The sequence below is a fragment of the Nitrosomonas sp. Is24 genome, from assembly GCF_033063335.1.
Classification (GTDB): domain Bacteria; phylum Pseudomonadota; class Gammaproteobacteria; order Burkholderiales; family Nitrosomonadaceae; genus Nitrosomonas.
Genome location: NZ_JAWJZG010000001.1, coordinates 2075146 through 2132816 on the forward strand (window position 1 = coordinate 2075146; position 57671 = coordinate 2132816).

The 57671-nt window shown below is 48.4% G+C and carries 60 protein-coding genes (2 of these 60 only partly in view); 9 read left to right on the plus strand and 51 right to left on the minus strand.

The genetic code is table 11. From position 1 onward, the window contains the following. The 9 genes from R2103_RS09575 to R2103_RS09615 all read right to left on the minus strand — a co-directional run. Positions 1–1171, minus strand: partial view of an adenylosuccinate synthase gene (locus tag R2103_RS09575; protein ID WP_317531202.1) — the 5' portion only. Its footprint begins 125 nt before the window's first position; 1171 of the gene's 1296 nt are visible here — the first part of the coding sequence; its start codon is at positions 1169–1171; its stop codon lies beyond the left edge, outside the window. Positions 1172–1206: 35 nt separating this feature from the next. Beyond that, positions 1207–2358 carry an ATP phosphoribosyltransferase regulatory subunit gene (locus R2103_RS09580; RefSeq protein ID WP_317531203.1) on the minus strand — a complete coding sequence of 384 codons (1152 nt, stop codon included), beginning with the start codon at positions 2356–2358 and terminating at the stop codon, positions 1207–1209. Between the two features lie 38 nt (positions 2359–2396). Continuing rightward, positions 2397–2666 carry a DUF2065 domain-containing protein gene (locus tag R2103_RS09585; RefSeq protein ID WP_411172617.1) on the minus strand — a complete coding sequence of 90 codons (270 nt, stop codon included), beginning with the start codon at positions 2664–2666 and terminating at the stop codon, positions 2397–2399. A 127-nt stretch (positions 2667–2793) separates the two neighbouring features. After that, positions 2794–3669, minus strand: coding sequence for a protease modulator HflC (hflC, locus tag R2103_RS09590; protein WP_132427620.1), 876 nt, complete (start codon positions 3667–3669; stop codon positions 2794–2796). After that, complete coding sequence (gene hflK, locus R2103_RS09595; protein WP_317531204.1) at positions 3670–4860, minus strand: FtsH protease activity modulator HflK; 1191 nt, start codon at positions 4858–4860, stop codon at positions 3670–3672. 21 nt (positions 4861–4881) lie between these two features. Continuing rightward, positions 4882–6069, minus strand: coding sequence for a GTPase HflX (hflX, locus tag R2103_RS09600; protein ID WP_317531205.1), 1188 nt, complete (start codon positions 6067–6069; stop codon positions 4882–4884). Beyond that, the gene (gene hfq / locus R2103_RS09605; protein WP_108698741.1) at positions 6069–6314 is read right to left on the minus strand and encodes an RNA chaperone Hfq; all 246 of its coding nucleotides are present in this window, start codon (positions 6312–6314) and stop codon (positions 6069–6071) included. The genes hflX and hfq overlap by 1 nt, the downstream gene beginning before the upstream one ends. Positions 6315–6572: 258 nt before the next feature. Continuing rightward, a complete protein-coding gene (locus tag R2103_RS09610) occupies positions 6573–7565 on the minus strand; it encodes a cytochrome-c peroxidase (RefSeq protein WP_317531206.1) in 993 nt (330 codons plus the stop codon). A gap of 164 nt (positions 7566–7729) precedes the next feature. Further along, complete coding sequence (locus R2103_RS09615; RefSeq protein WP_317531207.1) at positions 7730–8302, minus strand: RNA pyrophosphohydrolase; 573 nt, start codon at positions 8300–8302, stop codon at positions 7730–7732. Between the two features lie 209 nt (positions 8303–8511). Here R2103_RS09615 and R2103_RS09620 point away from each other — a divergent pair, with 209 nt between their 5' ends. Together R2103_RS09620 and R2103_RS09625 are read left to right on the plus strand one after the other, a co-directional pair. Then, entirely contained in the window at positions 8512–10221 is a 1710-nt protein-coding gene (locus R2103_RS09620; protein WP_317531208.1) for a proline--tRNA ligase, read from the plus strand. Beyond that, a complete protein-coding gene (locus R2103_RS09625; RefSeq protein WP_317531209.1) occupies positions 10209–10799 on the plus strand; it encodes a lytic transglycosylase domain-containing protein in 591 nt (196 codons plus the stop codon). Before R2103_RS09620 ends, R2103_RS09625 begins: the two co-directional genes overlap by 13 nt. 26 nt (positions 10800–10825) lie before the next feature. On the opposite strand, the gene R2103_RS09630 is transcribed toward R2103_RS09625, so the two are convergent. The 9 genes from R2103_RS09630 to R2103_RS09670 all read right to left on the minus strand — a co-directional run bounded on the left by R2103_RS09630 (position 10826) and on the right by R2103_RS09670 (position 20496). Further along, positions 10826–11305 (minus strand): TlpA family protein disulfide reductase, encoded by a 480-nt coding sequence (locus tag R2103_RS09630; RefSeq protein WP_411172644.1) that lies wholly within the window; start codon positions 11303–11305, stop codon positions 10826–10828. Between the two features lie 46 nt (positions 11306–11351). Next, positions 11352–12884: a 2-isopropylmalate synthase gene (locus tag R2103_RS09635; protein WP_317531211.1), complete on the minus strand. Its 1533-nt coding sequence runs from the start codon at positions 12882–12884 to the stop codon at positions 11352–11354. 229 nt (positions 12885–13113) lie between these two features. Continuing rightward, on the minus strand, positions 13114–13887 hold the full coding sequence (pssA, locus tag R2103_RS09640) for a CDP-diacylglycerol--serine O-phosphatidyltransferase (RefSeq protein WP_132427636.1): 774 nt from the start codon (positions 13885–13887) through the stop codon (positions 13114–13116). A gap of 138 nt (positions 13888–14025) precedes the next feature. Then, positions 14026–14691 (minus strand): phosphatidylserine decarboxylase, encoded by a 666-nt coding sequence (locus R2103_RS09645; protein WP_317531212.1) that lies wholly within the window; start codon positions 14689–14691, stop codon positions 14026–14028. Between the two features lie 69 nt (positions 14692–14760). Beyond that, positions 14761–15777 carry a ketol-acid reductoisomerase gene (gene ilvC, locus R2103_RS09650; protein ID WP_317531213.1) on the minus strand — a complete coding sequence of 339 codons (1017 nt, stop codon included), beginning with the start codon at positions 15775–15777 and terminating at the stop codon, positions 14761–14763. 121 nt (positions 15778–15898) lie between these two features. After that, positions 15899–16390, minus strand: a complete 492-nt coding sequence (gene ilvN / locus R2103_RS09655; protein ID WP_317531214.1) for an acetolactate synthase small subunit — start codon at positions 16388–16390, stop codon at positions 15899–15901. A gap of 8 nt (positions 16391–16398) precedes the next feature. After that, a complete protein-coding gene (locus R2103_RS09660; RefSeq protein WP_317531215.1) occupies positions 16399–18102 on the minus strand; it encodes an acetolactate synthase 3 catalytic subunit in 1704 nt (567 codons plus the stop codon). 64 nt (positions 18103–18166) lie between these two features. Continuing rightward, complete coding sequence (tldD, locus tag R2103_RS09665) at positions 18167–19639, minus strand: metalloprotease TldD (RefSeq protein WP_317531216.1); 1473 nt, start codon at positions 19637–19639, stop codon at positions 18167–18169. Between the two features lie 26 nt (positions 19640–19665). Continuing rightward, positions 19666–20496: a carbon-nitrogen hydrolase family protein gene (locus R2103_RS09670; RefSeq protein ID WP_317531217.1), complete on the minus strand. Its 831-nt coding sequence runs from the start codon at positions 20494–20496 to the stop codon at positions 19666–19668. A gap of 267 nt (positions 20497–20763) precedes the next feature. On the opposite strand from R2103_RS09670, the gene glnE reads away from it, so the two are divergent. Both glnE and R2103_RS09680 read left to right on the plus strand, forming a co-directional pair. Further along, positions 20764–23577 carry a bifunctional [glutamate--ammonia ligase]-adenylyl-L-tyrosine phosphorylase/[glutamate--ammonia-ligase] adenylyltransferase gene (gene glnE / locus R2103_RS09675; protein WP_317531218.1) on the plus strand — a complete coding sequence of 938 codons (2814 nt, stop codon included), beginning with the start codon at positions 20764–20766 and terminating at the stop codon, positions 23575–23577. Positions 23578–23755: 178 nt separating this feature from the next. Then, complete coding sequence (locus R2103_RS09680; protein WP_317531219.1) at positions 23756–24211, plus strand: prepilin-type N-terminal cleavage/methylation domain-containing protein; 456 nt, start codon at positions 23756–23758, stop codon at positions 24209–24211. Between the two features lie 279 nt (positions 24212–24490). Here R2103_RS09680 and R2103_RS09685 read toward each other — a convergent pair whose 3' ends face one another. From R2103_RS09685 to R2103_RS09710, 6 genes are read right to left on the minus strand one after another with little or no spacing between them, the layout of a single operon-like run. Next, positions 24491–26872 carry an ATPase, T2SS/T4P/T4SS family gene (locus R2103_RS09685; protein WP_411172618.1) on the minus strand — a complete coding sequence of 794 codons (2382 nt, stop codon included), beginning with the start codon at positions 26870–26872 and terminating at the stop codon, positions 24491–24493. Positions 26873–26883: 11 nt separating this feature from the next. Further along, on the minus strand, positions 26884–27648 hold the full coding sequence (locus R2103_RS09690; RefSeq protein ID WP_317531220.1) for a 3',5'-cyclic-nucleotide phosphodiesterase: 765 nt from the start codon (positions 27646–27648) through the stop codon (positions 26884–26886). 21 nt (positions 27649–27669) lie between these two features. Then, positions 27670–28095 (minus strand): universal stress protein, encoded by a 426-nt coding sequence (locus R2103_RS09695; protein ID WP_132427654.1) that lies wholly within the window; start codon positions 28093–28095, stop codon positions 27670–27672. A gap of 32 nt (positions 28096–28127) precedes the next feature. Next, positions 28128–28847 carry a TerC family protein gene (locus tag R2103_RS09700; RefSeq protein WP_132427656.1) on the minus strand — a complete coding sequence of 240 codons (720 nt, stop codon included), beginning with the start codon at positions 28845–28847 and terminating at the stop codon, positions 28128–28130. Positions 28848–28899: 52 nt separating this feature from the next. Continuing rightward, a complete protein-coding gene (locus R2103_RS09705) occupies positions 28900–30069 on the minus strand; it encodes a patatin-like phospholipase family protein (RefSeq protein WP_317532083.1) in 1170 nt (389 codons plus the stop codon). Next, positions 30062–30319: a hypothetical protein gene (locus tag R2103_RS09710; RefSeq protein ID WP_121167743.1), complete on the minus strand. Its 258-nt coding sequence runs from the start codon at positions 30317–30319 to the stop codon at positions 30062–30064. Before R2103_RS09710 ends, R2103_RS09705 begins: the two co-directional genes overlap by 8 nt. A 149-nt stretch (positions 30320–30468) precedes the next feature. Here R2103_RS09710 and pip point away from each other — a divergent pair, with 149 nt between their 5' ends. Beyond that, the gene (gene pip, locus R2103_RS09715; RefSeq protein ID WP_317531221.1) at positions 30469–31431 is read left to right on the plus strand and encodes a prolyl aminopeptidase; all 963 of its coding nucleotides are present in this window, start codon (positions 30469–30471) and stop codon (positions 31429–31431) included. 65 nt (positions 31432–31496) lie between these two features. On the opposite strand, the gene R2103_RS09720 is transcribed toward pip, so the two are convergent. Both R2103_RS09720 and R2103_RS09725 read right to left on the minus strand, forming a co-directional pair. Then, on the minus strand, positions 31497–32417 hold the full coding sequence (locus R2103_RS09720) for a CPBP family intramembrane glutamic endopeptidase (RefSeq protein ID WP_317531222.1): 921 nt from the start codon (positions 32415–32417) through the stop codon (positions 31497–31499). Between the two features lie 127 nt (positions 32418–32544). Further along, positions 32545–34404 carry an SEFIR domain-containing protein gene (locus R2103_RS09725; RefSeq protein ID WP_317531223.1) on the minus strand — a complete coding sequence of 620 codons (1860 nt, stop codon included), beginning with the start codon at positions 34402–34404 and terminating at the stop codon, positions 32545–32547. A gap of 230 nt (positions 34405–34634) precedes the next feature. On the opposite strand from R2103_RS09725, the gene R2103_RS09730 reads away from it, so the two are divergent. Beyond that, complete coding sequence (locus R2103_RS09730) at positions 34635–35873, plus strand: EAL and HDOD domain-containing protein (RefSeq protein WP_317531224.1); 1239 nt, start codon at positions 34635–34637, stop codon at positions 35871–35873. 19 nt (positions 35874–35892) lie between these two features. On the opposite strand, the gene R2103_RS09735 is transcribed toward R2103_RS09730, so the two are convergent. The 16 genes from R2103_RS09735 to bioB all read right to left on the minus strand — a co-directional run bounded on the left by R2103_RS09735 (position 35893) and on the right by bioB (position 45851). Further along, positions 35893–36342: a DUF6174 domain-containing protein gene (locus R2103_RS09735; protein WP_317531225.1), complete on the minus strand. Its 450-nt coding sequence runs from the start codon at positions 36340–36342 to the stop codon at positions 35893–35895. A 15-nt stretch (positions 36343–36357) separates the two neighbouring features. Continuing rightward, positions 36358–36870: a hypothetical protein gene (locus tag R2103_RS09740; protein ID WP_317531226.1), complete on the minus strand. Its 513-nt coding sequence runs from the start codon at positions 36868–36870 to the stop codon at positions 36358–36360. Beyond that, positions 36863–37267, minus strand: coding sequence for a TM2 domain-containing protein (locus R2103_RS09745; RefSeq protein ID WP_317531227.1), 405 nt, complete (start codon positions 37265–37267; stop codon positions 36863–36865). The genes R2103_RS09740 and R2103_RS09745 overlap by 8 nt, the downstream gene beginning before the upstream one ends. Beyond that, entirely contained in the window at positions 37264–37476 is a 213-nt protein-coding gene (locus R2103_RS09750) for a DUF4177 domain-containing protein (protein ID WP_090319510.1), read from the minus strand. Before R2103_RS09750 ends, R2103_RS09745 begins: the two co-directional genes overlap by 4 nt. Positions 37477–37583: 107 nt before the next feature. Further along, the gene (locus R2103_RS09755; RefSeq protein WP_317531228.1) at positions 37584–38165 is read right to left on the minus strand and encodes a hypothetical protein; all 582 of its coding nucleotides are present in this window, start codon (positions 38163–38165) and stop codon (positions 37584–37586) included. 278 nt (positions 38166–38443) lie between these two features. Continuing rightward, positions 38444–39157 (minus strand): PEP-CTERM sorting domain-containing protein, encoded by a 714-nt coding sequence (locus R2103_RS09760; RefSeq protein WP_317531229.1) that lies wholly within the window; start codon positions 39155–39157, stop codon positions 38444–38446. A 317-nt stretch (positions 39158–39474) separates the two neighbouring features. Next, positions 39475–39846: a DUF202 domain-containing protein gene (locus R2103_RS09765; protein ID WP_317531230.1), complete on the minus strand. Its 372-nt coding sequence runs from the start codon at positions 39844–39846 to the stop codon at positions 39475–39477. Positions 39847–39928: 82 nt separating this feature from the next. Further along, entirely contained in the window at positions 39929–40567 is a 639-nt protein-coding gene (locus tag R2103_RS09770) for a hypothetical protein (RefSeq protein WP_317531231.1), read from the minus strand. A gap of 44 nt (positions 40568–40611) precedes the next feature. After that, a complete protein-coding gene (locus R2103_RS09775; RefSeq protein ID WP_317531232.1) occupies positions 40612–40986 on the minus strand; it encodes a DUF3175 domain-containing protein in 375 nt (124 codons plus the stop codon). 43 nt (positions 40987–41029) lie between these two features. Beyond that, entirely contained in the window at positions 41030–41200 is a 171-nt protein-coding gene (locus R2103_RS14390) for a type II toxin-antitoxin system RelE/ParE family toxin (protein ID WP_411172645.1), read from the minus strand. A 35-nt stretch (positions 41201–41235) separates the two neighbouring features. Then, positions 41236–41421, minus strand: coding sequence for a hypothetical protein (locus R2103_RS09780; RefSeq protein ID WP_317531233.1), 186 nt, complete (start codon positions 41419–41421; stop codon positions 41236–41238). 22 nt (positions 41422–41443) lie between these two features. Then, positions 41444–42106: a dethiobiotin synthase gene (gene bioD / locus R2103_RS09785; RefSeq protein WP_317531234.1), complete on the minus strand. Its 663-nt coding sequence runs from the start codon at positions 42104–42106 to the stop codon at positions 41444–41446. A gap of 1 nt (position 42107) precedes the next feature. Then, entirely contained in the window at positions 42108–42986 is an 879-nt protein-coding gene (bioC, locus tag R2103_RS09790; RefSeq protein ID WP_317531235.1) for a malonyl-ACP O-methyltransferase BioC, read from the minus strand. Further along, on the minus strand, positions 42964–43734 hold the full coding sequence (bioH, locus tag R2103_RS09795) for a pimeloyl-ACP methyl ester esterase BioH (RefSeq protein WP_317531236.1): 771 nt from the start codon (positions 43732–43734) through the stop codon (positions 42964–42966). Before bioH ends, bioC begins: the two co-directional genes overlap by 23 nt. Further along, complete coding sequence (bioF, locus tag R2103_RS09800) at positions 43731–44894, minus strand: 8-amino-7-oxononanoate synthase (protein WP_317531237.1); 1164 nt, start codon at positions 44892–44894, stop codon at positions 43731–43733. Before bioF ends, bioH begins: the two co-directional genes overlap by 4 nt. Further along, positions 44895–45851, minus strand: a complete 957-nt coding sequence (bioB, locus tag R2103_RS09805; protein WP_317532084.1) for a biotin synthase BioB — start codon at positions 45849–45851, stop codon at positions 44895–44897. A gap of 181 nt (positions 45852–46032) precedes the next feature. Here bioB and R2103_RS09810 point away from each other — a divergent pair, with 181 nt between their 5' ends. Beyond that, complete coding sequence (locus R2103_RS09810) at positions 46033–46731, plus strand: ComF family protein (protein ID WP_317531238.1); 699 nt, start codon at positions 46033–46035, stop codon at positions 46729–46731. Between the two features lie 21 nt (positions 46732–46752). Next, a complete protein-coding gene (trmL, locus tag R2103_RS09815) occupies positions 46753–47217 on the plus strand; it encodes a tRNA (uridine(34)/cytosine(34)/5-carboxymethylaminomethyluridine(34)-2'-O)-methyltransferase TrmL (protein WP_317531239.1) in 465 nt (154 codons plus the stop codon). 7 nt (positions 47218–47224) lie between these two features. Here trmL and R2103_RS09820 read toward each other — a convergent pair whose 3' ends face one another. From R2103_RS09820 to R2103_RS09840, 5 genes are read right to left on the minus strand one after another with little or no spacing between them, the layout of a single operon-like run. After that, positions 47225–49324: a type IV pilus secretin PilQ family protein gene (locus R2103_RS09820; protein WP_317531240.1), complete on the minus strand. Its 2100-nt coding sequence runs from the start codon at positions 49322–49324 to the stop codon at positions 47225–47227. A gap of 28 nt (positions 49325–49352) precedes the next feature. After that, complete coding sequence (locus R2103_RS09825) at positions 49353–49874, minus strand: pilus assembly protein PilP (protein WP_317531241.1); 522 nt, start codon at positions 49872–49874, stop codon at positions 49353–49355. Next, positions 49875–50489, minus strand: coding sequence for a type 4a pilus biogenesis protein PilO (locus R2103_RS09830; protein WP_317531242.1), 615 nt, complete (start codon positions 50487–50489; stop codon positions 49875–49877). A 9-nt stretch (positions 50490–50498) separates the two neighbouring features. Continuing rightward, on the minus strand, positions 50499–51089 hold the full coding sequence (locus R2103_RS09835; RefSeq protein WP_317531243.1) for a PilN domain-containing protein: 591 nt from the start codon (positions 51087–51089) through the stop codon (positions 50499–50501). Continuing rightward, the gene (locus R2103_RS09840; protein ID WP_317531244.1) at positions 51086–52189 is read right to left on the minus strand and encodes a pilus assembly protein PilM; all 1104 of its coding nucleotides are present in this window, start codon (positions 52187–52189) and stop codon (positions 51086–51088) included. The genes R2103_RS09835 and R2103_RS09840 overlap by 4 nt, the downstream gene beginning before the upstream one ends. Positions 52190–52405: 216 nt before the next feature. On the opposite strand from R2103_RS09840, the gene R2103_RS09845 reads away from it, so the two are divergent. Then, entirely contained in the window at positions 52406–54724 is a 2319-nt protein-coding gene (locus R2103_RS09845; protein ID WP_317531245.1) for a penicillin-binding protein 1A, read from the plus strand. Between the two features lie 24 nt (positions 54725–54748). Here the strand turns inward: R2103_RS09845 and hemB are convergent, their stop codons facing one another. The 4 genes from hemB to R2103_RS09865 all read right to left on the minus strand — a co-directional run. Beyond that, positions 54749–55756 (minus strand): porphobilinogen synthase, encoded by a 1008-nt coding sequence (gene hemB, locus R2103_RS09850; RefSeq protein WP_317531246.1) that lies wholly within the window; start codon positions 55754–55756, stop codon positions 54749–54751. A 218-nt stretch (positions 55757–55974) separates the two neighbouring features. Further along, positions 55975–56571, minus strand: coding sequence for a ribosome biogenesis GTP-binding protein YihA/YsxC (gene yihA, locus R2103_RS09855; RefSeq protein WP_317531247.1), 597 nt, complete (start codon positions 56569–56571; stop codon positions 55975–55977). 6 nt (positions 56572–56577) lie between these two features. Continuing rightward, positions 56578–57342: a type III pantothenate kinase gene (locus R2103_RS09860; protein ID WP_317531248.1), complete on the minus strand. Its 765-nt coding sequence runs from the start codon at positions 57340–57342 to the stop codon at positions 56578–56580. 7 nt (positions 57343–57349) lie between these two features. After that, positions 57350–57671, minus strand: partial view of a biotin--[acetyl-CoA-carboxylase] ligase gene (locus tag R2103_RS09865; RefSeq protein ID WP_317532085.1) — the end only. 542 nt of this gene lie beyond the right edge of the window; only the last 322 of its 864 coding nucleotides appear in the window; the start codon falls outside the window, past its right edge; the stop codon is at positions 57350–57352.

The following is a 57671-nucleotide window of genomic DNA, read 5'->3' on the forward strand; positions in this document are numbered from 1 at the left end:
GCGTGAATTCCTTAATTCCAGCTGTATTTTCTGACCAACCCGGTATTTCCTCGTAGATTGGCTCGCAGTTATCCAGGTCGTCAGCACCAACGGGCAGAATATTGCTGCAACTGCCATTACTCAATTTATAACCAACACCAAGATTCAAACTTTCCACACCATCCAATACATCCAGTTTAGTAATACATAGTCCAGTCACGCCATTGATTTGTATCGAACGCTTCAGCGCGACCGCATCAAACCAGCCACAGCGACGTGGCCGTCCTGTAGTTGATCCAAATTCATGACCACGCTTTGCGAGATGCTTGCCAACTTCGTCATCCAGTTCTGTTGGAAATGGCCCTGATCCAACTCGTGTGGTATAAGCTTTGGTAATTCCCAAGACGTAATGCAGCATCTGCGGCCCGACCCCACTCCCGGGAGCTGCGGCGCCAGCGACGCAATTGCTGGATGTGACAAATGGATATGTGCCATGATCGACATCAAGTAGCGCGCCTTGCGCACCTTCAAACAACAGATTATTTCCTGCTTTATTCGCCTCAAATAACAATCGCGGAACATCGGCTACCATGGGTTTGATTCTCTCGGCTTGGGCCAATGCATCATCCATTGTTTTTTGAAAATCTATAATCGGTGCTTGAAAATAATTTTTCAACACGAAATTATGATAATCCAGCATCTCACCCAGCTTGGCAGCAAAACGATCGCGGTGAAACAGATCCTGCAAGCGAATAGCCCGGCGTGCGACTTTATCTTCGTAAGCCGGTCCAATGCCACGTCCCGTAGTACCTATTTTTCCGACACCCCTGGCCGTCTCGCGCGCGTTATCCAGAGCAATATGACAAGGTAAAATTAACGGGCAAGCTTCACTAATTCGCAACCGATTGCTGACATCAATTCCACTTTGCTCCAACATATCAATTTCACTGAGTAGCGCCTCCGGCGAAATCACGACGCCGTTGCCGATATAACAAACCACCGTATCACGCAGAATACCGGAGGGAATCAGATGCAATACGGTTTTCTTGTTGCCGATGACCAATGTGTGACCTGCATTATGTCCGCCTTGAAAACGCACCACGCCTTGCGCATGATCCGTAAGCCAGTCGACGATCTTGCCTTTTCCTTCATCGCCCCACTGCGTGCCAATGACGACAACATTCTTAGTCATAGTGCTAATCTCTAAAAAATTCTGTTTCCAAATGATTAAATTTCTTTAACGATCCATTGCCCATCATGCAATATTAATTGCCTGTCACAGTCAAGCGATTTGCCTTTTTGCTCCGGCAATTCCACCACAACGATCTGCCCTGACTTACGCAATTGCTCGATTTTGCTTTCCAATTCAGTGTTTTTTTTCTGATATGGCGCGCTGATTGCCTTTGGATACGATTGCGGCTCCATCAATCTGGACAATTCTCTTAAATCCATACTGAACCCTGTGGCCGGGCGGGCTCGCCCGAATGCTTTGCCTATTTCATCATAACGTCCACCTAAAGCAATCGCATTGGAGCAACCGCTGGTATAGGCAGCAAAAACCATTCCGGTATGGTAATGATATCCGCGTAGATCGGCTAAATCGAATGCGATCTCATCGACAATCGGTTTTATCTCCTCGTTAGCAATGCTCAATTCATTCAAGGCCGATCTGATTTCCGGATAATCAGGCAATCGATTAGCAGCATCGGCCAATACTTTGTGATCGCCATAAAGCTCAGGCAATAGCAATAATGCTTCGCGCGTTTGCTTTTGCAAATTCACACATAGTTCCTGCAAAGTCGATACATCTTTCGCTTGCAGCACCGCGTAAAGTTCAGTCTCAAGCTCGTACGAAATACCCGCACCTTTAATCAGGCCACGAAAAACTGCAACATGACCAAGATCCAGATGGATTGCATTCACACCGGAGACCGCCAAGCACTGCAACATAAGCCGTTGAACTTCCAAGTCACTCTCCAAACCGGAATGACCATAAAGCTCTGCACCTACTTGTAAAGGTTCGCGCGTTTTAGTTACGCCTGCGGGTACGGTATGCAATACGCTATTGGCGTAACACAAACGTGTAACACCCTCAAAATTCAATAAGTGCGCGTCAATTCTTGCCACTTGCGGTGTCATATCAGCACGCAGTCCCATCATGCGGCCACTCAACTGATCAATCACCTTAAACATGTGCAGATCCATGTCACTGCCACTGCCGGTCAGCAACGATTCCACATACTCCAATAAAGGCGGCACCACTTGTTGATAGCCATGCACCATCAGCAGATCTATGACTTGGCGGCGCATACCTTCAATATGTATTGCTTCCGCAGGCAATATATCTTCAACAAACTCTGGAAGTAACCAATTGCGCATATTTACGATTGAAAGCCGTCAACAAAAAGAAAAAAACATCAACTGAAAATAAGAAGCACCATTAATCCGACTAACATCGAAGTCAAACCTACAAACCGGATCTGATTATCGTTAATCTCTGTCAGTTTTCTAAATGCTTCCCGCCATGTCTGCGGCGATAGAAAGGGTAACATTCCTTCCAGAATCAACATCAATGCAACTGCATTAAGAAAAGTTTCCCACATATTCAAAACAACTCCGGTTTTATCGTGCCAACATGATTTCTCTACAAGAAGCATAAAAATTAAGAGGTTCTGATGAAATCGCATATGCAAGAATCATTACGATTTCCAGAACCTCTTCCTCAGTCATTACATAATCGAGTTACATAAAAACTACCTAGGTATGTAATGCAGAAATTGCATTTACACCTTCATCCATACCACTCCTCGTTACTTATTTGCTGACTGCCGGATTTCTCAGATACTTGAAGAAATCGGAGGTAGGCTCCAACACCAACATGTCACCCTTGTTCTTGAATGATTGTTTATAAGCATCGACGCTACGCCAGAATGCATAAAATTCCGGATCTTTCTGAAATGCAGTAGCATAAGTCGCTGCCGCTTGACTATCACCATCACCCATCGTTTTTTGCGCTTCCCGGTACGCTTCAGCTAAGATGACTTCACGCTGTCTGTCGGCATCCGCGCGAATCTTTTCTGATTCAGCCGCACCGGTAGAACGTAATTCATTAGCAACTCTTTTACGTTCCGCTTCCATACGTCTAAATACCGACTCACTAACCTCCTGCGGAAGATCGACACGCTTCAAGCGGACATCAACCACTTCCACACCAATAGAGCGCGCATCGCTATCCGCTTTCTGGCGCATAATTTCCATAATGACATCACGCTCGCCCGAAACCACGTCGTGAACTGTGCGATTACCAAACTCATCGCGCAAGCTCGCATTGATAGTTTGCGCCAAACGTGTCTGTGCCAGTGCTTCATCGCCACGCACACTGATGTAATATTGTTTTACATCAACAATACGCCATTTCACAAACAAATCCACCAAAACGTTCTTTTTCTCTGAAGTAATAAAACGCTCTGGTTCTTCGGTATTCATTGTCAGAATGCGTTTCTCAAAATAACGAACATTATGAGCGATTGGAATTTTGAAATATAAACCTGGTTCGGTTTTAACATCGATAACTTCCCCTAGCTGGAATAGAATGGCTTGCTGCCGCTCATCCACAACATAAATAGCTGAGCTACCCAGGAAAAAAATCGCAATAACAATACCTGAAAATACTGATGTAAAACTTTTCATCTATCTTGCCTCCCGTTCGCGACTGCGAAAAGATTCTCGAGCCCGCACACTGCTACCCTCAGATGTCGCTTCCTGCATCATAGGCTGCACGGCTACAGGTGAAACCGATGATGGCGCTCCGCTCATATTAATCAATTTATCCAATGGCAAGTACAAAAGATTGTTACCGCTTTTCTGATCAACAATAACCTTGCTGGTGTTAGAAAGCACTTGCTGCATCATGTCCAGATATAAACGTTCACGCGTAACTTTCGGCGCTTTACTATATTCAGCAAGAATCTGTTCAAAACGGCTGGCATCGCCCTCCGCACTGACAATTACACGTTGTTTATAACCCTCTGACTCCTGAATCAACCGAGCCGCATTACCCACCGCTCTTGGAATCACGTCATTGGCATAAGCCTGGCCTTCGTTCTTTTGCCGTTCTCTGTCTTGACCGGCTTTAACCGCATCGTCAAAGGCTGCTTGAACTTGCTCAGGTGGTTGCGCGTTTTGCATCGTCACTCTGCTGATCGAAATACCAATCTCATAACGATCCAAAATCTTCTGCATTAATTGCGTTGCATTAGCTGCAACTTGCTCACGGCCTTCGTAAAGAACATAGTCCATTTTACTTTTACCGATTACTTGACGGATTGCCGTTTCTGCCGCTTGCAAAACAGCTTCGTCAGGATTCCTATTCTTAAATAGGAAATTTTCCGGGTTATTCAATATGAATTGCACCGCAAATTGAATATCGATGATGTTTTCATCATCGGTTAACATCAATGATTCCCGCAATACTTTACTGCGCACATTGTTACGATAACCAATTTCAACCGTACGAACTTGACTGACGTTCACTAATTCTACTTTTTCAACTGGGTAAGGTATATGCCACCGCAAGCCTGCCGGCGCGGTATCCACATACTGGCCGAAACGCAACACAACGCCTCTATGCCCTTCATCCACGATATAAAATCCGCTTGCTAACCAGACTACCGCAAGCAAACCAAGAATCATTGCAATGCTACTGCCACTTTGCGGCTTGGGGCTTGGAGTGTTAGAACCAGAGCCGTCATCGCCTCCGCCGCCTTTTTTTTGCCCGAAAATATTATTGATCTTTTTGTTGACATTACGCAGTACGTCATCCAGATCCGGCGGTCCAGAATCACCTTTGTTTTTTCCCCATTGTGGATCATTTAATCCCATAATAATTCCTGTTTTGTTCGTTCAAAAAAGTTCTTGTACCGTAGCACAATCTCCAGTTATTTTCGGAATATCTGTAGATTCTTCATATAATTTCTTAGAGTTTTCTACTGCTGCTTCTGTCAATGCCTGTCTTACAAGTGCTATTCCGTCACCAGTTTTTGCACTTAAACGAATGCGCGATATTCTATCATATTCATCACGCGTGCAACCTTTACTAGCTTCTGCTAAGTCAGTCAGATCAATCTTGTTTAAAATTAAAATTTGCGGAATCGTATCGGCGCCAATTTCTCTCAAAATCTTATTCACTTCTTCAATTTGCTCATCCCGGTTAGGACTGCTGGCATCGATGACATGCAACAAGATATCAGCTTGCACAGTTTCTTCGAGTGTGGCACGAAAAGCTGCCACCAAGGTATGCGGTAGTTCTCGAATGAATCCTACCGTGTCTGAAATGACTACCGGCCCTCCTCCAGCAAGAAATAATTTTCGTGTCGTCGTGTCTAATGTGGCAAACAATTGATCGGCGGCATACGTTTGTGCGCGGATCAACTTATTAAATAAAGTAGATTTCCCTGCATTGGTATAACCAACAATAGATACCGACAATACATTGGTACGCTGTCTTGATCGCCTCTGCACAGTACGCTGGCGCTGTAAAGTTGCGAGTTTCTCTTTGAGCAATTTAACACGCTTCCGGATCAAGCGGCGATCTGTTTCCAATTGCGTTTCACCCGGACCACGCAAACCGATCCCCCCCTTCTGCCTTTCCAGATGAGTCCAGCCGCGCACAAGACGGGTCACCAGATGTTCTAGCTGTGCAAGCTCTACTTGCAACTTCCCTTCATGACTTTTAGCACGCTGAGCAAATATATCCAAAATCAGACTGGTGCGATCAATGACGTTACAATTTAACCGCAATGCTAAATTGCGCTGCTGTGCCGGAGACAAATCATGATTAAATACAACGAGTGTAGCGTTATTTAACGAGCTCAGCCGTGCAATCTCGTCGACTTTACCGCTACCAATATAAGTTGTCGGGTCAGGCCGCGAACGCTTCCCTTCCAGAATCGCCACAACTTGAAGTCCTGCACTAATAGCCAGTTGCTGCAATTCCTGCAAGCTATCAGCATGAGTGCTACTGCCAAAATCAATACCGACCAGTATCGCTGCAATGGCAGCATTCGCTCTATCCATACCTGATTCAAGCATCAGGCATCACGTGTATCCAATGTTTCTATGGGAATAGTAACGGCTCTTGCAGGCACTACCGTAGAAATCGCATGTTTGTATACCATTTGCGTAACCGAGTTTTTCAACAACACAACATATTGATCGAATGAATCAATCTGCCCTTGTAATTTAATACCATTCACTAGATATATCGATACCGGAATATGCTCTTTCCGTAATATATTCAAAAACGGATCTTGCAGTAACTGTCCCTTGTTACCCATGGGTAACTCCCTATTCTAATTATTGGTTATCGGAATAGTGACTCTACTTTATTTTTTAATGTAAATCTATACCTGATTGCACTAATACAGTAGAGCCATCATATTAATCTAAATCAACTACTGCCCGTAGCATCACTTACCTGATTTGGCGGTTCACAGACATTCAGATTGTGCGTTGACAACCTGAATGTCTGGATATTGATTCCCCGGTTTTGTTTCAATATTAAAATTGCTTATTTTTCAGCAACCTGTTCATTATTAGAACGGCACAGATCTTGGGGTATTATTGTTGGATGGCGGCAAAACCGGTAGTTTAATATCAGGTTGATCACCGGTTAATGTTTTTAAGAAAGCAACGATGCTATCAATTTCTTTCTTATTGAAATCACGGTCCAACTGAATTTTACCCATGGTTTTTACGGCATCTTCCAAAGTCGCTGCCGCGCCATCGTGAAAGTAGGGATAGGTTAATTCAATATTGCGCAAAGTCGGTACTTTAAAAACATTCAAATCGGTATCTTTTCCAGTGACCGCTCTTCTTCCTTCCGCTTTGCTTGCGGTTTTATACGGATGATGCACGCCGAACTTTTGATAAAGCGCGCCGCCAACTGCCGGGCCGTTATGACAACCGGCACAACCGCTGCTCTTGAATAATTCATAACCTTCGACTTCTTGCGCATTCAATGCTTTTTTGTCACCTTCCAGCCATTTATCGAAACGCGATCCCGGTGTAACCAGTGTTTCTTCGAAAGCGGCGATTGCGGTGGTTACCCGGTCAATATCAACCTGATCGGAACCAAATGCTTTTGCAAAATGAGCACGGTACTGAGGAATGGATTGCAGCACTTCGACAGCCACTTTATGGGTTGAAGCCATTTCACCTGGATTGGCAATCGGACCGCCGGCTTGTTCTTTCAGATCTTTTGCGCGTCCATCCCAGAATTGCGCCAAGTTCATACTGGCATTAAGAACGGTCGGGGCATTAATCGGACCTTGCTGCCATTTATGACCGATCGAGGTTGGAATATTATCCGTTCCGCCCATGCTCAAATTATGGCAAGAGTTACATGAAATAAATCCTGACTTTGACAAACGAGGATCAAAAAACAACATTTTACCCAGTTCAACCACATCAGCATTTGCTACTTTTGCGGCTTTAATGGGCTGAATAGGTTCATTGGCTGAAACATTAATCGAAGTGACAAGAGCGCCAATCGATAACAGTGACGCAACCACTGCACGTATCTTCATCGGTATTCTCCATAAGTAAATAAATAAAAAAACGGCTGTGATGGCGCAGCCGAACACGCCTGATGAAACACCCACACATGGGAATTTGTAAAAAGCGGAACGGCTTAACTGCGTTCCTGTTACTTGCAGAGCAACTTAAAAACCCTGCAAAACTCTCAGACGAACTATTCGTTTACTTCCAGTCGATCAGCCAGGATCTCTCTCGATCCTTTGGGTAGAATTTTTTGATCATATCCCGCTCCGATACTTTGGTTTGGGCAAGAATCCGTTTTTAACAAGCGCGACAATTCCGTGAGTGCTTGCTTATATACTTTGCGTTTAAATTCAACAACCGAATCCAATTCAATCCAATACTGGTTCCAGCGCCAAGCATCGAATTCAGGGTGTGCACTCCTGCGCAATGAAACATCACTATCGCGCCCGATCAAACGCAGCAAATACCAAATTTGCTTTTGCCCCTTGTAATTCCCCCGCCACTCCCGCCGGATCCAACGATCAGGAACCTCGTACCGTAACCAATCCCGAGTGCGCCCGACAATCTCTACGTGATTTGGACGCAACCCGATCTCTTCGCTTAATTCCCGATACATGGCCTGTTCGGGACTTTCTCCCGACTTAATGCCGCCTTGAGGAAATTGCCAAGAATTTTGTCTAATACGTTTGCCCCAGAATACCTCATTTTTTGAATTCAGGAGGATAATACCGACATTGGGGCGATATCCATTACGGTCAATCATATGGAATACTCATTTGACCTATCAAATGGGTGGATTTTTTCATACTTTTCTTTAGATTGAAAGTGCCCGAAGAATAAAAATCCTAGCACTCCAGCATTTTCATCAATCTCAATTAAATTACTTATTTGTCATATAGGGACTAATTCCCACTTAACCAAGTATTTCAAGGTAAAATCCTTACAATTTTATTTTCATAATGGAATCCCTTCATGCGCGTTTCGCAATTTTTTATTTCAACGCTTAAAGAAGCTCCTGCCGAAGCGGAGCTCATCAGTCACAAACTCATGCTCCGCGCTGGACTCATCAAGCGCTTGGGGAGCGGATTGTATACTTGGATGCCATTAGGTTTAAGGGTATTACGTAAAATAGAGAATATCGTGCGGGAGGAAATGAACAAAAGCGGCGCCATCGAAGTGCTCATGCCCGCGATACAACCGGCGGAATTATGGCAAGAAACCGGCCGCTGGGATGTTTTTGGGCCGCAAATGCTAAAAATCAAGGATCGGCATGAGCATGACTTTTGTTTTGGTCCCACGCACGAAGAAATCATCACCGACATCGCACGTAAGGAAATTAAAAGCTACCGCCAGCTACCACTCAATTTTTATCAGATTCAAACAAAATTCCGCGATGAAATCCGGCCACGCTTCGGTGTCATGCGTGCACGTGAATTTGTCATGAAGGATGCTTATTCATTCCATACCGATGAAAATAGTTTGATGCAAACGTATCAACTCATGTATGAAACTTACAGCCGCATTTTCACCCGCCTCGGATTGAAATTCCGTGCCGTTGCAGCCGATACCGGCGCCATCGGAGGCAGTGGCTCCCATGAGTTTCATGTCCTAGCGGATTCCGGGGAAGATGCCATCGCGTTCTGCCCTGATTCGGACTATGCCGCCAATATCGAATTAGCTAACGCATTATTTGCTCAGCAAGAACGCGACACACCGGATGGCGATATGCAAAAAGTAGCGACTCCCGGTAAAAAAACCTGCGCCGAAGTCGCCGAATTTTTAAAAGTTCCCCTGCAAAAAACCGTCAAAACGCTGGCCGTCAAAGCCAATGACGAAATATTCCTTTTGCTGCTACGGGGTGATCATCAGCTCAATGAATTAAAAGTAAGAAAAATACCCTTTTTATCCGGGTTTCAGATGGCCACTGAAGAGGATATTCTACGCACTACTGGAACAGTGCCCGGATATATCGGCCCTGTCAGTTTGGAGACTCGCGTGATTGCTGATCAAGCGGTCATGAATATGAGTAATTTTGTGTGTGGCGCTAATGCAGAAGGCTTTCATTTAACGCAGGTAAACTTTGCGCGCGATCTCAAACTACCCGATCATGTCTTTGATATCCGCAATGTTGTTCCGGGCGATGACTCTCCGGACGGCAAAGGTAAACTGGAAATTTGCCGCGGCATTGAAGTAGGTCATATTTTTCAATTGCGTACAAAATATTCCGAAATCATGAAAGCCAACTATCTCGACGAATCAGGCCAAACTCAAAATATGGAAATGGGTTGCTATGGTATCGGCGTCTCACGCATTGTCGCCGCTGCCATCGAACAAAATCACGATGAGCATGGCATTATTTTTCCCGATACCATCGCGCCTTTCCAACTTACGATCGTACCCATCGGTCTGCAGAAAAGCGCCCTCGTCAAGGATACCGTGGAAAAACTCTATCAGCAGTTCACCGATGCACAGATCGAGGTACTCTTGGATGATCGCGATGAGCGCCCCGGTGTCATGTTTGCCGATATGGAATTAATTGGTATTCCGCACCGGATTGTTGTCGGCGAACGAGGACTCAAGCAATCGACCATTGAATATCAAGGACGAACAGATCAAGCTTCACAAGCGGTACACATTGATGAAATTTTTTCATTCATAACGGCCAAGCTATGCAAAAACTAATCAGTACAGTCTTCTTTCTATTCTCATCCAGCTTTATTCATGCCAATAATTTGCAGTATGAACAGCTGTCTGCCAGCACTCAGACCATCACTTTCCATGAAAAAAGTGATCAAGCGGCTTCGTACGTCGAGTATGCCGCTGTCGCTAACAGCGTAACTTGGTTGATCAGTATGAGCCGCCGATTGGAAAAATACATACCGGATCTGATCGAGCGGGAGGAATTTCTAAGAACGGTTTATTACGAAGCAACGCGGGCTGGATTGGATCCGCAACTGGTGTTAAGCATCATCCAAGTCGAAAGCGGCTTTAAAAAATATGCCGTTTCACATGCCGGTGCACGCGGCTATATGCAAGTCATGCCGTTCTGGACTGGCGTCATCGGTCACCAAGATCACAATCTGTTTCATTTGCGCGTGAATTTGCGCTACGGCTGCACCATTCTGCGCCATTATCTGAATAAGGAAAAAGGCGACTATTTCCGTGCATTGGGACGATACAACGGCAGTCTCGGAGAAGCCGCCTACCCGCAATTGGTGTTCAACAAATGGCAAACGGTTTGGCGCTATTCAGCATCCTGACCGGACGGAATAAGCAATTGGTTATATCAGTGTTGTTGATTAACACTTTTTTTGTTTGATTTTGACTCAATAAACTCTTCAATACTCTCGCGCGAAATAATTCCCTGCTGGCGCGCAGCCGGGTTTCCCTCCGGATCAAAGAAATAGGTGCTGGGTAATAGTGAAACGTCATCCAGCTGGGACGCAATTTTCCGGTCACCTAACACAATGGGATAGGTAATGGACATGGACTTCACAAAATCCATCACCACTTTCGGGTCATCAACATCCATCGCGACTCCGATCACTATCACGTCTTTACGTTGTTCATACAGCGCAATCAAATCGGGAATTTCTTTCAGGCAGGGCGGGCACCACGTCGCCCAGAAATTGACCAGCACCCAGCGCCCTTTGTAATCCGCAAGCTTATGAATTTTCCCGGTTGTGTCTTGGAATTGAAACGCTTGCACTGGGAAACTCAACAGCAAGACAATCAAACAAAATAATACTGTGATGTTACGTTTCATCATCTTGCGCAGAGCTTCCATTTTATTTATTCAACATCCCAGTCAGCTATACCTGCGGGTGAGCTCGTTCCAGCTTGCTGTGCAGTTTATTCAGCGCGCTCAGATAAGCCTTTGCCGAAGCTACAACGATATCCGTATCGGAGCCATGCCCGTTTACAATGCGGTCGGATTTCTGCAACCGCACAGTCACCTCGCCTTGCGCATCGGTTCCACTGGTAATATTGTTCACCGAGAACAGTTGCAGCTTCGCTTCGCTAACCAGTAACGTTTCAATTGCGCGAAAAGTGGCATCCACGGGACCACTACCTTGAGACTCGGCACGCATTTCCTTGCCATCATCGGAAATCACAATGCGCGCATATGGCACTTCACCGGTTTCACAATGCACGGTGAGCGATATAAGACGGTAACGCTCCTGCAATACCAACACCTCATCAGAAACCAGCGCTTGCAAGTCTTCATCGAATATTTCATGCTTCTTATCCGCCAGCTCCTTGAAGCGCATGAACGTATTATTGAGCATTTCTTCGGATTCCAATTCTATTCCCAGTTCCATCAGACGGTTACGAAAAGCATTACGGCCTGAGTGTTTTCCCAACAATAATTTATTCGCGCCCCAGCCGACATCTTCCGCTCGCATGATTTCGTAGGTCTCACGATGCTTCAACACCCCATCCTGATGAATGCCGGATTCATGTGCAAAAGCATTGGCACCCACAATTGCTTTATTAGGCTGTACCGGAAAACCGGTAATACCGGACACCAGCTTACTGGCCGATACGATATGCGTGGTATCGATTTTTGTATCGCAAGGGAAATAATCCTGGCGCGTGCGCACTGCCATCACGATCTCCTCCAGTGCAGCATTGCCTGCGCGCTCTCCCAGCCCGTTGATCGTACATTCAACCTGGCGCGCGCCATTCATCACAGCGGTCAATGAATTGGCCACAGCCAACCCTAAATCATTATGGCAATGCACCGAAAAGATCGCTTTATCGGAATTCGGTATGCGTTCACGCAGATTGTGAATCAGCTTGCCGAATTGATCGGGCATCGTATAGCCAACCGTATCGGGAATATTCAATGTCTTTGCACCAGCGTCAATCACCGCTTCCAATATCTGACAGAGAAAATCAATTTCCGACCGGCCGGCGTCTTCCGGAGAAAACTCAACGTTATCGGTATATTGGCGCGCCCATTGCACCGCTTTTACCGCCTGTGTGATCACCTGATCGGGCAACATGCGCAGCTTATTCTTCATATGAATCGGCGATGTTGCAATGAACGTATGAATGCGAGCCGATTGTGCACCTTTCAATGCTTCACCGGCACGTTGAATATCCGCTTCAATCGCCCGCGCCAAGCCGCACACGACACTGTCTTTAACCGAATCGGCAACCGCCTTGACTGCCTCAAAATCTCCGTTAGAAGCTGCGGGAAAACCGGCTTCAATGACATCGACACCCATGCGCTCCAGTTGCCAGGCAATGCGCACTTTCTCTTCTTTCGTCATGGATGCGCCAGGACTTTGCTCACCGTCACGTAACGTCGTATCAAAAATAATCAAATGCTCTTGCATTATGCTCTCCGCTTGAGGAAGAAAACCTTAATGAATAATAAAACTCGTGATGCGAATTTTATAGGGAAGAAAGGGAAATAGGGGGAGAAAATTTTAGCGCGCAAGGCGCAGCAGCAGTTCCACTAGAACTGTGGAAGCTGGAATAAATTGCAATGATTGGGTAAAGTGCTTAGAAAACATGATGGACGGGAATATAAATAGTTTTTCCTTTGGACGCAATAGGTAATCTTCAGGTACCGGGTGTCTCACTATTTTTTTTACTTCTGCCAAATCGCCATAACTTCACAAAATAACCGGAAAATGCATAAACCGCGAACAAAATGAATAAGACCAGTGGCGGATGACTCGGAATCAAAACAAAGAAGAACAGCACCAATAACAGGACTGTAAAAAACGGCACGCGGCGGCGTAAATTAAACTCCTTACCGCTATAGTATGGAATATTGCTAACCATCGTCAAACCGGCAAATAAAGTCACGATGGAAGCCAATCCCTTAATATCGCTTCCTTGCACCTGAAAATTAATCGTTACCCAAACCAATCCCGCTATCAATGCAGCCGCAGCCGGACTAGGCAAACCTTGAAAGAAACGCTTATCGACCACTTCGATGTTGGTATTGAAGCGCGCCAGCCGCAATGCGGCACACGCGCAATAAATGAATGCAATGATCCAACCCCATTGCCCCATTTCCTTCAATGCCCATTCATACACAATCAATGCCGGTGCAACACCAAAAGAAACCATGTCCGACAAGCTATCGTATTCGGCGCCGAACTCACTTTGAGTACCCGTCAATCGCGCTACCCTGCCATCCAATCCATCCAGTACCATGGCAATGAATACCGCGATTGCCGAATATTCAAAATTTCCGTTCATCGCCTGTACGATGGCATAAAATCCGGCGAATAGTGCGGCTGTTGTAAATAAATTGGGCAACAGATAGATGCCACGCCGCCGCAGCCGGGCTTTAAGTACAGTTCGTTCTGGCAGAGAATCGGACATTATGAGCGCTTAACTATAAGAATACGAAAACGGAAAATTCACTCGGCTGAAAACGAATGACAGGAATCCCGTGAAAGCTTGATTCAATACCGGCTATGATTCTGAAGCGCTGATACAAAGAATGAAACACGCGCTCCTTCAAGCTACCGCTTTGGTTTCTTCACGAAATTCCGCCAATACGGTGAGTGTCGCCGACACTTTGTCACCGATATTGACATTAATTTTTGTATTCAGCGGCAGGTACACATCCACGCGCGAACCGAATCTGATAAAGCCGAAACGCTGGCCGCGCGCCAAATGCTCACCGGGCGATACGTGACAAAGTATACGCTTTGCAACCAACCCGGCCACTTGCACACAGGTCACATCTGCGCCACGATCGGTTTTGATCCATAACGCATTGCGCTCATTCTCCAGCGAAGCCTTGGGCAAATCCGCGTTGACAAATTTACCCGGAAAATACCATTTGTCACGCACCTCACCGTCAACTGGACTCCGGTTGGAATGCACGTTAAACACATTCATAAATACACTGATTTTGAGCGCTTCACGATCCAGATAAGGATCTTGCGTTTTTTCTACGGCGACGATTCTACCATCCGCCGGTGCCAATATGGCATTGGGATCCTTTGGCACTTCGCGCGGCGGGTCACGAAAAAATTGCAAAACGAACAATGCGATCGTCCAGAATGGGAGAGCCCAAAGCCAGCCCAGCAATTCTGTAGCACCAACCGCAACAGCAAACGCAATCACAATATGCAGCCAGCCTTCGCGAGCAATAATAGGATGAGGATAATAAGCCATAAATTATTACAACAAGAACCTAAAAAGTAAAAAAACCAAAACCGGAATTATAAAGAATGTGTTGATTCTTTAGTTTTTCCCTTGATCAACCAGTTTATTTTTCTTGATCCAAGGCATCATATCGCGCAGCTTCGCGCCTACTTGCTCAATCGGATGCTCCGACGCTATACGGCGGCTTGATTTAAGCACCGGTGCGCCAGCCTGATTTTCCAGAATGAACTCGCGCGCATACTCACCGGTTTGAATCTCCCGCAGAATTTTACGCATTTCCACGCGCGTCTCATCGGTAATAATGCGCGGTCCGCGTGATACATCACCATATTCCGCGTTGTTGGAAATGGAGTAGCGCATATTGGCGATTCCGCCTTCATAAATCAGATCGACAATCAGCTTAACTTCGTGTAAACACTCGAAATAAGCCATTTCCGGCGCATAACCCGCTTCTACCAAAGTTTCAAAACCCGCTTGAATCAACGCCGTTAAGCCACCACATAACACCACTTGTTCACCAAACAAATCGGTTTCGGTTTCTTCACGGAAACTGGTTTCGATCACACCACCACGGGTACCCCCGTTAGCAGCTGCGTAAGAAAGCGCCAGATCTCGTGCTTTACCGGATTTGTTCTGATGCACAGCGATCAGTGAGGGTACACCGCCGCCTTGTAAATAGGTCGAACGCACCAAATGGCCTGGGCCTTTGGGTGCAATCATGATCACATCAAGATCTTCACGCGGCGTCACTTGCCCATAATGCACGCTAAAACCATGCGCAAAAGCCACTGTCGCATTTTTTTTCAAACCGGGTTCGATTTCTCTTTTATATACCGTTCCAATTTGCTCATCGGGCAATAAAATCATGACGACATCGGCATCTTTAACGGCTTCGGCCACTTCCATCACCGTCAAGCCCGCTTTTTCCGCTTTGCCCCAGGATAACCCGCCTTTACGCAGACCGACGGTCACTTTCACACCGGACTCACTCAAATTGTTAGCATGCGCATGCCCTTGCGAACCATAGCCTAATATGGTTACTTTTTTTCCTTTAATCAGAGAGAGATCTGCATCTTTATCGTAATAAACTTTCATTATTTTCCTTTTAAACAAAAATAGGATAGAAACTGGCGAGCACTAGAGTGAATACTGTTTTCACGGATTGATTACTCTGGATTACCAACCTCAAGACCGGGGATTAATCAGCAAATGCGGATTATACCTTCAAAATCCATTCTCCGCGTCCTATGCCGGAGGCGCCTGTACGGACAGTTTCAAGAACCGCGCTGCGTTCGATGGCTTCAAGAAATGCGTCCAATTTCGAGCTGGTACCCGTTAACTCAATGGTATAAGACTTATCCGTCACATCGATGATAGAACCACGGAAAATTTCGGCCAGCCGTTTGATTTCTTCGCGCTCCGAGCCTACCGCGCGAACTTTCACCAGCATCAATTCGCGTTCAATATGGCTACCGTCATTCAAATCGATGATTTTTACCACTTCAATCAGTTTGTTCAACTGCTTGGTCACTTGTTCCACGACCTCATCCGATCCAATCGTTACCAGCGTCATCCGCGACAAGGTGGGATCCTCGGTAGGTGCAACTGAAAGTGATTCGATATTATAACCACGTGCCGAGAACAGACCAGCTACGCGAGACAAAGCACCCGCCTCATTTTCCATCAATAAAGAAATAATATGTCGCATTTATTTTTCTACACCAGAATCATTTCAGAAAGACCTTTGCCACCCGGCACCATAGGGAATACGTTTTCGGTCTGATCGGTAATAAAGTCCATGAACACCAGCTGATCTTTCAGTTTAAATGCTTCTTTCAGCGCATCTTCGACATCTTCCGGCTTTTCAATCTTCATGCCGACATGGCCGTAGCTCTCCGCCAGCTTAACAAAATCGGGTAGCGCGTTCATGTAGGATTCCGCATAGCGGTTACCGTGGAAAAACTCCTGCCACTGCCTGACCATGCCCATATAGCGATTATTCAAATTAACGATTTTCAGCGGCAGTTTGTACTGTTTACACGTTGACAGTTCCTGGATACACATCTGAATACTGGCTTCACCGGTGATACACGCCACTTTTCCTTTAGGATTAGCGAGCTGCACCCCCATCGCGGCAGGCATGCCGAATCCCATCGTACCCAACCCGCCGGAATTGATCCAGCGGCGCGGTTTATCGAATTTATAAAATTGCGCGGCCCACATCTGATGCTGTCCGACATCCGAGGTAATAAATGCATCACCCTTAGTAACATTGAATAATTTCTCAATCACCATCTGCGGTTTGATGATTTTGCTGCTACGGTCAAATTTCAGACAATCCCGTTCACGCCACAGCTCAATCTGTTTCCACCATTCTTTCAATGCGGTTTGATCCGGCTTTTCTTTCTCGGCTTTGAGTAGCTTGATCAGCTCTTTCAACACGTCCAGAACATCGCCTACGATTGGCACATCCACTTTGACGCGCTTTGAAATGGAAGAAGGGTCAATATCGATATGAATGATCTTCCTGTTTTCGTTGAAAAAGTGCTTCGGATTGCCGATCACACGATCGTCAAAACGGGCGCCCACGGCTATCAGAACATCGCAATACTGCATCGCCATGTTCGCTTCATACGTGCCATGCATGCCCAGCATACCCAGCGATTGCTTATCGGTCGCGGGATATCCGCCCAATCCCATCAACGTATTGGTGCACGGGAAATTCAGCATTTGCGTCAATTCAGTCAACTGCGGTGCAGCATCGCTTAAGATCACCCCGCCACCCGCATACACCACCGGACGCTTGGCGCTGAGAATCAATTCCGCCGCTTTCTTAATTTGCCGCGAATGCCCTTTGGTCACGGGATTGTAGGACCGCATGCTAATCTTGTCCGGATATTCGAACTTGGTTTTTTGTTGCGAAACATCTTTGGGTATATCCACCAGCACCGGGCCAGGGCGGCCAGTAGAAGCGATATAGAAAGCTTTCTTGATGGTCAGCGCCAGTTCGGTGACATCTTTCACCAGAAAGTTATGTTTGACGCATGGGCGCGTGATACCCACGGTGTCAACTTCCTGAAATGCATCGAGACCAATAGCGCTGGTAGGCACTTGTCCGCTGATTATCACCATTGGAATCGAGTCCATATAAGCCGTGGCAATACCGGTTACCGCGTTGGTAACACCCGGACCTGAAGTCACCAGTGCCACACCCACATTATTACTGGAACGCGCATAACCATCGGCGGCATGTATTGCAGCCTGCTCATGGCGCACTAAAATGTGCCGGACTTTATCCTGCTTGAACAATTCATCATAAATAAATAACACCGCACCGCCAGGATAGCCGAAAATACACTGTACACCTTCTTCCTGCAGACAACGTATCGTAATTTCAGCACCGGTTAGTTCCACGCTCATGCTTTCTGCATCCCAATATCAATTTCAACAAGTTATAAAAAAATTCTAATTCATCATCACATCGTCAAATTCCTGTCCCGCCGACAGTCAATCCATCAATGCGCAATGTCGGCTGCCCGACCCCCACCGGCACACTCTGACCTTCTTTCCCGCAAGTCCCGACACCCGGATCCAGTGACATATCGTTACCAATCATGGAAACCCGGGTCAATACATCCGGCCCGTTACCGATCAAAGTTGCCCCTTTAACCGGATAGGTGATTTTACCATCTTCAATCATGTAAGCTTCGGCAGCTGAGAAAACAAATTTGCCGCTGGTGATATCAACCTGACCGCCGCCAAAGTTTGCCGCATACAGACCATGTTTCACCGAAGCGATAATTTCCGCCGGATCCTTGTCACCGTTCAACATATACGTATTCGTCATGCGCGGCATAGGAATATGCGCGAACGATTCACGCCGGCCATTGCCGGTAACCGGCAAATCCATCAAACGGGCATTCAGACTATCCTGCAAATAGCCTCTCAGTATGCCATCTTCTATCAATACAGTACATTGTGTCGGATTACCTTCGTCATCGATATTCAACGACCCACGCCGCCGTGGAATCGTTCCGTCATCGACAACCGTAACACCGGGAGCGGCGACGCGTTCACCGACACGCCCTGAGAAAGCCGAGCTGCCTTTGCGGTTAAAGTCTCCTTCCAATCCATGACCGATTGCTTCATGCAACAAGATTCCTGGCCATCCGCTTCCCAAAACTACCGTCATGGTGCCAGCCGGTGCCGGACGGGCATCCAGATTGACCGTGGCTTGATGAACAGCTTTTTTTGCATAATCGTGCAAAATTTCATCGGTAAAATAAGCATAACTGAAGCGCCCGCCACCACCGGCCCCTCCTTGCTCACGGCGGCCGTTTTCTTCCGCGATCACTTGCAGCGACAAGCGAACCAGCGGCCTTACATCGGCCGCAACCAATCCGTCACTGCGCGTCACCAGGATCACTTCATACTCGCCAGCAAGTGATGCCACCACTTGCGTCACACGCCGGTCAAGCTGCCGGGTAATGCGTTCCAGTCTTTCCAATAGCGCTACCTTATCCGCGTCCTTAAGGCTCGCAATCGGATCTTCGGGTAAATAGAGCCGTGACCGCTGATCCAGTGCATTACGTTTCCCAATTTGAGCCGGTTGCATACTGCCTTGATTAGCAATCGCCCGCGTTGCCTTAGCGGCCGATACAAGTGCAGGCATGCTGATATCGTCGGAATAAGCAAATCCGGTTTTTTCTCCACAGACCGCGCGGACACCGACACCTTGCTCAATATTGAAGCTCCCCGATTTCACAATACCTTCTTCCAGCATCCAGCCTTCGGACCGGCTATACTGAAAATAAAGATCAGCATAATCGATTTTATGCGTCAGTATTTGCCCTAATACCTGTTGCAATCCGCTTGTATCGATATCGTAAGGCGACAACAAGCAGCGATCGGCAATCGCAAGAAAATCCTTTGACTCTGTCATATATTCGGTTGTCATTTATGCTGTTCTATCAATCGTTTTGATCAACAAGGCTGTAAGATCCGGTGATCTAACGCGGGTAAATTGGTGCGTAAACTGGTCTGGTACTCCGGATCGATTGCCGCCACCACGGCTCCAGAACCGCGCGGCAGCCGTTCCATGACAACCCCCCAGGGGTCAACGATCATGCTATCGCCGTTGGTTTCACGCCCATTGACATGATAACCGCCTTGTCCGGGCGCAATCACATAAGCCATATTCTCAACTGCGCGCGCACGTACCAATACTTCCCAGTGTGCTTTTCCAGTAATTGCGGTAAACGCCGCAGGTGCCAGAATAATATCAACATTATTCATCATGCGGAATAATTCCGGAAACCGCAAATCGTAACATATCGATAAACCGATACGGCCAAAAGGCGAATCGACCGTCACTACTTTGTTTCCCGCCTTAATGGTTTTCTCCTCGGCGTAATGTTCATGACCGAGTTGCAGGCCAAACAGATGAATCTTATCGTAGCGCGCGACCTGTTCGCCGTTATCCGCATAAACCAAACAGCTATTATAGACTTTATCCGGTTCGGATGACGCCAATGGCACTGATCCGCCCACCAACCAAATCCCCAGCCGTTTTGCCGTATCACTGAGAAATTTCTGAATTTGTCCGTCGCCGGGTTGTTCCCGGACCGCCAGCTTATCAGTATCTTTCATCCCCATGATGCAAAAATACTCCGGCAATACTACCAGCTCAGCTTTTTGAGATGCTGCATCCTCGATCAAGCGTGCAGCCTCTTCCAGATTGGCAGACACACTCGGACCCGATGCCATTTGAATGGCGGCGACACGAAAGCCTTTATGTTTTTTGTTTTCCATCATTGCTTGATGCTGTTTAGTGGTATTGTTTAACATAGTTGTCCGACTGTTCTGATTGTTAGAATGAATCAGCCAATAATCAACACCGTGAGCAAATCCCTTTTCAAATTACCGTGATCATTAAGCGATTTTCTTTTTATTAACTATCGTATAGAAAATAAAGATCTCTGCTGTACAGGCTTGATTCTAGCATTTACTCTGATAACGTTCTATTTTGATTTATGCTTAATCTAAATTGCTTTGCTATTCTATAGCCTTTACCACCCGATTATGCCCATAACCGTTCACTCATCCGCTGCAACCCTCGCCGCCGCATTACCTTTCAGCCGCTACGCACAACGCATATTGGACAGCGAGCCGATGCGAAAAATCGCGCTGCAGGAAACGCTGCAACTGCCCTTCCGCAGAGAGGAGATGCAGACTTTTCTTAATTCGCAAGCTGGCAAAATCACCCATGAAGAAGCTTTGCATGAGATCCTGCGCGATCTGCGTAAACAAGTCATGCTGCGGCTCGCCGTGCGCGACATCAGCGGCCAAGCCGATTTGTTTGAAGTAATGTCCAGCATGACCGATCTCGCCGAGGTCACGATCAATTTCGCTCTGCAACACCATGAAATCTGGCTGACGCAATCGGACCGCTTCGGATTTCCGAGAGGGGAAAACAGCAACGCCATTCAGCATCTGCTGGTGGTAGCCATGGGCAAACTGGGCGGCGGTGAACTGAATGTATCATCGGACGTTGATTTGATTTTTGTTTATCCCGAAGATGGCGAGACCGATGGCGCCAAATCGATTTCAAACCATGAATTTTTTGCCCGCCTTGGACGCAAGCTGATCGCCAGCCTCAATGATTTGACAATCGATGGTTATGTATTCCGGGTTGACATGCGGTTACGCCCGCACGGTGAAAACAGCCCTTTAGCGATCAGCTTTTCCATGCTGGAAGAATATTTCATCAAGCAAGGACGGGAATGGGAGCGCCATGCCTGGATCAAGGGCCGGGTTATCACCAATCATGCCGGCACAGACGCTGAATCGGTGCTGATGGAAAGAATTGTCAGACCTTTCGTTTTCCGCAAATACCTGGATTTCAGCGCGTACGAATCGATGCGCAATTTACATGCGCAACTGCGCAAGGAAGTCGAGCGCCGCGAAATGCACGACAATATTAAATTGGGGCCTGGCGGTATTCGTGAAATTGAATTCATCACACAGGTTTTTCAATTGATTCGCGGCGGGCGCGATGTCGACTTGTGTATTCGCCCGACACTCGGCGTTTTACAGCGCTTGCAAAAAAAACAACAACTCCCGGCAGAGGTTATCACGCAGCTCACCGATGCGTATCATTTCCTGCGCAAACTGGAACATCGCCTCCAGTATCTGGACGATCAACAAACACAAACGCTGCCGCTGAGTGCGGACGATCAGAATCTGATCGCCACCGCCATGGGATTTCCCAATTATGCAGCTTTCATGGAGCAGCTCGATATTCACCGGAATGACGTAACGCGTCACTTTGAGCTCATTTTTGCCACCCCACGGAAGTCATCCGCGCACGACACGTTGGCCAATTTGTGGCAAGCCGAAACACAAGACGTTTCGCAAACCGAAGCCGCCACCATGCAACTGAGCACACTCGGATTTAGTAATCCGGTCAAAATTTCGGAACGGCTACGGTTGTTTTATCAGGGCAGTTTTTATCAGCAACTACCTAAAACCAACCGTGAGCAAATTAATACCTTAATTCCGCTGTTGATTGAAGCAGTGGCCGGACTACCTCCGGTTGAAGCCACGCTGGAGCGTATGCTGCAACTAATGGAAAAAATCAGCCCGCAAACATCGTACCTGGCGCTCCTGCTCGAACACCCGCACACACTGCATCGCGTAGCCGAACTCGCCAGCATCAGCCAGTGGGCAAGCGATTATCTCGGGCGGCACCCGATTCTACTGGACGAATTACTGCGGCAGAAATCGCCACACCCCGTCCCCGACTGGAATGCACTCCACGATGAGCTTGTTTATCAGCTCAATCATGTCAACAATCCAAAAGATGACGTCATTGAGTGGCAGATGGACGTTTTACGTCACTTTCAACACGCCCAGGTATTCCGCCTGCTGGTCACCGACCTGGAAGGTTCATTGCTGCTCGAAACGCTCAGCGATCATCTGACTGCATTAGCTGATCTGATGCTGGATACGGTACTGAATTTAGCCTGGTCCGGCCTGAAGAGACGCCACCGGGAAGAACCCGCGTTTGCGATCATCGGTTATGGCAAGTTGGGCGGCAAAGAACTCGGTTATGCTTCCGACCTCGATCTGATTTTTCTTTATGAAGACGATCATCCCGATGCTGCGGAAATCTATACCAAGCTGGGACAAGGCATCAATGCCTGGCTCACGCGCCATACATCGGCAGGCCTATTGTACGAAACGGATTTGCGCCTCCGCCCCAATGGGGTTTCCGGATTATTGGTCAGCTCGATTGAAGCTTTCGCGCAATACCAACGCGAGCAAGCTTGGGTATGGGAGCACCAGGCATTAACCCGGGCCCGTTTCGTCGCCGGCGATCAGCAAGTGGGTGCGGCATTCGAGCACACGCGCAAGGAAATTCTGTGCAAACTGCGCAATCTTGATGAACTCAAGCAGGAGATTCTGAAAATGCGCGAGAAAATGCTGGATGTCCATCCCAATCCAACCACGCTGTTCGACATCAAACACGACCGCGGCGGCATTATCGACGTGGAATTCATCGTGCAGTATCTGGTACTGGGTTATTCTTCCCGATACCCTCAATTAACAGGCAATATTGGCAATATCGCGCTGCTGAAACTCGCTGGTGAATTAGGACTGATTTCCCAGGACGCAGCTGACAAAGTACGCTCCGCATACCGGGAATTCCGGCGCATTCAACACCGCTTACGATTGAATGGCGATGTGGATATGACCGGTAATGCGCCCATCGATGGACAAACTCAGAAATTCACCCGGGTGGATGGCGGCCATTTAAAAGATGATCGCATGGCGGTGCTGGCGTTATGGGAGGAAGTATTTGGTAATCAACAAAATGAATTCGGATCCCTGTAAAATCTATACAAAGCGTGAAGCAATCGCGATCCTCGAGATAACTTCAAGTATCAAATACAACTTAATAAATTAACAAAGATGACATAACAAACTTTCAGAATTAAAATTCTGGCATAGTTTCTGCTATAGACACTACACACACTTGGTGTGCCTTACTCAACCCAAAGGAGAATAACAAATGCAACAAGTACAAAAAGGTTTTACCCTGATTGAATTAATGATCGTTGTCGCTATCATTGGTATTCTGGCTGCTGTAGCAGTGCCTGCTTATCAAACGTACACTTTAAAGGCTCGTTTTACTGAAGTTACCAATTCAACTGCTCCATTCAAGACAGCAGTTGAGTTATGCGTGCAAAGTGGCTCTTGTGTCAATGCTGGAGCCATTGTAGTACCTGCGACAGGCGCAACACGCGCAAACACTGAAGTACCCAATGATGCGGGTGCTTCAGCAAATGTCACTTCTGTCACAGTAGGCGCCAATGGTCTTATAACGGCAACTCCAGTTGCAGTTAATAACATAGCCGCAGCTGACACTTATACACTTTTACCTGTCATAACTGGCACAGGTGGCGTATCTTGGACACCCGGTGGTGGATGCAAAACATCCGTTGCAACTGGCGGTCCTATTTGCTAGGAATTGTATCCTTTGATATAAAGTAAAATAAAAAGTCCCCCTCCTTTAATAAAGAAAAGAAGGGGGATTTTTTATTGGAGATCCACTACTCAAGGCGCCTCTGTGACTTCTGCATAACTAACGCTCTTGAGTTTTTATATCTTTTGTTTGCTTGCTAACACTTTAGTTAGTAAAATCAGTCACTCAAGCAAGTTCCGAAATCGAAATTCGAGAAAGCCTGTCATGCAGGGCTCCTCTCTTGTCAAAAGTGCTATTGCTATTTCGTAAAACTAACTTCTTTCACTTGATACATACCACTCGCACCTGATGAATATCCGTAACCCCCTGTAACACCTTTTCAATACCATCCTGCTTCAATGTCCGCATACCATCACCCAAGGCCGTCACCAGCATATCCGCCACTCGTACGCGCTCTTGAATATTCTTTTTCAGTGCATCGGTGGCTGTCATCAATTCATGTAGTCCTACCCGCCCGGAATAACCGGTACCGACGCAATCGTCACAACCGGCCGCCTTGTACAAGGTAATTTGACCTTGATCATCTCCATATTGTTGGATCCATTGTTCGCGTATTTCACGAAGTGCAGCATCGGGATCGGCTTTAAAACGGTCGATATTCCTGAGCTCGGCGCAATACTCGGCTAATAATGTATCGACTTCATGTTCGCTGGCTACATACGATTCTTTACAATTCTTGCATAAACGCTTCGCCAAACGTTGCGCTAACACACCCAGCAAGGCATCGGAGAAGTTGAACGGATCCATGCCCATATCCAGTAACCGAATGACCGATTCCGGCGCGCTGTTGGTATGCAGTGTCGCCAAAACCAAGTGCCCGGTTAATGAAGCTTCGATACCGATACTGGTGGTTTCCTTGTCGCGCATCTCGCCCACCATAATAATATCCGGATCTGCCCGCAGAAAAGAACGCATGATGGCAGGAAAGGTTAATCCCGCTTTGACGTTAATTTGTACCTGACGCAATCCTCTTTGCGTGATCTCAACCGGATCTTCCGCAGTCCAAATCTTGGTATCGTCGCGATTGAGATATTTCAATACCGAATGCAGCGTGGTTGTTTTACCTGAGCCTGTCGGGCCGCATACAAAAAACAACCCGTACGGTTTGCTGATAATTTTCTTCAGCTCCTCCAGATTGTGCTCGGTAAAGCCCATTTTATCCAGCGGAATCGGTTCACCGGCAGCCAGAATCCGCATCACGACATCTTCCAAACCACCGGCTGAAGGAATGGTCGCGACACGCAATTCGATATCCAGTGGCGCAAATTTCCTGAACTTAATCTTGCCATCCTGCGGTTTTCGCTTTTCGGAGATATCCATATCGCACATAATTTTTATGCGTGTGATCATAGAATTGCGATAACCTGCCGGAACCTCGATATATGGCATCAGCGAGCCATCCTTACGGAAGCGCACTTTGGTTTTTTCTTTCCCTGAATAGGGTTCGATATGAATATCCGATGCGCCCATTTTATAGGCGTCGATAATGATTTTATTCACCAGCTTGACCAGCTCATTGTCAGTCGCTGCGGAGGATTCCTCTATTTCACCCGCCGTCTCTTCGACATCTTCAGTCCCAAGATTAGTAAGCATTTCATTGATGTCGCCGGTACCGATCTCATCCTGGCTGCCACCAAAAAATTGTTCGACCGTAGCATTAAATTCTCTTTGTGTAGTAACCGTGTAAATGATCTTTTGCTTGGGAAAAATTGCATTGGCAATACGCTGCGACTTAACCCGTTCGGGATCCAGTGTAAGTATTACCAGGCCATCTTTGGTTTCATCAATCGGCAATAAGGCATTACTTTCAACATAATCTTTTTTTAAATTCTTAAGCAGATCAATCGGTTTAATCCTGTCCGCTCTAAAAGGCTCATACTTAACCTGAAAAAAAGAAGCTAGTGCCTTGCCGATGAGCGGCAAACTCATGCGGAATTCGTCAACCAGCACATCTTCCAGATCACAGCTTTTTTTACGTGCCGAGCGTGTCGCCAACTCCAGCTCGGGAGCGGAGATGATTGCATCGAGAATCAGATAATCATATTTCGATTTGAGCAATTGAGCGGGCTTCTGACGCTGTTTAAAAGCAATCGCAAGAACGCGGCAAATTTCCACAACCCCTTCCATGATCGCGGTAGTGAATGATTCATTCGATCTATTATTAATCACCTGAACCACGCCCATCAGTTCCCGGCTATCAGCGTTCAGAATCGGTACCGCCAACATCTGTTTGGTTCGATAACCGGTGCGTTTATCCACTTCATGGGAGAAAACCAGCAGTGGATTAAATTTTTTTAACTCACTTTTATCGTACACATCTGCAATATTGACCACCTTCTTTTGCAAAGCGGCGAAACCGATAATACTGTTTTCCGTTACCGGTAGTCTCAAATCCTGAAAAGAATCAAATCCAGTTTTAACCTTCGAAACAAAAGAAGATTTATCTTCATTCAGTGAGTAAATGGTAAACCGGTCCGCGTTGAGCAATGCGCAAATATCCTTGCTAGTTTCCAGCATGATTTCTTCAACGCCATTTGCAGCGTATATTTTATTGATAATAACCTGCAGATTTTTGGAAAAAGCCGATTCGTTATTGTTATTTACAATATTCTTTTGGGGTTGGATCATCGCGACTGTACTCATAGCCTCACTTCCTAAAATTCGAATAATTGATTGTTCTCAAGGCGGCGCGGATTATATTTTCCAATGCACTGATCTATTTCTTCCATGATGACATCGGCTTCACCGGGTTTCAGGTGCGTAATAAATATTTCCGCGTTCCGTTCCAATTTCTCTAATTCTTCCGCCAGCAAGCTGGGGCAAAAATGCCGTGATCTGATCGCGATATCCCTTTTCTGATTGCAGAAGGCGCATTCAATGATCAAATACTGCAAATTTACAATCTTATTAACGGCCACCCAGAAGGCATCATTAGTAGTTGTATCACCGGAAAAAACAAGACTGGCTAACCCTGAGTCCACCTGAAAACCGACCGTAGGAACGGCGTGATGGGCGGGTAGTGGCGTAATCGCACGGCCATCGAGAAGAATGGTATCCCCCAACGACAATGTTTCGTACCGCATATAGGGGGAAATATCATTGGGAATTTTTGTAAAATCCGGCCACAGATGCCAGTTGAACAGATGCTCCCGCAACGTATCCAGCGTGGGATGGATGGCATGAATGGTTATCGGTTTGTTGCGGATGGAACCGGCGGTATCCACCAGAAACGGAATAAATGCGACATGATCCAAGTGTGCATGCGTGACAAGAATATGATCAATTTTGATCATCTCGGACAAACTCAAATTACCCACGCCTGTTCCCGCGTCGATCAGCACATCGTCGTCCAGCAACATCGCAGTGGTTTGTTCGCCGCTTCCTATCCCTCCGCTACACCCTAAGATCCTGAGCTTCAAAAGACTCGCCCCGGAAATTCATTACTTAATCAATAATACGGGAATTTTTGCCAACTGCATCACTTTGCTGGTTACCGAGCCCAACAACAAACCTTGGATACCGCCTGCTCCGCGCGGCCCCAGCACAATCTGATCAAATTGCTTTTCACTAGCGAACCGGACGATCATTTCGGCCGGATCACCCACCACAATGTGATATTGATAAGCAACACCCGCTTGATCGAGCAAAGCGCACGTGCTTTGCAATTCTTTCTGGCCTTCTTCCTGGTGATATTGCTTAATATCCGTCTGGTTAATGAACAATGCCACATTGCCGCGCAGCGGATATTGCACATTCAGCAAATGCAGCTCCGGTTTTTCCTTATACCAGTCCAATAACGCAATGAAGCCGGTTATTGCTTTATTGGCATAATCAGAACCATCTACAGGTAATAAAATTTTTAGCATGATCAATCTCTCAAATTTTTATACGTGAATGACTATTTGGGCATTTTTTCATCGGCCAAATCTTCCAACGGCCGGGGTTTTACCGGTTTCCGGGCCGCCAGCAATTTGCCGGCCGCAATCACCAGAAGTGCTACAGAAGCCGGCGCAATCCACTGAAGATACTTCGCCTGCGTACTGACCCATTCCTTGGTGACGACATCGGTAACCGCCATATCGCCCGCAATCCATCCCAGCAATCCAGCGCCAATCGCGATCGTAACCGGATACCGGTCCATGACCTTCATCACCATTTGACTGCCCCATACGATGATCGGCACGCTGACGACCAAACCGAAAATGACCAAACCGATGTCATCCTTGGCCGCGCCCGCGATGGCGATAACGTTGTCCAGGCTCATCACCGCATCCGCCACGATAATCGTTTTAATCGCACCGATTAACGTCGTGCTGGCATCGATCTCATGCGCGCCCTCCGGCTCGGGTTGCAGCAACTTGATACCGATCCAAACCAATAAAGCCGCGCCGACAATTTTCAAATAGGGCATAGTCAGCAGACTCAAGGCAAAAAAGATCAGCACCACGCGCAATAGGATTGCGCCGAACACTCCCCAGAAAATACCCAATTTGCGCTGCTGTTCGGGCAAACGCCGGCAAGCCAGTGCGATGACAACGGCATTGTCGCCACCCAGCACAATATCAATTGCGATAATCTGTAATACAGCGAGCCAAAATTGCGGACTATCAAAAGCCATTTACTTTTCCTGACAAAAATTTAATCCAATAAAAACGTAACGACCGTATGCGCTATACCTTGTCTTGAACCCCAATAAACTTCAATAGTTCATTTTTTTGCTGCATGGTATCGTTATAACCCAACTCGATTAAATCGCGGCAGAAAGGCACTTCAAATAATACGTAGCTGAGTAAAGTCGAACCATTCGGTCCCATGGCGCCGATGGCACGGTACAAATAGCGCATGATCCACGGCAGCGTATGCGCATATTTCTGCGCAATTTCGTTGATTCCCTCGCTCGGTGCAATCATCATCGCCTCAATGGGACGCAGCGATATGTTATTCGCTTTAAACGCCTCGGGCGGAATCAGTTTCAGTGTTTCATTAATGCGCAGCAAACGTTCCAGATCCACATCCAGGCTGTCGACAAAGATGCTGTTCAACGCATGCCCGGCAATCTGTGCAAAAGGCGGATAACCCGATGCGCTGATACGTTTGGGCTCGTCGGTCACCGGCTTGCGCACACCGATGATCAATACCTTGTCGGCACCCAGATGAAGCGCCGGGCTAATCGGCGCCATCTGACGCATAGAGCCATCGCCAAAATACTCACGATTCAATTTCACCGCAGGAAAAATAAACGGTATCGATGAAGAAGCCATCAAATGTTCAACCCCGATCTCGACCGGAAGACCCAGTCTTTGCGCCCGTTTCCACGGCAACACTTCTCGTGCCGCTTGGTAGAAAGTCACCGATTGACCCGATGTGTATCCCCAGGCAGTCAATCCCAGTGCATGCAGCGAGCCGGAGCGAATACAGTGTTGAACGGTGCGGAAAGAAAAACGGCTTTTCAGCAAAGCTTCCAGCGGTGCATTATCCAGCAAGGAAATGGGATTATGCTGGCCGTATTCGCTCGATACCAAGGAGAGCATACAGCGCAAAGTGTTATGAATAACACCCATGAGATCCGAGCGGTAAATCTGATCGACATGAAAATTCGACCATACTTCTTCCAACCGTCCGACGCCTTCGGCAAAATTGTGGGCGGAAACGGCAATACTGGCGGCATTGATAGCACCGGCGGAGGTGCCGCAAATAATCGGGAACGGGTTGCGCGTCTTATCGGGTAATAATTCGGCGATTGCGCGCAACACACCCACTTGATAGGCTGCACGCGCTCCACCACCGGTCAGAACAAGTCCAACTTTCGGTACGGCTAATGCTTTCTTCTGTTCATACACGAACTGCAAACTCTGACTTCACCCTCTCCAGCGCATCCCGTAAGGTTTCTTCTGGTAAATTGTTTAACGAACTGGACAGGATTTTGGCTGCCTGGCAGACCGAATCCGGTAATAACGCACTGTCCATCTTGGCTACAAACATAGCCGCGGCGCCAGTCGCATCCAGCAGGCTTTGACGCTCATTCATCAATATTTCCATTTCTTCGCGCAACATGGAAACTTCTTGTTCTCTCAGGATAGTATTAGGCATATGATATTCCTTTTAACATTGATACAGTAGATAGCCTGTCGAGCAATATAGCAGAACTATAATCCATTTAAGACCTGAACTCTGTGATGTTTACCACTCTTTTCGATCTTTCTTAAACCCAATTAATTATCGGCATTTGTACCCATATCATGAACCACCATTCCCCTGCTGCGCTTTACCCTGAAATTCAACCCTACCGGCAAGGCACATTAGCCTTGGATACCATCCACACCATGTATTGGGAGGAATCCGGCAATCCTTCCGGCACACCAGTGGTATTTATCCATGGCGGCCCCGGCGCGGGATCGACACCGGCGCACCGGCGCTTCTTCGATCCGGCATATTACCGCATAGTCATATACGATCAAAGGGGCGCGGGACGCTCAACACCGCTGGGTGAAACACAAGACAACACAACACCGCATCTGATCAACGACTTGGAAACACTGCGCCAGCATTTGGGAATCGAACGCTGGCTGGTATTCGGCGGCTCGTGGGGCAGCACACTGGCACTGGCGTATGGTGAAGCGCATCCAGAACGTTGTCTGGGCTTCATCCTGCGCGGCATTTTTCTGTGCCGCAAACAGGAAATCGACTGGTTTTTGTACGGATTGCGCAACTTGTTCCCGGAACCCTGGCGCGAATTGGTTGCACCCTTATCCGGCGCGGAACGTAACGACATCCTGTCCGCCTACTATCAACGCTTGATGAACCCGGATCCGGCTATCCACATGCCTGCGGCACGTACCTGGAGCACCTACGAAGGCTCATGCTCGACGTTATTGCCGAATCCGGCGACGGTCAGCTATTTTGCCAGCGATACCGTAGCGCTCGGGCTGGCACGCATGGAAGCGCATTACTTCATGCACAATATTTTTCTGCCGGACAATTCGTTGCTGGATAACGTGCACAAACTGCACAACATCCCCGCCACCATCGTGCAAGGCCGCTACGACGCCGTCTGCCCTATCGTCAGCGCGGACGATCTGCATCACGCCTGGCCGCAAGCGGAATACATCATCATCGACGATGCCGGGCATTCGGCGTGGGAACCGGGAATTCAATCCGCTTTGGTCCGGGCCGCCGACCGGTTCAAAACACAAAATACCTGACAGCACACGCTTACTGCGGCTTGCCCTTCCGGCACTGCTGCGGTAACCGTCTTGACGCCCAGTATTTATCCACTCCTGAAATTCCCGGCATAAGCGCTGACTTCCATCATCCACGCAATGCCGAGATGCACCGCCAGACCACCGGCGATGGAGCGGGTTTGATGCGCGACGACACCCAAGATCAAACCGCCGAAGAAGGAAGAAATGCACTCGAGCAGCGGTTTGCCGAAATGGACGCTGCAATAAAAAACCGCCATCGGCAGAATCGCCGCCGGTCCGGCATAACGGGCAAACGCAAAAATCAGGAAACCGCGGAAGAACAGTTCGATCGTAACGAAATCAATGCCGTAACTGATTTCGTACAACAACTGAAACCAGCCGAAATGCTCCGTGTGCGGCGCGATGAAAGCGATTTGCTTTAAGCGCGGATACGCCGCGAGAAAATCCGGCTGCGTCCCGGCATACGCAATCAGCGGCACCATCATCAACAGCATCAAACCGTACGGCCGCCAACGCACGTTGCGCAGCGTCAGCCCCCAGAAACCCGGCTGCTCAGGAAACCACCGCTGTAACACGATCAACGGCGCCAGCACGACCAGCAACTTAAAAGGCAGCGTCGTGACGATCGTCCAATAACTCCCCCACACACCATCGATTTGATTTTCCAATGGATTGGCCACACTCGCCTTAACCGCAAACAAAGCCGGTGCGATCAGCAGCAGCCACCAAAATAGCGGCGTAGCAGTGATCGAATGGCGGCGGAATAGCACGAAAAACCCATACGGAACCACAAACGCGCAGCAATACACCAGAAACAGCGCGGCACACTGCTGCCAGCGCGAATCCAGCCCTTTGATCATGCCGCTTTCAATGCCCAGCGTATAGTTCAGCGTGATCAAAATGCCGGTCCAGATTACGCAAAACAACAGCCATCTTTTATCGATGGCCACTACAAATTTGCGTAAGTAAGTCGGAAAAGCTGTCATTCGGGTAAGCAAAAGGATAGGACGGTCATTGTCTTGATCAATCAGTTGAATTCCGGTTCGGCTATTTGCGTATGAATCGTGGGTACGGCTACCGGATCATGAAGCAGTGATCCAACCGCTAGCTTTCTCAGGGCTTTACTGGTTCTTCCGGTGACTCATCGCGCCCGGATGCAATCTGTTGTATGGATCCTTCCAGCAACCCGATCCACTCCTGTTTCTCATGATCCAACCGTTTCTCACGCTGCAACCGGTACAAAATTTTCAGCGCATCCGTCAGCAATTCCTTTTGCCGCTCGGCCTGAATCTGCGCCAGCTTAAAATAGCTCACCACCAAATCGGTCTGCCATTCCACCACATCCGGATCCAGTTCCGCCAGTTCTTTCGCAATGGCAAGTCCATCCTGATACACCCTCAGCGCAGCGGCGTTGTCTCCACTTTTCAGATGCATGTCACCAACTCGCTCATAGCAGACCGACAGGTCGCGCTGCCACTGCGTGTGCTTCGGGTCGAGTTCTGCCAGTTTCTTGCGGATCGCCAGCGATTCCTGATACGCATATAGTGCTGCTTCGTTGTCACCGGTTTTCAGATGCATGTCGCCGACCCGGTCATAACTCACAGACAGGTCGCGCTGCCACTCCGTGTGCTTCGGGTCGTGTTCCGCCAGCCTCTTCGCAATGACAAGCCCGTCCTGATACGCTTTTAGCGCCGCCGCATTGTCGACACTCTTCAGATGTATGTCGCCGATTTTGATGTGACCTACAAACAGACCGCGTTGCAGATTAAGATTACTCGGTTCGGTTCCAGTCAACTGCTCAAACAATAATTGGCTTTGTATGTATTGCTGAAATGCTTTCCGGCTATCACCCAGCGCGAGCAAGATATCCGCTTCATCCCTTAAGGCAACCGCAAACCACCTAGGGTCTTTTTCCGGATCGAGCTGTTTCTGCAGATTTTGCGCGGCTTCTAACGCCAACGTATTGTTGCCCAGTTTTCCCGCAATGCTGCGGATATTGCGCCAGGCTTGGGGGTAATCACGCCGGAATACGACGGCTTCTTGATAGAGTGCCAATGCTTTGGGCATATTGAAGGCGTTCTCCCAGCGCTCTGCAGCCGTATAGGCTTCCTGCGCGAGTTCGGTTGTTTTTTCCCGTTTCAGATTTTGATAATAATGCTCCCGGATTTGTGCCGCTTGTTCCAATTCACCGACCTGCAACGCCTGTTGTTCGGCCTCTAATAAAGAATTACCCGGATATTTTTCCAGATCGATGGCGTTTTGGCTCAGTGCATTTCGATATTTCTTCTCCCATTCCGCTACATCTTTTTTGTATCGATCAAGCAGGTCGCTGAGATTACGGTTATTACATTTTTGCTCCAAGAGTTGTTCGTGTAGCTGCTGTAATAAAGATTGCGTTGCGGTTTCCGGCAGATTTGTATACGACGCGAGTTGCACGGCTTCCTGCGCAATATTTACATTCAACGCCAATCCGCCGGGAACCTCCGGTGGAAGGTAAATGATGTTTCCAACAGGCGGTGCCGGTGTTGCGTGTTGATCCGTCAACAACCGGTACAGCGCGGTGTAATCCTGCGGTAGTTGGTAGGTGGTAAAACCTTTCAGCGGCAACGGCACGTCGTCCAAACTGCCTTGCGCGGGAATGACCGGGATGAATTTGATGTTGCGATAATAGTGGTCGTACAGCGTTTGCGAAATCACCACGCCTTCAAAATTCACGCCGCGTCCGCCGTCCGGATCATTTCCGCGATAGCGCTGCAAGTACAGCGGCGTGCAGACGATCAACACGAAATCTGCTTGTTCGATCTGGTTTTCCATCCAGCGTTGCCAGCCTTCCGGCGGGAAACCGTTGACGTATTGATCGATCTGGCAATCCAAGCCATCCCGGCGCAAATCGTTGGCCAGATTGTGCACGAATGCACGGTGCGTATCCGAGTCGTGGCTGTAACTGATAAAAACGCGGGCAGTTGGATTCATGGATAGCGGGTATCACGGATTCGATGAGCGGCAAGCATAAGTAAAACCGGCGGCAAAGTCTACAGAGTGCCCAACGGACGCGAGAAATCTCCAAAGCATGTTGCAGTAAATCTCCCGCTGAACGGAAAACCCCGTTTGTTCCCGCTTTAGGCTGCCGTCACCCTACCGTATATTCCAGCTTCATTTACCCGAACAAGCAGTTGCATTCATCGATCATCGCGGAGGAATCAATGGAAAGTTATTTTCTTGGCCGGCAACCCATTCTGGATCGTAATCAGAACTTAGTCGCGTACGAATTGCTGTTCCGTCAGGAGCAGACTCAGGAGACTGCGAAAGTCACCGACGACTTATCCGCATCGGCGAACGTGATCGTCAACGCGTACGGCCGTTTCGGTATCCAGAATGTGCTCGGGCAGCAGCGCGGCTTCATCAACGCCGACCTCGACTTGATCATGAGCGATATCATCAGCTTGCTCCCGAGCAAACATGTGGTGCTGGAAGTCCGGGTGCCGGAATGCATCACGGCGGAATTCTTGCAGCAGTGCAATGAATTGAAGCAAAGGGGATATCAATTCGCGTTGGACAACATCGTCGCCATCGACAGCAAAATCGAGCAACTGCTACCGATCGTCAGCGTGGTGAAAGTCGACGTGCTGGCACTGCAAACGGACGAACTGGAGAAACTGGTCACCACATTGAAACGCTGGCCGGTTCTGCTGTTGGCGCTGAAAGTGGAAAGCCGGGAACAGGAAATACGCTGTAAACAACTGGGATTCCAGATGTTTCAGGGTTACTACTTCGCCAAACCCGAGGTGATGTCGGTCAAACGCACCGATCCGGGCAAGCTGTCGCTGCTCAGGCTGCTGACTTTGGTGACGGATGATCACGATCACGAGGAAATCGAGCGGGAATTCAAACGCCAGCCGGGCTTGAGTTACAACCTGATGCGCATGGTCAATTCGGTTGCCGGTGATCTGCCGCGCAAGATCAACTCGATCAAGCACGCGATTACCTTGATGGGACGCGAGCAATTGCTGAAATGGATACAACTGCTGCTGTACACCTCCAGCCAGCCGGAAGACGGCGCGCCGGATATACGCATGCAAATGGCGGTGGAACGCGGCAAGCTGATGGAATTGATCGCCACCGCCGAGCGGCCGCACGATAAGAATCACCACGAGCGGGCTTTTATTGTCGGCATTTTGTCGCTACTGGATGAATTACTCGGCATCGACATGCAGCAGATTGTCAACAAGCTCGGTATTTCCGACGATATGTGCCAGGCTTTGATGAAACGGGAAGGACGCTTGGGACAGGCACTCAAATTGCTGGAAGCCGATGAGCAGGACGATCATGCCGCGATTCAATCCATCTTGGCCGGTCTCGGTTTTTTGAGCCGGGATGAATTCACCGCTATTAAAATACAAGCAACCGGCTGGGCCGATCAAACCGGCGGCATCGCCAATTAGAAAAGGATAGGATTTACGCTTAAGGCAACCGCTCAAACGCTGATACCGCCAATCCGAGCTCGTCATCCGTGGCCCTTTTGATGCGGTCGATGTTGATCCGGGTTGGAAAACCATAGCTGGGATGATAAGCCACCGCGATTTGATCCGCCTTGCCGTTCAAGCTCGCTTGCAGTTCCGAGAACAGCCGGTCGATTGTCGCGTAGCGGGCAAAAAAATCATAATGGGCATCTGCCGCCGTAATCGTCTTGCCGGTGTTATCCGTCATCGCGGCAATTTGGCCATTCAGCACTTCAATCTGTAGCGGCATGCGGTTTCTGAAGGTACAAAAACAAATCATATTCAGCTCGAAGCGGTAGTGCGTGATATTCGCTTCTTGCCATTTCTTCTGGTGACGCTCGAAATCGCTGCGCATGGGCGACACGCAAGCCATCAGCAGCAAAATTGATAGGAGCAGAAGCGTTTTTTTCATGTGGCGCGAAATTCCCTAATCATCCATTTTCCCGGATGCTCCAGCGGGTGTTTCTATCTGAATTTCCGGCTCGATCACCGGTGTGGCGGAAAATTTGATCGGCAGCTCGCTGTAGTTCGCCGGTGTAACGAACACTTCCATATAAACCGGTGTAGCGAGAAATCCGGCATAAAAAGTATTGGCATAGCCGCCGGATGCCGTGGCAAAACCGAATCCATGCGGGGTGATCTGACCTTGCGTATCAATACGAATCAGATTATCCAGCGTAAACGGTTCGTTTCCCGGAATCGATTTCCCGGTGGGATGCAAACCGGTAATACGTTCACCATTGCGGTGTCCGGCAATACTAAGAATTGGATAAAAACCTTGCGCATCGGCAGTCTCTCCGGTCGTGAGCGTTCCTCGGGCAACAACGCTGCCGCTTGTATAACGCCAATTCCATATTTTCTCGGCGCTGGCACTGTGTGCAAATACCAGCAGTAGCGTGACAACAGCACCGGATAAAATATGATGCGTTAATCTACTCATCCTGACTCACCGTACGATAGATTTTTTCCATGACTTCATTATTGTAGTCCTGAACCACGCTTTGCGAATTAAACAAATCCTTCAGCTCAACCACCGTGATCGCACTGATCAACAGCAATCCGAAACCGGCAAGTCCGGTGAAGAGCATGACTGTTCCGGTAATGAATATGCATAGATTGATCGTGCCGCGCAGCGGTTTACCCAGATAGAAATGATGCAGACCGGCGACAAAAAGATAATTCAGCACCGCGTACGTATCGGGATCTTTCAGTTCTTGTTCGGCTTGTTTGAAAAATTGCAGCCGTTTGTTATCCGGCAATGCCCGCACGCGCTGTCTGATGCGCTCCTCGTCTTCCCGGATGGCTTCCTGGCTTTTCATGTGCGTGGCAACGCTCAACGCGCCAGCGTGATGATGACCGCTTCGCGTTTCCAGAACAATAAAAACCGCTTCTGCTCGACAAACTGGAACACCAGCGTCCAGCCATCCGCCGCTTCCCTGTTGAGTGTCATTTCCAGCCGCTTGATCGGAATACCCGACGCGCCCAGGAAAATCGTTCCCAGTCCGCCTTCCGTCACGTATAACACTTTGTATTCTTTGTAAGCCATTGCTTTTCCCCTTTGATTTCACCGGAATATGGGATTGTTTAAATCAGCGGCCTAGTGTACTGCAACCGGGAAATCCGGTGTTGTGACGCAATAAAATCAGAAACGGATTATGCCACCACAACCCGCCTGCGGTACGCGATCAGCGTCACCATGAAAACACAGATCACCAGCATGACAGCCGGAAACAACAGCGTGGTCACGGAAAAATTCTCCAGCGCCAGCATCACCAGTACATTACGCAACGTGAACAATGCAAAGAATTGTAGTGATTCCGAATAGGGGAATTGATAGGCTTTTCTGACCGTGGGCCCGAATCCGATCACGTCGATCGCTGTCAGCAGCACCACCGCCCACACCGGATCGGATGTCCAAAACCACAGCGGCAACGAAGACAACGCTGCGATAAAAAATACCCAGTCGGCTCGAGTGACCGTCACATCGGCGCGCTTCAGGTAGGCCAGATAGGCAATACCGATGGTAATTCCGGCTGAAACACCGATCGGCCATGTACCCGCGCCGCCCTTGTCCTGCAATTGCGCCACAAAAATCAGCAACGTCGTCGCACCCCAGATCACCCAGGAAAAAATATGCGGTTTGATCGAGCCCCGGAAAATTTCCCGGATGTATGGAATGAACGCGGCCAAAGTGACTGCAATAGCGATCAAGCTGAGAGTTTCTTTGTAGAACATTTTCTTTTTGCGGTGCGCTGTGAAAAACAGAATCGTGTAAGAGCGCATTGCACTGGATTGGTTCAGTCTGGAACAAAATATTCATGATGCACCTGATACATCAGGCAAAAAAAGAATACCAGCCATTTTGGGTTACCCGATCAGGGTGTTTTCGTGGTTACAACGCTGGTGTTTCTGTTGGGATGGTTCCGGTTTTTGTTGGCTTGAAATGTATCTGATGTGATGGGTGAATCTTGGATGGACACCACCGGACTTGTCCGGCGGCATCCCATTGAATATTAGACTGCTTGATCTTTACGGCGCACCATAAATCCCAACAGACCCAGACCTGCTAATAACATGCCATAGGTTGCGGGTTCAGGTACGGGGCTCACCGTGCCGCCAATAAAGAAAGTGCCCGTACTATTGTAAGCTGCATCGATTGCAGCCACGGCTGCCGCATTCAGCGTGATGGATACGATGCTGCCGTTACTTGATGAATCCACTGAAATCGAACCATAAGAACTACCGGATGCCAGATCATTGAAGATTCCAAGTCCGGTATCGCTGAGAGGATTACCGGAAACATCGAACAGGGTATACAGCAGTGCAGCCGATTGGCTCAAGAAGCCGCCATCCGCGCCACCGTTCTCTCCAACGGCTGGTTGATACAAATTCAACACAGCACTGGTGGTTCCAATAGCGCGATGCACGTCGAATGCGAAGTAGTTATTCGCAAACGTATCGCTTCCACCGCACGAGTCGGATGAGCCGCAGGTACCCGCAATATAGTTTCCTGTCGCGCCACCAAAATTGTTGGTACCAAATTCGTCAACCCAGCCGCGATTGGTCGCCGTATACGTTGTGCTGCCGTTCAGCACCAGTTGCGCGCTGCCAACGTTGTGAGTCCAAGCAAAAGTGTGGTCACTTAAACCAGCCGATGCAACCGATGGCAGTACCGCCAATCCTAGAATGCATGCCACTGTGCTAACTAATTTATTATTTTTGATCATTTTCTTTCCTTTCAAGACTAAAATTATTTTTAACCTATTTCGCACAGGGATAGTAGTTTGCTGTAAATATTAAAACCATAGGGCAGCACTACTTTTTTTATAGTCGAGTTGTACCATTTATGGGGTATCCAATCGATCCATATCCGCTGAAAATCTCCTTAGAAATGGGTGCAAACACTGGCCGGTGTCAGCTGAACAACGAGCATGGGTACCCCTTCGACTCTGTGTGTAACAACAGCAGATTGCATGATTTTTTTGAGAATGGAGCACTTGGAATCGCCAGATACGGCACAGCATCCTTGCTCCCAGTGATCACATCAAAAACGCCCGATGTAAAGCACGACAATAAGTCCCAACGCCAAGATAGCCACTGCGACATTCACCAGCATGCCCCAGCGGGTTCCGTATCCCTCGGGAAATTCCGCTGGATTCAGAGTTTTCAGGAATACCGCATACTGACGGGATGAATAAATGGCAGATACCGCGCCGAGGAGGACAAAAGCAAATCCCAGCCAGAATGTCAGCGCCATACCGGAGGCATGCACGTGATCCGGCGCAAGGACATTCATTAGAAGGCCGGTGCGTTCGACCAAGAAACCGAAAGCAATCAGAGCAAGACTGGTACGGTTCCAGGCCAGCAGCGTCCGCTCCGCCGCAAAGAGTACCCGGGGATCTTTGAGTTCCGACATGCTTTCTCCTTAGCGTGACACTGAATTGGTTAACAAAATTGCACTATGGAACAACAGCCTTTCTCGCTGATTCGACGGGTTTCTACTCCCAAATCACCATCTTGAAGCGTTCCTTGACGATACCGAAGTAATTGCACTTCCAATCGCTTTGCGCAAAAAAATCCAGGTGATGCCATTGGTCTTTCTGTTTCAGGATACTGGCAGCGGCATCGTCCCAATCCGTGACGGCCAATTTAACTTCCAGCTGCTGTTTACGTTCGGCCACTTCCGCGTAATCAAAACCGTCATATTCCCAATGCAACACTTCAAACACATTACCCGCACGGTCGGCGTAATCCATGCTGAAATCCAGCCCCCACTTGGGACGCATGCGGATAATCTTGTAAATCAGCGGATTGGTTTGTGCCCAACGTTCGAGTTGCTGCAGTGCTTCGCCGCGATACCCTTTGCGTTCGAATAACAAACTGTGGTTAAGCACTGCGCCTTCCACCCGTTCCGGCTGTGTGAACCAAGGCGTCTTGATCGCGTGCCGGTGTTCCCGGTGCGCATGGGCAGATGTCAGATTAGCCTCGGCATAGCGTTGTTCCAGACCGGTCAAGTCGTACCCGTTTTGATCGAACAGGGCCAGTTCATGGGCTGCCGGTGCATTCAAACTTTCCAGCGGCCGGTCCCAGAAACCTTTGGAATTGAATTGATTGTTGGTTAAATCTAAGTAACTCATGGGGTTAAATAAAATTATTCCTGATTGGAAAGCTAAAAAACAGATTATGGTTGGATGCGCGGTTTTCCATACAATTCCCGCAGCTCATTCTTGGCTTTTTCCAGCACCTCGCGCTGCTGCGCGGACAAATGCTTCCCCGCCCGGTTGATGTAAAAATTCAACATCGACATCGCCGACGCAAACGGCTCCGCCTTGCGCCGCTGGCTATTATCGGCCGACTGCTTCAACGACAACGCGATTTTGCGCGGATCATCCCACGAAAAAACACCGGACTCAAGATCCAAGGCGTTGCTGGTTTCGGTGGCGTGCTGCAACCAATGATGCGGGTTGTCTTGAGACATAGCGGGTAAAATTAAATCCGTCACCTGATTGATTGGAATTGCATCATGAAATATAGCGCTCGATATCCATAGCGTCATGAAATACACCTAAAATATCGATAACTTGCGATGGCCGCAGCAGTTATGCAATCCGGTAATGGCCATAATACAGAATTCTGATTTCCCCTTCCGGCTCAACGCGATATTTCTGACCGATTTCGGGGTAGAGCCGCAAAATCTGAGTTTTCTCAAAAATTCCGCCAATCACTTTTGCAGCAGCTTCCGGATTGTCTTGCGCAATATAATCGTGAATATCGTGTAATCAGCGTGCCGCTTCTTGCGTCCAGATTATTTCTGCCATGTGCGAATTTGGCGTTCCATCTCGCTATTGGATAAAACTCGTCCTTGCCTTGAATCATCCAGTCCACGCGCGACCATTCTTTCAAATACCAATTCACGCATGATTTCCTCATACGTAGCATCTTCCGGCTGCGATTGAATAATTCCGGTCATTCTCTCTTTCACACTCGGCATGTCAGCCTCCTTTTTGAGAGCCTTACAATGTTACAAGATCCAGAAGTCTGGCGCTTTCTTGCAAATCCATTTCCGAATCAAACAGTACTACCCCCAGCAACGAACCATCCAGCCGTTGTTGCAACGTGGCGATATTTTCCGCTACAGCCAGCATCTGCGGATCAATGCAGTTGGCCACCCACCCTGCCAAAGTCAAACCGGCTATCTTGATTGCTTGCGCCGCCAGTAAAGCGTGATTCAAACAACCCAGACGCATACCAACCACTAAGATCACTGGCAGATTCAGTGCTCGTGCTAAATCCGCGCCAGTCTGATGCTGATTAACCGGCACCAGAAATCCACCAACGCCTTCGACGACAACCCTATCCGCTTGGGCGCTGAGTGTTTGGTAAGCTTGTTGAATCACCGCCAGGTCGATTTCCCTGCCTGCTTGTTGCGCAGCAAGGTGCGGCGAAATGGGCGGGTCGAATGCGTACGGGTTGATTTGCTGACGCGTTACATTCACGTTGCTAGCAGCGAGCAGTTGCTCGACATCGTGCCATTTTCCATTTTCGACGCCTGCGGCGATCGGTTTCATGCCGATGACTTTGTGACCTTGCGCGGCCAACGCACGCAACAACGCGCAACTGACGGTGGTTTTGCCGATGCCGGTATCGGTGCCGGTGACGAAATAGCCTTGCCCCATATTAAGGCGGCAATCCCAATTGCCGACGCGTTTCCGGTGTCAGGATCGAACGCGGGTCGAACGGCTTCCAGGCATGGCCGTACACCACTTCAAACGTGGCCGGTAACTTACCGTCGCGGCGCAGCGTTTCGTATTCGCCGATGACTTGCTGCCACTTATTTTTTCCCATCAATCCCTGCCGCCGTCCCTGGATGACGTTGTGCGCACCGATGGCTTTGAGGTCGCGCATCACGCTGATCACATCGTCGTACGTCAAGGTGATGTATTCCATGTCCATCACCGGCGTGGAGAAGCGGTTGTTGACCAGCAGATCGCCGATGTCGTGCATGTCGGCAAAGCGGTTGACGTGGTTATAGCCGTCGATCTTCGCAAACGCCTGGCGCAGTTCCTTCAAGGTATCCGGACCGAAGGTACTGAACATCAGCAATCCATCGGCGCGCAGAATGCGGTGCATTTCGGCAAAGGTGCGATCCAGGTCGTTGCACCATTGCAGCGCAAGGTTCGACCAGATCAGTCCGACGCTTTCGTTTTTGAACGGCAGTTGCTCGATATCGCCGCACACGTAATCGCTGCGCTGCTGCAACGGCAGCAAACGTTGCCACCAGGCGGTGTTGGGGCGCGCGTGCGTGAGCATCGCCCAGGCAATATCGACCGCAATCAATTGGCTGTTGGGATATCGTTTGACCAGTTGCTGGCTGCCGTAACCGGTACCGCTGCCCGCGTCGAGAACCACATCGGGCTTATATTTGATGTATTCCAAGCGCGCCAGCATGCGGTTGCTGATTTCGCGTTGCAGCACCGCCGCTTGGTCGTAACTGGCCGAGGCGCGTTCAAACGCGGCACGCAGTTGTTTCTTGTCAAGAATTTGTCCGGAATGCATTGAGATGAGCCACAAATTGTTCGGGGTAAGATAAAAACGGCGCGTGGCCGCAGTGCGCAAACATCACCTGCTGCGATTGCGGCAATTGCCGGTGCATCCAATCGGCCGCTGCCGGGTGGGTAATCACATCGTTTTCACCATGCACGATTAAAACCGGTTGTTTGATGGTTACGATGCGTTCGCGTAAATCGCTGTGCTGCAAAATCCGCAAGCCTTTTTCCAATGCATCGGGATCGGGCTCGCCACGCTGGAAAAAACTTTTACGCAATTGCGATAGAATCTTGCTGGCATCGCGATCGCCGCTCATTTGCAATGTCAGAAAGCGATTGATCGTGGTGGCGTAATTGAGTTTCAAGTTTTCCAGAAACAATTGCAGCAATTTGCGCTCCATGCCCCATTCCCAGTCGTCTCGTTTGGCAAAACACGGCGTGGTGGCAATCAGCGCCAGCTTATCGACCCGCTGCGGCTCGCGCACCGCCAATTCCATCGCCACTTGCCCGCCCAGCGACCAGCCGCCGAGCATACAGCGTTCCGGTAACATTCCGGCAACCATGCCGACCAAATGATCCAACGTCCCGGGCTCGCTCGCGGGACTCAAACCATGTCCGGGCAAATCGACCATATGTACACGAAACCGTTGTGCCAATTCATCGCGAACGCTGCCCCAAATGCCGCTGTGCATCGCCCAGCCGTGCAGCAACACGAGATCAGGACCCTGCCCCAGGGTTTCGATATGCAATGGCGTCATGACGGCGCCAAATCGTGCAAAGCCCGGACAAGGCGCTGAATATCGTCCGGCTGATGTGTGGCGGATAAGGAAATGCGCAGGCGGGCCGTACCCTGTGGCACTGTCGGCGGACGAATGGCCGGAACCAGTATGCCTTGTTCGCGCAATCCTTGGCTGATGCGCACAGCTTCAACGCTATCACCGATCAGCAAAGGTTGAATCGGTGTCACGGAAGGCAGTAGTTTCCAAGGTGATGACTGCAAACCCTGTTTCAATTGCGCAATGTTACGCCGCAACGCCTCGCGCCGCCATTCATCCTGTCCGATCAAACGCACACTGGTCAACAATGCGTGCGCCAGCAACGGCGGTGTGGCGGTGGTGTAGATATAACTGCGCGCCGACTGAACCAGGGTTTCGATCACTTCCGGCTGCGCCGCGACAAATGCGCCGAATACACCGGCCGCTTTACCGAGTGTCGCCATATAGACGAGACTCGGCGAATGGGGATGCGCACTTCCCGGCAAAAATAAGCTGCCGCGCCCCTGCTCGCCCAATACGCCAAAACCATGCGCATCGTCCAATAACAGCCACGCATGGTAGCGTTCGCACAATTCGATCAATCGCCGGATTGGCGCGATATCACCTTCCATGCTGAACACTGCGTCGGAAATGACCAGCTTGCGCCGCGCTTGGACTGTGGCCAGACGTTGTTCCAACGCGGCCAGATCACAATGCGGATAGCGGATGAATTGTGCGCGCGACAGTAAAGCCGCGTCGTTCAGCGAAGCATGATTCAGTTTGTCGGCGAAAACCGCATCTTCGCGCCCGGCTAACGCCGTGACCATGCCGATATTGGCCATATAGCCGGTGGAAAACAACAACGCACGCGGGAATCCGGTAAATGTCGCCAGCGCTGTTTCGAGATCATGATGCGCGGCGCTATGACCATTGATCAAGTGCGAGGCACCCGCGCCAACGCCGTATAGGCGGGCGCCGTCACAAGCCGACGCGATCAGTTCCGGGTGGTTGGCAAGTCCCAGGTAATCGTTGCTGCTGAACGCCAGATAATCGCACCCATCAATCGTGATATGGCTTGCTTGCGAGGAATCGGCGATTTGCCGGGTGCGCCGCAGACCTTTTTGTTCACGTATGCGCAGTTGCTCAGCCAGATCTGCAAACATCTACGACAGCGCGTGCAGCCCCAGCTTATCCAATAACATGCGGTCGCGATCGGTTTCGGGATTGCCGGTCGTCAACAATTTGTCGCCGTAGAAAATGGAATTGGCACCGGCCAGGAAGCACAGCGCTTGAATCGCGTCGGACATCTCCTGCCGTCCCGCGGACAACCGCACCATCGCTTTCGGCATGGTGATCCGCGCCGCGGCGATGGTGCGCACGAATTCGAGCGGATCGAGCGCTTCCGTACCGTACAGCGGCGTACCCTTGACTTGCACCAGATGATTGATCGGCACCGATTCGGGATACGGATTCAGATTGGCCAATTGCGCGATCAATCCAGCGCGCGAACGGCGCGTCTCGCCCATGCCGACAATGCCGCCGCAACACACGTTGATGCCCGCTTCACGCACTTCCTGCAAGGTATGCAAACGATCCTCATACTGCCGCGTGGTGATGATTTCTTCATAAAATTCCGGCGCGGTATCGAGGTTGTGGTTGTAATAATCCAAACCGGCTTCACCGAGTTGCTGCGCCTGCCCCGGTTTCAATAAACCCAGCGTGGCACAGGTTTCCATGCCCAGCGATTTGACTGCGCGCACCATCTCGGTCATTTTCTCGATATCGCGCTGTTTCGGGCCACGCCAGGCAGCTCCCATACAGAAGCGCGACGCGCCTTTGGCTTTGGCAGCAGATGCGGCAGAGACCACTTCGTCCAGCGACAACATGTCCTGATTTTCAACGCCGGTGTGATAACGTGCCGCTTGCGGACAATAACCGCAATCTTCCGGACAGCCGCCGGTTTTTACGGAAATCAGTGTCGATAATTGCACGCCATTGGCGTCGTGATATTGCCGGTGCACGCTTTGCGCGCGATAGATCAGATCGTTGAACGGCGCATTCAGCAATGATTCAATATCCGCTACGCTCCAGTGCGCCGAGTCTTGCGATTTTCCGGTCATCCCGCCCAGATCGTTTTGTGTTTCGTTGCTTGTCAGTGAATCCAAGTTCATATCAATTTACCTATTGTGCTGTTTAAATGCTGCAGCGATCGCGCCCATTGCCGATAGCCTTAGAAACCCAGTATTGTATTCATGCGGGTTATTTTACCACCGCCGATTTTTTAACAATGAATTAAATGCGATGCCGATCTGGATCCGGAAAAATTGTCTGCTATGCGGCATTGCCAGCGCTCAGGATTTCTGCGCAGCGTGTTACCGCGATTTACCGCAGTTGCCCGATCACCATTGTCCTGTTTGCCTACGGCCGGTACCGGCGGGGGAAATCTGCGGCGCTTGCTTGAAAAAGCCGCCCGCATTCACGCGCACGATTGCAGCGCTGCGCTATACTTTTCCTGCCGATGCACTGATCCATGCATTAAAATATCAAACCAATCTGGCGATCGCACCGGTTCTTGCTCATCTATTCATTGCCCGGCTGGAAACGGTAGAAACGCTGCCTGATGTCATCGTGCCGATGCCGTTGCACCCGATCCGGCTACGCGAGCGTGGCTTTAATCAAGCGATGGAAATTGCCCGTTACATCGCCAAGCAAACCAGCATTACCCTGCTGCCAGATGGTTGCAGCCGCATCAAACATACGCTGCCGCAAGCCGGGTTGCCGTGGAAGGAGCGGCCCAAAAATATCCGTAAGGCCTTTAGCTGTACAATGGATTTATCCGGCAAGCATGTGGCGGTGGTTGACGATGTCATGACAACCGGCGCGACACTCAACGAACTGGCCAAAGTATTGCAGCGGCAGGGTGCTACTGAAATCAGCAATTGGGTGATTGCCAGAGCCTTGCCGGAAATAAAGCAAACTGGTCCTTTTACTTCATTCTAATCAACACACTTTGATAGCCGTATGTTTCATATCGTTTTGCATCAACCTGAAATCCCACCCAATACGGGTAATATCATCCGCCTGTGCGCCAATACCGGCACACAACTGCATTTGGTCAAGCCGCTCGGTTTCCCGCTGCAGGATAAGCAATTGATTCGTGCCGGTCTGGATTACCATGAATTTGCTTCGATTAAAGTCCATGAAGACTGGACCGAGTGCAATCAGCATTTGCAAGGAAAACGCCTGTTTGCGATCACTACGAAGGGAAAACAGCGACACGACACAATAGCGTATACCGCCGGGGATGTTTTTCTGTTTGGTTCGGAAAGCTGCGGCTTGCCGGCTCACATCATGGAAACTTTTCCGGAGCAACAACGCATCCGGGTGCCTATGGTGGCCACCAGCCGCAGTTTGAATCTATCCAATGCTGTCGCCATTGTGGTTTATGAAGCATGGCGGCAAATTGGATTTCCGTCGGGACAATAACCGGCAATTACTGAAGATTGAGATTTTCGCTCAAGATGCGCGGCGTTACAAAAATCAGCAATTCACGTTTATTATCGACTTTAGTGGTATTACGGAAAACGTAGCCCAGTACCGGGATATCGCCCAGCATCGGCACTTTGTTCACCACTTCGTTTTCAGTGCGATCAAAAATACCGCCAATCACCACCGTTCCACCGTTTTCTACCAGAACCTTGGTCGTGACCTGCTTGGTATTGATCGGCGGCGGCAGAAACTGGTTGATCGCAGTACCGATCTTGTCCTGATTGACATTGAGTTCCATGTCGATCTGGCCATTATAGGTAATCAGCGGTTTCACTTTTAACCGCAGCGTAGCGTCCATGAAACGGATACTGGTGGCACCGCTGCTGGTCGCCTGTTGATACGGCACCCGGTCCCCTTGTTCGATAATTGCTTCCACACCGTGCGCGGTCACAACGCGTGGACTCGCAATAACCCGTCCTTTCTGATCAGTTTCCAGCGCGGACAGTTCCAAATTAATGAGGCGGTTATTGTTAATCTTTAACAAACTCAATCCTAGAGCTGCAGGTCCACCTAGCAATCCGGTCGCAGCTGCCGCGGGCAAATTTACATTCAGATTGCCCCCCCCTCCCGCTGAACCGCCGCCAGCTAAAGCACTCGAATCGTTCAAATTGCCCGAGATCCCAAGCCCCTGACTTCCCAGATTGGTTGAATTCTGAATCCCGAAACGGGCTCCCAGATTACGGCTAAATAAGTCTGTTGCTTCCACAATACGGGCTTCGATCATGACTTGTCTTTCAAAAATATCCAGTTTCTGAATACGTTTCTTAATTTCATCCAATCTAGCCGGAATATCGGTAACGGTAATCGTATTGCTGATTTCATCCACATTGATCGTGCCGCGTTTGCTGAGCATGCTTTCAAACGACATGGAATTAACCCTGCGGTGATTCAAGCGGAAAATCTCCGAACGCAGCGGTTCCATATCGGCGATTTGCATCTTCGCTTCCACATCAAGCAATTCCCTGTCCGCCATTTCCTTTCGCGGTGCGACAAAAATGACGTTGCCGGTCTTACGTTTATCCAGACCTTGCGCCTGCAACACGATGTCGAGCGCATGATCCCACGGAACATCTTTCAACCGCAGCGTGAGATTGCCCGCAACGGAATCGCTGGCAATGATATTCAGATTGGTAAAATCAGCAATGACTTGCAGAACCGCGCGCACTTCCACGTCCTGAAAATTAAGCGACAGTCTTTCCCCGGTATATCCGCCGTTGGCCCGCTGCTTCTTTGCAATTTCTTCTTCATCTTCGCTCAATGCGCGGATTTCCAGAACAAACCGGGTACCGGATTGCCGCGCCGAATGTTCCCAGCGCCCGCCGGATTTCACATGCATCCGGACGTTATTACCTTTCTTCGATGCTTCGATGGTTTGCACGGGAGTGGCAAAATCGACCACGTCGTAGCGTTTTTTCAAGCTACCGGGCAGCAATGTATCGACAAACTCGACGAATACATCATCGCCTTGGGTTTGCACATCAACACTCGCACCCGGCTTTGTCATATCCACTTCAATCCGGCCTTCCCCCTTTGTGCCACGGCGGAAATCGATATCTTGCAAACTGTTCATATGCTGATTGGGCATTTCTTCCGCAAACCGGATGACGGTGGCGGTTGCCGGGTTCTCTGGTACGCTCACGAGCCGGACAAAAAGAATGTTTTCCTGTGCACGGATGTCGTGCCGCATGAGCCTTGCCAGATTCATCACCAGCCGGGTGCGATCCCCAACTTGCACAATATTGACGCTGCGTAAGTCACCCTCGGCAGCTTCTTGCACATTTCTGCCCAAACCATTGGCGACCTGATGAAAATCGAAATAAATGCGATGCGGGTTATCTAATGCAACTCCCGCCGGGAGAACGGAAAGCGGTTGATCTAAGGCAAGTTTGACGATGACCTCGCCATTCAGAAAAGTGGAAATATCGATGGAACGGATACTATTGGGCGGTGTTTCCGCAGTTATCGTTTGTTGCGCAAAAATTGCCGTCGCAAAACAAATCAACAGTGCTGCTAATACGATGTTGAGACCATATCTTTTCATCATTATTGGTAGCTTTAGGGTTGTTTTATTTCTAATTTTTCAGCATGAGTGTACTCGTTTTCTCAGTCCATTCATTCGCTCCATCCTGCACAATCTCCAATAGTTTAACTTCTGATTCCGAAATATGGTTAATTTTTCCGAAATTTTGCCCTAAATAATTACCGGCTTTCACGCGGTACAGTGTGCCATCCGGGGATTTAATCAGGGCGAAAATCATATCATGTTGCTGCAATGTTCCAACCATCAATAAATTTTCCAGCGGAAAGGATTCCAAAACCTCCTTGCGCCTGGTTAAATCAGGCTGAATTCCACTGGCAACTGCCTGCACTTGACCATTTTTACGGGGTACGAAGGGGCTGGGAATGTCGAAAGCTTGATAAGTAAAATATTGATGCGGTTTAATTTCGGGAAGCGGATCGACCTGACCTTTCAAGCCTTCGCCAGAGCTTTGAATAAAAGCTTCCAGATCGCTATAGTCATTTTGACTGCAAGCAGTCATCGTCACCAAAGCTATTGCAAGTAATACTAACAGGCATAGGTTTCTTATCATCATTCATTTACCCTTAGCTTGCTTGGCTATTTCATCTTCATCCAAATAACGGTAGGTCTTTGCAATCGCATCCAATACCAATTTTCCATCGGTACCTGGAGCAATTGTGATGTCATTGAGCGTGACAATTCGCGGCAATCGCGCGATATCGCTAGCAAAAGCGCCAATATCATGATAACCGCCTGTGACTCGGATCGAAACCGGCAGTTCGGCATAAAATGCATTGATCGTTTCTTTCTCGGCCGGTTTAAATAGTTCAAATTGCAATCCGCGGCCCAAGCCTGCCTGATTGATATCGACCAGCAACGCTTCCATTTCGGATTTATCCGGCAGTTGCTTCAACATGGCACTCAGCGATTGCTCTATTTCTTCCAGCTGCGCGCGTAATGCCGGTAAGTTAACCGCGCTTCTTTTTTTAAGAAGATAAGTATTTTTTAATGTTTCTTCCTCAGCTTGGATTTTCTCCAACGTTTCGGTCTGATCTTGCCACACCAGGAAATGACCGGCTATCACGATGACAACGAATAAAATGACCAGAGCAGCTATTTTAAATGCTACCGGCCAGCTCCCTGCTTGATTGATATCAAGCTGACGCAATTCAATAAGCAAATCATTCATACCTTAGCCTTACAATTTTCCAGCGGGATTGGCTGGTGAATTCTGCACATCGTCAATCGATGTCCTTCTGAGCTTGATTCTCATATTGAATTCGTTCTGACGGATGTTATTAACTGTTATCGCCTTAATTTCTACCAGTAGTGGGGATTCCAGCCAGGGCGATGATTCAAGATTACGCATCAGCATGGACACCCAGGCATTGGATTGCGCATATCCGATAAGCGTAATAATCTGATCGTTCTGCTTCACACTTTGCAGATACACGCCATCGGGAAGCAGTCTTACCAGTTGATCCAGCAAGTGCACCACTTCAGAGCGGCTGTTCTGCAAGGTTTCCACCACCAGTTTGCGCGACAGCAGCTCCTGAGTTTGCGTTTTGATATTTCTGATTTCAGCAATTTCTGTATCCAGTACAGCGATCCGGCTCTGCAAATACTGATTACGGGCATTTTGATTTTCTATTTCGTCGTCGATCATCGCATAAACACTCCAGACAGCCGCAATCCCCAGAAAACCGGCCACACCGGCCAGAATCGCGATTTGTTGTTGCTGTGCTTTGCGCTTCAGTTCACGGTGAGGCAGCAGATTGATGCGGATCATGATGGATCAAAGCTCCGCAAAGCCAGACCGCAGGCGATCAAAAGAGAAGGTGCATCTTGGTTTAGTTGCCGCGAAATGATTCGGCTTGATAATTCCATATTTGCAAAAGGATTCACAACAATCGTACTGACCTGCGTCCGTGCGGCAATGATGGCATCCAATCCGGGTATGACAGCGCATCCTCCCGCTATAAAAATATAATTTACTTCAGTATATTGCGTTGAAGTGTAAAAGAACTGAATGGCGCGCATCACTTCAATCGCCAGGGTCTCGCAAAACGGTTGCAAGACTTCCGCTTGGTAATTTCCCGGCAGACTCCCGCCGCGCTTGGCAGCCTCCGATTCTTCCAGTGACAGATTAAATTGATTGTGAATTTCCTGTGTCAGTTGATCGCCGCCGAAGTGCTGGTCGCGCGTATAGAGTGATTCATCATTCAATAGCACATTGACCTTCATGACAGTCGCGCCAATATCAACCAGCGCAATCACTTGATCTTTTCCGCCGCCCGGTAATTGACGCAACGTTAATTCAAATGCTGCCTGTGCCGCATAAGGTTCAACATCCACGATCACTGTCTTCATACCGGCTGCAAGCGCGGCAGCCACACGATCCTCTACTTTTTCCTTACGCGAAGCCGCAATCAGGACTTCGACTTCTTCCGGGTTATCCGGAACGGATCGGGTTACTTGAAAATCCAGATCCACTTCATCCAGCGGAAAAGGAATGTATTGACTGGCTTCATTCTCTACTTGAAAAACCAGGTCTTCCTCGCGTTGCCCGGCTGGCACTACAATTTTCTTGGTAATCACATCCGTCGCGGGCAGTGCGAGCGCCACATTCTTTTGCCGCGTTCCCATCCGCTTCCAGCCGCGCCGCAGGCTTTCGGTCACTGCCTCCATATTGGCAATTCCACCGTCCTGCATGGCGTCAGCCGGCAAGGATTCTATGACATAGCGTTCGATGCGGTAAGCTTGATTGTCTCTGCCAATCATCGATAACTCAACCATCTTCACGGATGAGGAACTGATGTCCACTCCGATCAATGGTGGCGACTTCAGCTTTAAGAAGTCTAAATTGATAGCAAAATTTCCCTTGAACATTGGCCTGTTAGAAGCGATACTCGCGCATTATAAATTACCCTGTTAAAGCTGAATATAGGTAAACTACTACCCATTATCAAGATAAATCCAAGTTTATTCAGCAAATTAAAAAGCCGGTGTTGATTCTGACAGAATTCGAAAAATCCTATTCAAAGAAAAACAGTAGATATACCCCCTATAATTTTGTATTTTAACCGTTTCATCATTTAATTATTCATGTTTGCTCGCTGGTTGTACTATCTTTTTGTCACATTATCCGCATTAGGTTTGATCGGCGTGCTACTGGCAGGTTTTGCCGGACTGGTCATTTACTCCAATCTGCCATCACTGGATACACTGACGGACTACCGCCCGAAAATACCTTTACGCATATACAGTGAAGAAGGTCAGATGATCGGTGAGTTTGGCGCGGAACGGAGAAACGTCGTCAGTATCTCTGAAGTGCCGGAGCATCTGAAACAGGCCATTCTTGCGGCGGAAGATGATCGCTTTTACGAACATGGCGGGGTCGATTATTTGGGTGTATTGCGTGCGGCTTATTCCAATTTCTCCGCGGGCAGTGTCCGCCAAGGCGCCAGTACGATCACCATGCAAGTCGCCCGGAATTTTTTTCTGACCAGGGAAAAGACACTAACCCGGAAACTCAGCGAAGCGCTACTGGCATTTAAGATTGAACACAGCCTCAGCAAAGACAAAATCCTAGAATTGTATGTGAATCAAATTTACCTCGGGCATCGCAGTTATGGTTTTGCAGCGGCGGCACATACCTACTTCGGTAAGTCATTACAAGAGATCAATATCGTAGAAGCCGCCATGCTGGCCGGATTGCCCAAGGCGCCTTCCAGTTATAACCCGATCAGTAATCCTAAGCGGGCTAAAAGCCGGCAATTGTACGTATTGGGCCGGCTCCATAAACTCAATTACATTTCCAGTAACGAATTGAGTGAATTGGAAAAGCAGCCTGTTCCCATCAAGAAGCAATCGACTGCTTTTGCAATGCGTGCCGAGTATGTGGCAGAAATGGTTCGCCAGGTCATCTATGATCGATATCAGGAAGAAACCTACGATAAAGGGATCAAAGTTTATACCACTCTGCGGCAGCTGGATCAGGAAGCCGCTTACCAGGCGCTCCGTAAAAATGTGATCGAATACGACAGACGCCGAGGTTATCGCGGCCCCGAAGCTTATATCGATCTGATGAAATATGGCGGCAATCAAGAAAAAACACTGGACGATGCGCTGGATGAAATCAACGATAGCGATGATATTTATGCAGCCGTTGTAATAGCGGCTAAACCCAATGCCGTTCAGGCTTATAAGAAGGGTGGAGAAGTCATTGAAATCACCGGCGATGGACTAAAATTCGCACAGAAATTTTTGGCGGAGAAAAAAGATCCCGGTAAAAAATACATTACCCCCGGTGCATTAATCCGTGTGCAAAAAAATCAGAAGAATGTCTGGCATATCGTTCAATTACCGGAAGTAGAAGCAGCGCTTGTTTCTATCGACCCCAATGATGGTGCTATCCGCGCATTGATCGGCGGATTTGATTTCTATAAAAATCAATTCAATCATGTCACACAGGCATGGCGGCAGCCGGGCTCCAGTTTTAAACCTTTCATTTATTCGGCCGCATTGGAGAAAGGTTTCACGCCAGCCACCATTATCAACGATGCCCCGCTCTCGTTCAGCGCAGCCCAGACTGGCAGTCAGCTATGGGAACCGAAAAATTTCGATGGAAAATTTGAAGGGCCGATGCGCATGCGCACCGCGTTAACCAAATCAAAGAATCTTGTGTCGATCCGGATCTTGCAGGCGATCGGCATACAGTACGCACAAGATTACATTACGCGATTCGGTTTCGATGCCAGCCGTCATCCGCCCTACTTACCGATGGCACTCGGTTCGGGTTCCGTCACACCGATGCAAATGGCCGCCGGATATGCAGTTTTTGCCAATGGCGGTTTTCGCATTGCACCTTATTTCATCAAGAAAATCGAAGATGAGAAAGGCAACACCATCGAACAATTCCAACCTGTCTCGGTCACCAATGGCGCAAAACGTGTGATCGATCCGCGTAATGCCTTTCTCATGACCAGCATGATGCAAGATGTTGTGAGTCAGGGTACGGCAGTCAAAGCCAAACAACTGGGACGCACCGATCTCGCGGGAAAAACTGGTACGACCAGTAATTTTATCGACGCTTGGTTTTGCGGTTTTCAAAAAGACCTGGTAACCATTGCCTGGACTGGATATGACGAGCCTAAATCGATGGGAAACAATGAAACCGGCGGGCGCGTCGCATTACCGATTTGGATGGATTACATGGGGCCTGTGTTGAAAGGCGTCGCCATGGCAGAATACAAACCGCCCAATGGCGTCGTTGCCGCGAGAATTAATTCAGCCACCGGATTCAGGGAATCCGGCGGAGATATGACCGAGTATTTCCTTAGTGAACAGCTCCCGCCGCTGAATGAAAATCCGGTTGAATATACACCGAAAGTTACCCGGGATTTACAAGATCAGCTGTTCTAACTTTATACTCTATTATTTTATCGCTTATTGTCTCTTCTTGAGCCAACTTGCGGCTTCTATGGCGTAATACGTTAATATTCCGTCCGCACCGGCACGTTTGAATGAAAGCAATGATTCCAGCACACAGGCCTCTTCATCTAACCATCCGTTAATCGCGGCAGCTTTAAGCATCGCATACTCGCCGCTCACCTGGTATACAAAAGTGGGCGCACCGAATTGATCCTTCACACGACGCACGATATCAAGATAAGGCATACCAGGCTTAATCATCACCATATCCGCCCCCTCGTTCAAATCCAACCCAACTTCCCATAAAGCTTCATCCGAGTTTGCCGGATCCATCTGATAGGTGTATTTATTCCCCGCGCCGAGATTCGCTGCTGACCCAACCGCGTCGCGAAATGGTCCATAAAAACTCGATGCATACTTCGCGGAATACGCCAATATGCGGGTATGAATAAACTGCTGACTATCCAAACTATTCCGGATCGCCGCGATGCGCCCATCCATCATGTCGGAAGGCGCGACAACATCAGCACCTGCTTGTGCATGCACCAGCGCTTGCTGGCGCAGAACATCCACGGTTTCATCGTTCATGACGTAACCGTGCTGATCAATAAGACCGTCTTGACCATGACTGGTATACGGGTCAAGCGCAATATCCGTAATGATCCCTAGCTCGGGAAAATTCTGCTTCAGTTGCTGCACTACCCTAGGCACCAATCCATCGGGATTGTAAGCTTCACTCGCAGTCAGATTCTTAAATTCAGCGTCAATCACCGGAAAAATAGCCAATGCGGGAATGCCAAGCCGTAAACAGTTTTCCGCTTGTGCCATTAAAAGATCCAAACTTTGCCTGACAATCCCAGGCATTGATTTCACATCTTCGCTGCGATTCTTCCCATCCAAAACAAATACCGGATAAATCAAATCATCAGCGAGGAGATGATTTTCTTGCATGAGACGGCGGGAAAATTCATCACGACGCATGCGTCGCATTCTTTTTTGCGGAAATTGGCTATAAAAAGACATAAATAAAAATTAGGAAAAATAATACGATAAAAAATAATTCTATTAATTTGAGGAACTAATCGAGTCGATAAGGTCTCTTAGCAAAGGACATTTTGATCGTCCCCCTGTCTTTCCTCCCTGAGACAGGGCCTTAGTGTGATATTAAGGCGATTCCCCCCGGTTTTACTCCCCTTTAGCCGGGGGCTTTTTTTACAGTTTGAATCGCTCAGCACTAAATTCTAATCAGCATTTAGCCAAGAATTAATGACGGAAGTAGCATCCTTGATCCCGCTACGAGTTAAGCTAGAAAATAACTGCACGCTACAGCCCGGGTAGGACTCATGTAAATATTGCTTAGCATGCTGTAATGTCATATTTGCTTGTTGTTTACTCAATTTATCGGCTTTCGTCAATAAGATATGGACTGTCTTTCCTGTCGGTATAAACCAATCCAGCATCTGAATATCCAGCGCTTTGAATGGATGCCGAATATCCATAATCAATACTAAGCCTTTAAGTGACTCGCGCGTCTGTAAATATCGACTTAGTAACTCCTCCCAATGCTTGCGGATGTTATCCGGAACTTTCGCATATCCATATCCGGGTAAATCAACGAGAAACTGATTCTCATCCAGTCGAAAAAAATTAATATGCTGAGTGCGCCCTGGTGTTTTACTTACAAAAGCCAGTCGGTTCTTGTTGGCCAAAGTATTTATAGCACTTGATTTACCAGCATTAGATCTTCCAGCAAAGGCAATCTCAACTCCAGTATGCTGTGGTAATGCATGCATATCATTGATGGAGGTATAAAAGGTCGCTTTCTGGAATAAGTGCATGATATTTTAAGAACTGTACAGCTCTCTTCTTTTCAATTCATCCTTAGCAATCACTAACAATCCTTCCAAAACTAAATTGTTAATTATCTTAGTAGGATACTTAATGAAAGAGCTTAGCAAAAATGCGTTTCCACCACTGATGATGCAGCTTATAGTTGAATGCGTGGGTTGAGTAGATAAAATATCATACATACGATCAATAGCACCTACCAAGCTCTGTATTATGCCACTATGAATCGCATTTTGCGTATTAACGGGAAAATTTTGGTAGACACCCGATTTATTAGGTTTCAATTGAGTACCAGAATAAAGGCTATTAAGCATCAAATCAAAACCAGGTAAAATAACGCCCCCCAGGAATTTTCCGCTATCAGACAGTGTATCGATAGTTAACGCAGTACCAGCGTTAATAACTAAACAGGCCTTGTGTTCTATATTCCAAGCAGCAATTAAAGCTGCCCAACGATCACTACCCAGTTGCTTTGGATCTGAATAGCAATTTAAAACACCACATTGATAGGATTGCGAATGGTGCCATATTGGTTGTATGGACCAGCGTGAAATGGACTTATAAATTTCATTTTTTGTTTCATCTCGTGCCACGTGCGAAATAATAATTAAATTCGGTTCAGATAAAACACTAAATTCTTTTTTTAACTCAAAAATATCATCATACGAAACAGTATTTTGAGATAACCAATTATTTTTATCAAACAATCCCCATTTTACACAGGAGTTGCCAGAATCAATGATTAGTAAAGTGGGATTCATTGGTCGCTTAATTATTTTTTAAGCGCATAGAGATATTACCGGTATTGTAAGACTGTTTGCCATTAGGTGTTATTAAGCAAATAGAACCGTCATCATTTACATCATCTACAACTCCAACAACTGATTTATTATGTGGAAAAAGCAGTGTCACATTTTTTCCTTGATATGCATGATAACTCATCCATTCATTTTTGAAATATGAGAATCCATATTTCTCAAAATCAGATAAAACAATATATAGCTGAACAAGAAGTGCACCAAGTATTTCGTTACGATCATGCACTTTGCCTGTGCATTGAAATAAATCTGTTACTTTTTGTTGGATGTGA

Excerpts from the sequence above, each read along its gene's own strand:
- R2103_RS09825 (WP_317531241.1), bottom strand. The coding sequence starts at position 49,874 with ATGATGATAAGAAACCTATGCCTGTTAGTATTACTTGCAATAGCTTTG.
- hflX (WP_317531205.1), bottom strand. The coding sequence starts at position 6,069 with ATGCTTGAATCAGGTATGGATAGAGCGAATGCTGCCATTGCAGCGATA.
- R2103_RS09755 (WP_317531228.1), bottom strand. The coding sequence starts at position 38,165 with ATGTTCTACAAAGAAACTCTCAGCTTGATCGCTATTGCAGTCACTTTG.
- R2103_RS09695 (WP_132427654.1), bottom strand. The coding sequence starts at position 28,095 with ATGCTAAAAATTTTATTACCTGTAGATGGTTCTGATTATGCCAATAAA.
- R2103_RS09610 (WP_317531206.1), bottom strand. The coding sequence starts at position 7,565 with ATGAAGATACGTGCAGTGGTTGCGTCACTGTTATCGATTGGCGCTCTT.
- tldD (WP_317531216.1), bottom strand. The coding sequence starts at position 19,639 with ATGACAACCGAATATATGACAGAGTCAAAGGATTTTCTTGCGATTGCC.
- bioD (WP_317531234.1), bottom strand. The coding sequence starts at position 42,106 with ATGGGGCAAGGCTATTTCGTCACCGGCACCGATACCGGCATCGGCAAA.
- bioF (WP_317531237.1), bottom strand. The coding sequence starts at position 44,894 with ATGTTTGCAGATCTGGCTGAGCAACTGCGCATACGTGAACAAAAAGGT.
- R2103_RS09580 (WP_317531203.1), bottom strand. The coding sequence starts at position 2,358 with ATGCGCAATTGGTTACTTCCAGAGTTTGTTGAAGATATATTGCCTGCG.
- R2103_RS09725 (WP_317531223.1), bottom strand. The coding sequence starts at position 34,404 with ATGAATCCAACTGCCCGCGTTTTTATCAGTTACAGCCACGACTCGGAT.
- R2103_RS09810 (WP_317531238.1), top strand. The coding sequence starts at position 46,033 with ATGCCGATCTGGATCCGGAAAAATTGTCTGCTATGCGGCATTGCCAGC.
- R2103_RS09845 (WP_317531245.1), top strand. The coding sequence starts at position 52,406 with ATGTTTGCTCGCTGGTTGTACTATCTTTTTGTCACATTATCCGCATTA.
- R2103_RS09620 (WP_317531208.1), top strand. The coding sequence starts at position 8,512 with ATGCGCGTTTCGCAATTTTTTATTTCAACGCTTAAAGAAGCTCCTGCC.
- R2103_RS09630 (WP_411172644.1), bottom strand. The coding sequence starts at position 11,305 with ATGAAACGTAACATCACAGTATTATTTTGTTTGATTGTCTTGCTGTTG.
- bioC (WP_317531235.1), bottom strand. The coding sequence starts at position 42,986 with ATGCATTCCGGACAAATTCTTGACAAGAAACAACTGCGTGCCGCGTTT.
- R2103_RS09670 (WP_317531217.1), bottom strand. The coding sequence starts at position 20,496 with ATGATGGAAAACAAAAAACATAAAGGCTTTCGTGTCGCCGCCATTCAA.
- R2103_RS09625 (WP_317531209.1), top strand. The coding sequence starts at position 10,209 with ATGCAAAAACTAATCAGTACAGTCTTCTTTCTATTCTCATCCAGCTTT.
- glnE (WP_317531218.1), top strand. The coding sequence starts at position 20,764 with ATGCCCATAACCGTTCACTCATCCGCTGCAACCCTCGCCGCCGCATTA.
- R2103_RS09680 (WP_317531219.1), top strand. The coding sequence starts at position 23,756 with ATGCAACAAGTACAAAAAGGTTTTACCCTGATTGAATTAATGATCGTT.
- R2103_RS09775 (WP_317531232.1), bottom strand. The coding sequence starts at position 40,986 with ATGACGCTATGGATATCGAGCGCTATATTTCATGATGCAATTCCAATC.
- R2103_RS09780 (WP_317531233.1), bottom strand. The coding sequence starts at position 41,421 with ATGCCGAGTGTGAAAGAGAGAATGACCGGAATTATTCAATCGCAGCCG.
- trmL (WP_317531239.1), top strand. The coding sequence starts at position 46,753 with ATGTTTCATATCGTTTTGCATCAACCTGAAATCCCACCCAATACGGGT.
- R2103_RS09820 (WP_317531240.1), bottom strand. The coding sequence starts at position 49,324 with ATGATGAAAAGATATGGTCTCAACATCGTATTAGCAGCACTGTTGATT.
- R2103_RS09635 (WP_317531211.1), bottom strand. The coding sequence starts at position 12,884 with ATGCAAGAGCATTTGATTATTTTTGATACGACGTTACGTGACGGTGAG.
- R2103_RS09760 (WP_317531229.1), bottom strand. The coding sequence starts at position 39,157 with ATGATCAAAAATAATAAATTAGTTAGCACAGTGGCATGCATTCTAGGA.
- R2103_RS09700 (WP_132427656.1), bottom strand. The coding sequence starts at position 28,847 with ATGGCTTTTGATAGTCCGCAATTTTGGCTCGCTGTATTACAGATTATC.
- R2103_RS09750 (WP_090319510.1), bottom strand. The coding sequence starts at position 37,476 with ATGGCTTACAAAGAATACAAAGTGTTATACGTGACGGAAGGCGGACTG.
- R2103_RS09860 (WP_317531248.1), bottom strand. The coding sequence starts at position 57,342 with ATGAATCCCACTTTACTAATCATTGATTCTGGCAACTCCTGTGTAAAA.
- pssA (WP_132427636.1), bottom strand. The coding sequence starts at position 13,887 with ATGTCCGATTCTCTGCCAGAACGAACTGTACTTAAAGCCCGGCTGCGG.
- R2103_RS09710 (WP_121167743.1), bottom strand. The coding sequence starts at position 30,319 with ATGCCTAATACTATCCTGAGAGAACAAGAAGTTTCCATGTTGCGCGAA.
- hfq (WP_108698741.1), bottom strand. The coding sequence starts at position 6,314 with ATGGGTAACAAGGGACAGTTACTGCAAGATCCGTTTTTGAATATATTA.
- hflC (WP_132427620.1), bottom strand. The coding sequence starts at position 3,669 with ATGAAAAGTTTTACATCAGTATTTTCAGGTATTGTTATTGCGATTTTT.
- hflK (WP_317531204.1), bottom strand. The coding sequence starts at position 4,860 with ATGGGATTAAATGATCCACAATGGGGAAAAAACAAAGGTGATTCTGGA.
- bioB (WP_317532084.1), bottom strand. The coding sequence starts at position 45,851 with ATGACCGGAAAATCGCAAGACTCGGCGCACTGGAGCGTAGCGGATATT.
- R2103_RS09730 (WP_317531224.1), top strand. The coding sequence starts at position 34,635 with ATGGAAAGTTATTTTCTTGGCCGGCAACCCATTCTGGATCGTAATCAG.
- R2103_RS09720 (WP_317531222.1), bottom strand. The coding sequence starts at position 32,417 with ATGACAGCTTTTCCGACTTACTTACGCAAATTTGTAGTGGCCATCGAT.
- R2103_RS09685 (WP_411172618.1), bottom strand. The coding sequence starts at position 26,872 with ATGAGTACAGTCGCGATGATCCAACCCCAAAAGAATATTGTAAATAAC.
- R2103_RS09735 (WP_317531225.1), bottom strand. The coding sequence starts at position 36,342 with ATGAAAAAAACGCTTCTGCTCCTATCAATTTTGCTGCTGATGGCTTGC.
- R2103_RS09585 (WP_411172617.1), bottom strand. The coding sequence starts at position 2,666 with ATGCGATTTCATCAGAACCTCTTAATTTTTATGCTTCTTGTAGAGAAA.
- R2103_RS09770 (WP_317531231.1), bottom strand. The coding sequence starts at position 40,567 with ATGAGTTACTTAGATTTAACCAACAATCAATTCAATTCCAAAGGTTTC.
- hemB (WP_317531246.1), bottom strand. The coding sequence starts at position 55,756 with ATGTCTTTTTATAGCCAATTTCCGCAAAAAAGAATGCGACGCATGCGT.
- yihA (WP_317531247.1), bottom strand. The coding sequence starts at position 56,571 with ATGCACTTATTCCAGAAAGCGACCTTTTATACCTCCATCAATGATATG.
- ilvC (WP_317531213.1), bottom strand. The coding sequence starts at position 15,777 with ATGAAAGTTTATTACGATAAAGATGCAGATCTCTCTCTGATTAAAGGA.
- R2103_RS09660 (WP_317531215.1), bottom strand. The coding sequence starts at position 18,102 with ATGAGCGTGGAACTAACCGGTGCTGAAATTACGATACGTTGTCTGCAG.
- R2103_RS09835 (WP_317531243.1), bottom strand. The coding sequence starts at position 51,089 with ATGATCCGCATCAATCTGCTGCCTCACCGTGAACTGAAGCGCAAAGCA.
- bioH (WP_317531236.1), bottom strand. The coding sequence starts at position 43,734 with ATGACGCCATTGCATATCGAAACCCTGGGGCAGGGTCCTGATCTCGTG.
- R2103_RS09765 (WP_317531230.1), bottom strand. The coding sequence starts at position 39,846 with ATGTCGGAACTCAAAGATCCCCGGGTACTCTTTGCGGCGGAGCGGACG.
- ilvN (WP_317531214.1), bottom strand. The coding sequence starts at position 16,390 with ATGCGACATATTATTTCTTTATTGATGGAAAATGAGGCGGGTGCTTTG.
- R2103_RS09645 (WP_317531212.1), bottom strand. The coding sequence starts at position 14,691 with ATGGCTTATTATCCTCATCCTATTATTGCTCGCGAAGGCTGGCTGCAT.
- R2103_RS09740 (WP_317531226.1), bottom strand. The coding sequence starts at position 36,870 with ATGAGTAGATTAACGCATCATATTTTATCCGGTGCTGTTGTCACGCTA.
- R2103_RS09830 (WP_317531242.1), bottom strand. The coding sequence starts at position 50,489 with ATGAATGATTTGCTTATTGAATTGCGTCAGCTTGATATCAATCAAGCA.
- pip (WP_317531221.1), top strand. The coding sequence starts at position 30,469 with ATGAACCACCATTCCCCTGCTGCGCTTTACCCTGAAATTCAACCCTAC.
- R2103_RS09840 (WP_317531244.1), bottom strand. The coding sequence starts at position 52,189 with ATGTTCAAGGGAAATTTTGCTATCAATTTAGACTTCTTAAAGCTGAAG.
- R2103_RS09615 (WP_317531207.1), bottom strand. The coding sequence starts at position 8,302 with ATGATTGACCGTAATGGATATCGCCCCAATGTCGGTATTATCCTCCTG.